Source organism: Frankia sp. AvcI1, from assembly GCF_001420875.1.
GTDB lineage: Bacteria > Actinomycetota > Actinomycetes > Frankiales > Frankiaceae > Frankia > Frankia alni.
Map to the genome: position 1 here is coordinate 115,344 of NZ_LJFZ01000006.1, position 57,671 is coordinate 173,014.

Sequence of the window (57,671 nt, forward strand, 5' to 3'; positions counted from 1 at the left end):
CCAGAGCTGGTTGAGCTCGGTCCAGTCCCGGAAGGTGTCCATGCCCATCCAGAACCCGTCGTGGTCGTGCAGGGTGAGCTCGCCGTCGCGGGCGAGCTGCTGCAGCGGGTGGCGCTCCAGCAGCAGCGCCGGGTCGTCGTCGAGGTACTTGTCGATGAACTCGCGCTCGAAGACGAAGTACCCGCCGCTCACCCAGCCGGTCTGCGGGGGCTTCTCGGCGAACAGCGTGACCGCGTTGCCCTCGGTCTCCAGCTCGCCGTAGCGGCTCGACGGCCGCACGCCGGTGACGGTGCCGAGGCGCCCGGACGCCAGGTGGTCGGACAGCACGGCGGCGACGTCGATCGCGCCGACGCCGTCGCCGTAGGTGAGCATGAACCGCGGGCCGGTCAGGTACTGGGCGACCCGGCGCAGGCGGGCGCCGGTGCCGGTGAGCAGCCCGGTCTCCGCGAAGGTGACCTCCCACTTCTCGTCGCCCACCGCGTTGTGGAACTGCGGCGTGTGGTCGTCGGAGAGCGTGAGGGTGAAGTCCGCCACCTGGGCCCGGTAGGCCAGGAAGTAGTTCTTGATCAGGTCGCTCTTGTAGCCGAGGCAGAGCACGAACTTACGAAAGCCGTAGTGCTCGTAGGTCTTCATGATGTGCCACAGCACCGGCTTGCCGCCGATGTCGACCAGCGGCTTCGGCAGCTTCTCGCTGGCCTCACGCAGCCGGGTACCCATCCCGCCGCAGAGGATGACGACCGGGATGTCGGCAGCGTCGGGGATCTCGGTGGTCCGGGCGCTTTCGGTGCTCAAGGCTTGCGTCTCCCGTGCTCATGCCCCGGTCGGGCTCGGTGGGGCGGGGTTGATGGCATGGTCCTCGCTGGACCGCGGTGCATTCCGGGTGACCCGTAACGGCCCGCCGCCACTCGCCGACCGATGCCGGGGCCGACGGGGACAGCCGCCGGTCTTTCCCGGTGCGCGGGAGGGCACGCTCCCGCGCGTGAGGACGTCGCTCGCTCGCCCGCGCTCATGGCGCGCGCGGGCGCGTGATCCCCCTCTGCCACTTCTCGGTGGATACCGGCGACGGACCGCCTTCATCGGCGCCCCCCGGCACTGCCGTCGCAACGGTACCGCACCGCCCTCTGCCTGCCGGGGGAGTCCCTCCAAGCTGGTGCAGACCCGCACGACCGCGCCGCCCGCCGGACCAGCCCGCCGCTGCGGCGGGGCCGACAGTCGGGCCATGGCGGGGAGTGGCCTTCGCAGCGCGCCTGGCGCCGCGTCGTCGCCCTGACCTGCACGTGATCTCCACACCGGGGGCACCGCCCCCCGCGAGATTCCCGCCACGCCGCCGCCGGGCGCACCGCGCGCTGCCCCCGTGAACGTCGTCGCCCCCGGAGCGCCACCGTGACTCGTCTGCGCTGGTCAGACCGCTCGCCGGCGATCTTCACCGGGCCGCTCGCCGGGCTGCCGGCTGGCCTGTGACCGGCTCGACAGCCGGCGGGCGCGGGCGGGGGAGACGGCACCCCACGGCCCACCTTCGTGGCGAATGAACGGTAAATGGTGCCAGATCTCGGCAGGACCGGCAACTCGTCCGGTCGGTAGGGCGTCCTGACTGGTGGATCCCGCGATGACGCGGGCGTCCGGCCTGCCGGCGATCGCCGGCTGCCGGCTGCTTCCCCCAGAGCGGAAGGGGTTTGGTGTCGATGCGGATGATCGTTGCTGTCCGTGATAGGCCGAGGCCGCCGACATCGCTCTTCGCGCGTTGTTGTTACGGTTCGTCCGTCACTCCTGGATTGGTGAAAGAGCCTCGGCTCGTGGCGNTGCCGGTGCCGACGAGTCTCCTGCCAGGTCGGCCGGGCGGAGAAATCCTCACCGCGGGTGAGAGTTGCGCGCCGGCTACGCCGAGATGTTTCGATGGGGCACAGAGCACGATCTGGGGTGATGCGGGTGCGCGGGCGCTCCTGGTCGGATGAGCCTCCGACCGGCGACTGGGAGCGGGTCGCGCCACCGTCCGGCGAATTCGACGAGGACGGCGGGCAGCGCGGGCACCGGGTCGACCGGTTCCGTGCCGCCGACCCCCGTCGCGCCGGCCCTGACGACTCCTCCGTCGGGGCCCAGCCGCCCGACGGGGACGCCGGCGGCGCTCGGGCGGAGCATCGGCCGGGCGCCGGCCGTTCCGGGCGCCGGCGTCGGACGCCGCCGGTCGTGCTCCTCCCTCCGTCCATGACCGTTCCCGCGAAGGGCGCGAGGACGGCCGGTGACGGTGACCGGTCCGCGGGCGGTGCGGGTCGACCCGCCGAGCCTCGGCTGCCCGGCACCCGCCCACCCGGCTCCCGGTTGCCCGAAGCCCGACCGCCGGACCTCCGCCTGCCCAGCTCCCGCCCGCCCGACCCCGGGTCCGTCGACTCCCACCCGGCCGACCCGTGGGCCGTCGACTCCCGCCCGGCCGACCCGTGGTCCGTCGACTCCCGTCCGAGCGACCCGTCGACCCGCGCGGGGTCGTCCGGTGGCGGGCTGTCGGTGGATCCGCCGGTGGCCCCGGGGATCGGCGCCCCGGCCGACGCGCCGATCGGCGCGCCGAGCGATCCGTCGAGGCGGCGGCCGGCCGGTCCGCCCCTCGACGCGCCGACCGGTCCGCTGTCCGAGCGGACGATCCTGGTGAACGGTCGGCCGGCGGCCGGGCGGGTGGTGAACCCCGCCGTCCCGCCCGACCGGGACGAGGGCACGGCGTTGTTCCAGATCCGCCGGCCCGGTGCGCGCGGCGATGACCCCGGGTGGCCGGGCGACGATCGGGCAGACCTGCCCGCGTCCGCAGCGCCGGATCATGCGCCCCCGGCGCCGCCGGTGCGAATGCCACCGCCCGGCGTGGGCCCGGCGGGCGAGACGGGGGCCCTGCGCTGGTCCGAGCCCGGCCCGCCCCGCGACGGTCGTCGCCGCGACGCCGCGGATCACGACGATCGTCGCCCCGGGAGACGGGACGACTACCGGGGCGCCCAGGGGACACCGCGCACCGGCGCCTGGTCCGCTGCCCGCGACGCCTGGCTGGCCGACGACCCACGCAGTGGCGGGCGGTGGGCGCCGTCCCCGGCGTCCGGTCCCGCCTTCGGTGCCCCGGTCGACGGTCCCGCGGCGGCCCGCGGCCATGACGGGGAGGGCATGCGCCCTCAGCCGGACCAGGCCGAAAGCGGCCCCGGGGGCCAGGCGGTCGAGGGCTGGGCCCCGCGGGGCCCGTCCCGAGCCGGCTCGGATCGGACCGGAGGCGATCGAGGCGGGTCGAACCGGATCGCCTCGAACCGGACCGCGTCGGATCGGGCCGCGTCGGATCGGGCCGGGTCCGATCGGGCCGGGTCGGGCCGAGTGGTGCCCGACCGGGTTGCCTTGGATCAGGTCGGGCTGGGTCGTATCGCGCCGGAACGGATTCGTTCAGGCCGGTCGGGTTCGGTCGGATCGGCGCAGGTCGGATCGGCGCAGGTCGGATCGGGTCGTGGCGCGGCGGAGAAGCGTGGATCGGGGCGGAGCGGTCGGGCCGCCTGGGCCGACGACGAGGTCTGGCCCGACGAGGTCGGCTCGGCGCGTGCGGCCGGGGCCGCCAGGGCCACCAGGGCCGGCGCCCGTCATATCGACCGGTCCGACGACCGCGCGGCGCCGGCCTCCGGGCGGCGCGCCCGGGCAGCGTCGTGGATCACCGCCCACTGGGGCGGGAACGCCAGCCGCCTGCCACACCTGCCCGTCATCGCGGTCTCGGTCGCGGCGGTGCTCACCCTGATCGCGGTGACGGCGCTGCTGCTGGTGCCCTCCGGCAGCGACGGGGGAGCCGACCCCATCGCCACCACCGCCGGGCAGGGCGCGGCGCCGACCGGGCAGCCGGGCACTGCGGCCCGGCCCACCCAGAGTGGGGTGCCTGCGGCCGTCGTCCCGCAGGTCGAGCGGGCCACGACCACCGGCTTGTTCCCGACCGGCGTCGCCGCGCACACCCTGACACAGGCGAATGCCTGGGCGAGGTTCCGCGGCCGGCCCAACGACGTCGTCGTGATGTACACGGACCGGTCGAGCTGGAGCGACGTCACGAACCCGTGGATGGGACGCAGCGCGTCGACCTTCTCCGGGTACGCCGGCACCTGGGTGATCACCCAGCCGCTCTTCCCCGACTCGGGGCCGGAGAAGGGCAACCTCGCCGACTGCGCGGCGGGCAACTACGACGCCAAGTGGCGGCAGTTCGGGCGCTGGCTGGTGAACATGGGCCGGGGCGATTCGTTCGTCCGGCTGGGCTGGGAGTTCAACGGCCTGTGGTTCGCCTGGTCGGCGACGGATCCGCAGCAGTGGATCCAGTGCTTCCGCAACGCCTCGTCGGCGATCAGGGCGACCAGCCCGAAGGTTCGCATCGACTGGAATCTCAACGCCCACGGGTCGACCACGCCGGTCGGCGCGTTCGACCTCTACCCCGGCGACCAGTACGTCGACGTCATCGGCATCGACAGCTACGACCAGTACCCGCCCAGCCCCACCTACGCCGACTTCGACAACCAGTGCAACGGTGACGCGGGGCTCTGCCAGGTCATCACCTTCGCGCGGACCCACCACAAGCTGTTCTCGGTGCCCGAGTGGGGAGTGGTCAGCCAGCAGGGCACGAAGGCCGGGCGGAGCGGCGCCGCCGGGGGGGACAACCCCGCCTACATGGAGAAGATGTACGAGACGTTCTCCCGCAACGCCGACATCCTCGCCTACGAGGCGTACTTCCCCGACGCGGAGGAGGGCAACGTCCGTTCCTCGTTGGTGAATCCCGATCTCAATCCGGCCTCGGCAGCCGTCTACCAGCGGCTCTGGGGCTGAGACCGGGCCATGGCGCCCCGCGTGTCCGTTCGTGGCCGCGCGGGGCGCCGACCGGCGGCGGGGGTCACACTCCGTCGCCGCCGTTGCGCTCCGCGTCGTCGTGTAGCCCGCCGACGAAGGACTCCGCCACGCTCACCTGCTCCCGCAGCGTCGACAGTTTCTCCTCGGCGAGTAGCACCCAGGTGCCAAGCCGCTCCTGCAACGCGGCGCGGGTATCCGGGGCCAGGCCGGGCGTGGCCAGCTCGTCGCGCAGGATCAGCAGGGAGCGCATCTCCTCCAGGGTGAAGCCCAACGGCTTCATCTTCCTGATGAGCAGCAACCGTTCGATCGCGTCCACGTCGTAGAGGCGGAACCCGCCGACGGTCCGCCCCACCGGCATGAGCAGGCCCGCTTCTTCGTAGTAGCGGACTGTTCGCAGGGAGAGCCCGACCCGCTCGGCGACGTCCCCGATCTGGTAGACGTCGCCGCGGGCCGCGTCCGATCTCGAAACGTTGCGGCGCATGCTGGACAACTCGACCCTAACGTCAGCGTAGGTATCGGGCGGCCGGACTGGACGCCAGGCAGTCGACTNTACGTCGATCGGCCGCCGGGCGTGCTCGGCCCTGTCCGCCCGTCCGACGCCCACCCGGCCGCCGGTGACGGACGTCGGCGCAGGTCCGCAGCGGTGCGGGTGGTGGGGCGGCGACGGGTGGGGGTGCGCGGACGGCGGCGGGCGGGCTGCAGGAGTGGGATCATGGCGACGGTGCGTGGTCGGCACGGCGGTGGGGCTGGCAACGGTGTCGTAGGCTGGTCATATCGTCTGTGCCGACGGGGTCGGGCCGGTGTCGGCCGACCGCCCGGGTCGTCCCGGGGGCGGGTCGGACGGCGGGCCGGCCCCTCGGTCGAGCGGGTCCGGGCCGTGGTGGGCCCCGTTGCGCCAGGTCGTCGTGCTCCGCGGCGGTGGTTTTCGTGCCGCGGCGTCTGCTCCACGCCTGTTCCGTCCCGCTCGCTTCCGAGAGGCACACCGGACGCAACCATGACTCTCGCGCCGCTGCTCGACGCACTGATCGCCCGGCCGGGCGGCGATCCCGCCCTGGGGCGCGCGATCGGCGCGGCGGGCGAACCCGCGCTCGACCTCGCCGGTCCCGCCGCCCTGCGGCCCTTCGCCGCCGCCGCCCTCGCCGCCGCCCACGGAGCCGGGCGTCCCGTCCTCGCCGTGGTGGCCACGGGCCGCGAGGCCGAGGACCTGACCGCCGCGCTGGCCGGTCTGCTCGGTCCCGAGGTGGTGGCCGTCTTCCCGAGCTGGGAGACGCTGCCGCACGAGCGGCTCTCGCCCCGCGCGGACACGGTGGGTCAACGCCTGGCCGTGCTGCGCCGGCTGGCCCACCCGGCGAGCACCGGCCTGCCGCCGCTGCGCATCGTCGTCGCGCCGGTCCGCTCCGTGCTCCAGCCCCAGGTCGCCGGGCTCGGCGAGCTCGCCCCGGTCAGCCTCGCGGCGGGCGACACCGCCGACCTCGACGAGGTGGTCGCCCGGCTGGTGGGCATGGCCTACCACCGGGTGGACCTGGTGGAGCGGCGCGGCGAGATCGCCGTGCGCGGCGGGATCCTCGACGTCTTCCCGCCGACCGAGGAGCACCCGCTGCGGGTCGAGTTCTTCGGCGACGAGGTGGAGGACATCCGCCGGTTCGCCGTCGCCGACCAGCGGGCGCTGCCCGAGGGCGACTCCGGGCCGCCCGGCCCCGGCGGGCGCGGCCTGTTCGCGCCTCCGTGCCGCGAGCTGCTGCTCACCGAGGACGTGCGCGGCCGGGCCGCCGAGCTGGCCACCCGCTACCCCCAGCTCGTGGACATGCTCGACACGATCGCGAGCGGCATTCCCGTCGAGGGGATGGAGGCGCTGGCCCCGGTCCTCGTCGACGGGATGTCGCTGCTGCTCGACGACCTGCCCGCCGGCACCCACGTCCTGGTCTGCGACCCGGAGCGGGTCCGCTCACGGGCGAGCGAGCTGGTGCGCACGAGCCAGGAGTTCCTGGAGGCGTCCTGGAGCGTCGCGGCGCTCGGCGGCGGCGCGCCGATCGACCTCGGCGCCGCGGCCTACCGCTCCATCGCGGAGGTCCGCGAGCGCGCCGGCGCGCTGGGACTGCCCTGGTGGTCGGTCAGCCCCTTCACCTCCACCCTCACCGGCGCCGAGGCCGGGGGCCTCGACCAGGTCGGCCAGGCCGACGCAGCGGCGGGCGTGGCCGGCGGTCTCGTCGCAGAGGGTGACGACACGGTGGTCGCGAGCCTGCGGCCGGCGCCGCTTTATCACGGCGACACCGCCGCCGTGATCGCCGACGTCAAGGGCTGGCTGGCCGAGTCGTGGCGGGTGCTGCTCGTGACCGAGGGACACGGCCCGGCCCAGCGCCTGGTGGAGATGCTGCGCGAGGCCGACCTGGGCGCCCGCTACGCCGAGGACGCCGAGCTCGCCGCCGGGGTCGCCGTGGTGACCCGCGGGCAGCTCGTCACCGGCTTCACCAGCGACATGCTGCGCCTCGCGGTCCTCACCGAGAGCGACATCGCCGGCGCCCGCGGGGTCACCACCAAGGACATGCGGCGGATGCCCAGCCGGCGGCGCAAGGGCATCGACCCGCTCGCCCTGGTTCCCGGCGACATGGTCGTCCACGACGCGCACGGCGTCGGCCGCTACGTCGAGATGGTGACCCGCACCGTCGCCGGCGCGAAGCGCGAGTACCTGCTGCTGGAGTACGCCCGGGGCGATCGGCTCTACGTCCCCACCGACCANCTCGAACAGATCACCCGCTACGTCGGCGGCGACGCGCCGAGCCTGGACCGCATCGGCGGCGCCGACTGGGCCAAGCGCAAGAGCCGCGCCCGCAAGGCGGTCAAGGAGATCGCCGGGGAGCTGATCCGGCTCTACAGCGCTCGGATGGCCGCCCCCGGGCACGCCTTCGCCCCGGACAACCCGTGGCAGCGCGAGCTGGAGGACGCCTTCCCCTTCCGCGAGACGCCCGACCAGCTGGCCGCGATCGACGAGGTCAAGGCCGACATGGAGAAGCCGGTCCCGATGGACCGGGTGATCTGTGGCGACGTCGGCTACGGCAAGACGGAGATCGCGGTGCGGGCGGCGTTCAAGGCCGTCCAGGACGGCAAGCAGGTCGCCGTGCTGGTCCCGACGACGTTGCTGGTCCAGCAGCACTTCCAGACGTTCTCCGAGCGGTACGCGGCGTTCCCCGTCATCGTGAAGGCGATGAGCCGGTTCAACTCGGCCGGCGAGCAGAAGGCCGTCGCCGACGGCCTCGCCGACGGGACCGTCGACGTCGTCATCGGCACCCACCGGCTGCTGTCGGGGGAGAACCGGTTCAAGGACCTGGGGCTCGTGATCGTCGACGAGGAGCAGCGTTTCGGCGTCGAGCACAAGGAGCAGCTCAAGAAGATGCGCACGGCGGTGGACGTGCTCACGATGAGCGCCACCCCGATCCCGCGCACCCTGGAGATGTCGATCACCGGCATCCGGGAGCTGTCGACCATCGACACCCCGCCGGAGGAACGCCACCCGGTGCTGACCTCCGTGGCCCCCTACGACACCCGGCAGGTCGCCGCCGCGATCCGCCGCGAGCTGCTGCGGGAGGGTCAGGTCTTCTTCATCCACAACCGGGTGGAGTCCATCGACCGGGNCGCCGCCCGGCTGCGCGAGCTGGTCCCCGAGGCGCGGATCGCCACCGCNCACGGCCAGATGAACGAGGACGCCCTCGAACAGGTGATGGTCTCCTTCTGGGAGAAGAAGTTCGACGTCCTGGTCTGCACGACGATCGTCGAGTCGGGGCTGGACATCTCCAACGCCAACACCCTCGTCGTCGAACGGGCCGACGTGTTCGGCCTGTCCCAGCTCCACCAGCTGCGCGGCCGGGTCGGCCGGGGCCGCGACCGCGCGTACGCGTACTTCCTGTACCCGCCGGACAAGCCGCTGACCGAGACCGCCCACGACCGCCTGGCCACCATCGCCCAGCACAACGACCTCGGTGCCGGCATGGCCGTGGCCATGAAGGACCTGGAGATCCGCGGCGCCGGCAACCTGCTCGGCGGCGAGCAGTCCGGGCACATCGCCTCGGTCGGCTTCGACATGTACGTGCGGATGGTCGGCGAGGCGGTCGCCGAGTACCGCAAGGACAAGGTCGAGGAGCCACCCGAGGTCAAGGTCGAGCTCCCCGTCGACGCGAGCCTGCCGCACGACTACGTGCCCAGCGAGCGGCTGCGCCTGGACGCCTACCGCCGCCTCGCCGGCGCCGGCACCGACGCCGACATCGACGAGGTGCGCGGCGAGCTCGTGGACCGGTTCGGCCCGGTACCGGAGCCGGTGGAGAACCTGCTCGCCGTCGCCGGCCTGCGGGTGCTCGCGCGCAGTTTCGGCGTCACCGAGATCACCGCCGCCGGCCGGCAGATCCGCTTCGCGCCGCTGGAGCTGCGGGAGAGCCAGACCCTGCGGCTGACCCGCCTGTACAAGGGCGCGGTGGTGAAGCCCGCGGTGCGGATCGTGCTGGTGCCGGCGCCGACGGAGACCGGCCGCATCGGCTCGCGGCCGCTGCGCGATCGGGCGCTGCTCGCGTGGGCCGGTCAGCTCCTGACCGCCGTCGCCGGCGATTCGGTCGCCGCGGCGGCCGCTGGCTGAGCAGGGGCTGGGGCTGAGGGGGGCCGGGGCCGAGTGGCGGGTGGGGCGGGTCTCGCCCGGCGCAGGGGCGGGGAATTCGGCGGTGTCGGGCGGGTGGGGTGTGCTTCGCCACACGCAAGCGGATAGCGTCTGGAGCCGTGAAGCTCTCCCGTCTGCTCGCCGGTGTCGGGCTTGCCGTGCTCGTCGGGACCGCGGGGACGGCCTNCACGACGCCCGCCGGGGACGCCGCCCGGGTCGGCTCGCAGTCCATCGAGACCGCCCAGGTGCGCGGCATCGTCGAACGCGGGCTCGCCGCCGCGCGGACCGTCCCCGTCCAGCAGCAGCCCGGGCAGACCGCACCCCCTGCCCTCGACCCGGCCAAGCTGGCCGTGCGGGCGCTGAGCACGCTGGTGCAGCTCGACGTGCTCTCCGACGAGGCCCGCCGGCGCAACATCACGGTGCGCCCGCAGGACCTCGCCTCCTACTACCGGGCGTACGCGATCCTGCAGTACGGCAGCGTGCAGGCGTTCGAGCGTCAGGCGGCCTCCGTGGGCTTCGCGCAACGCGACGTGTCGATGATCGTGCGAGCCGGGGCGCTGCAGTCCGCGCTCAGCGACCGGATCAGCCCGCACCTGCTGGCCACGGACGCCGAGACCCGGGAGCGGTACGACAGCGTCGTCGCCCAGTTCGGCCGGATCCCGCTCACCTACGCGCAGGCGAAGCCGTACCTGGCCCGCATCGTCGTCACCAAGGAGCGGTCGGCGCAGCTTCGCCAGGCCCTCGCGCAGACCGAGCGGACACACCCGATCTCGATCAACCCGCGGTTTGGTGCCTGGAACTCCGGCCAGTTCNCAGTCGTCGACGTGAGCGGTTCGATCGCCAGCCGGCCCGAGCCCCCGGACTACGGACTCGGCCAGCCGGCCCTGAGCACCCAGTCCTGACCCGCCCGCGGACCGGGTAGCCGCCCGGTCCCGACCAGTCGAAGCGAGTGGACGCCGTCATGAAGCTGCGGATCACGGCTGTCCTCACCAGCCCACGGGTCGCCCCGGGCATTCTCACCGCGGCGGCGTGGGACCTCCTGCGCCGGGTGCCCGTGCTGACCGCCGCCCCTGCCCACCCACAGCTCGCCGCACTGCGGGCCGCCGGCGCCACGGTCGTCGTCCTCGACCCCCCGCCGGCCGGCGTCGGGGATCTGGCCGGCCTGCCGGGGCTGCTGCGCGCCAGCCTGACCGATCCGGGCGTGACCGAGATCGCCTGGCTGCCGGATCCGGCGGCGCCGACCCCGCTCGACCGGCTGCTCCACCGTCTGGCCGAGTCGGAGACCGGGTCCGAGTCCGAGTCGGAGACCGAGGTGGGCACGCTCGCGGCCACGGCGGAGNTGCCCGGGTCGATCCTGCTCGACGCCGTGGCCGTGATGGACCGGCTGCGCTCGCCGGGCGGCTGCCCGTGGGACGCCGAGCAGACCCACGAGTCCCTCGCCCCCTACCTGATCGAGGAGACCTACGAGGCCTACCAGGCGATCGAGGATGGCGATCTGGCCGAGCTGCGCGAGGAGCTTGGCGACGTGCTCATGCAGGTGCTCTTCCACGCCCGGGTCGCCGCCGAGCGCGCGGGCGATGGCTGGGACGTCGACGACGTGGCGGCGGGGCTGGTCGCGAAGCTGATCCGGCGGCACCCGCACGTGTTCGCCGATGTGGTCGTCGACGGGTCGGCGAACGTCGCCGTCAACTGGGAGGCGATCAAGGCGGAGGAGAAGGGCCGCGCCTCGGTGACCGAGGGAGTGGCGCTGTCCCAGCCGGCGCTGACGCTCGCCGCCAAGCTGCTCAAGCGGGCCGGCGGGATCGGCGTGCCGGCGGACCTCGCGCTCGCCGGAGTCACCGACGAGGCGGCCGGCGAGGTGACGGCATCCGCCGGCCTGACGGCGTCCGCTGGGTCGAGGGCGTCCGCTGGGTTGACGGCGCCCGCTGGGTCGACGGGGTCCGCTGGGTCGACGGGGTCCGCCGGGTTGACGGGGTCCGGCGGGTCGACGGGGTTCGCCGGGTTGACGGGGTCCGGCGGGGTAGCCGAGGCCGGCGAGCGGGTCGCGGCGATCGCGGCCGACGCCGTCGCGGCGCTCGGCCGGCCGGACGTGGCCGCCGACGATGTTCTCGGCGATCTGCTCGTCGCCGTCGTCGCCCTTGCGCGGGCGGCCCGGGTCGACCCGGAGCGGGCCCTGCGCACGTCGGCGCGCCGTTTCCGGGACCGGTTGGCCGCCGCCGAACGTGCGGCCCGGGTGGACGGCGCCGCCCCGGGGGTGCTGCCCGGCGCGCGTTGGCGGGAACTCTGGGTCGCCTCGGCCGGCTCGGGTGACCGCCTTACGCCGGATCGGTGACGACGGGACGACCGTGAGGTTGACACGACCGAGGAACGGGGACGGTCGGTGGTACTAGCCTCTGACCATGGCTGCCACCCCACGTAAGGCGCTGGCCGACGTCCGCCAGATCGCGGCGCGGCGGACGGCTCCGATCGTCCTGGAACTCGATCTGACGGTCGATCCGCTCGAAGGCGTCCCCAGCGACCCGGTCACCCTCGCCCTCGCTCACCGGCGCACCACGTTGCGCGATCTGGTGGAGGCCCTGCGCTACGCCACCGAGGACCCGCGGGTGTCGGTGGTGGTTGCGCACANCGGCGCCGCCGGGACGCCGCTGGCCCGCATCCAGGAGATCCGCGCGGCGATCGGCGACTTCCGGGCCGCCGGCGGCACCGCCATCGCCTACGCCGACACCTTCGGCGAGTTCGGCGGCGGCACCGGCCCGTACTACCTCGCCTGCGCGTTCGACGAGATCTGGCTGGCCCCGTNCGGGGACTGCGGGCTGACCGGCCTGGGGATGGAGACGCCGTTCCTGCGCGGTGCGCTGGACCGGCTCGGCGTCGCGGTCGAGATCGGCCAGCGCTACGAGTACAAGAACGCGGTCAACACGCTCGTCGAGCGGGACTTCACGCCGGCGCACCTGGAGGCGGTGAGCCGGATCATCGAGTCCAGCTCGGAGCAGGTGGTGGCGGGCATCGCGCAGGGGCGCCGCATGCCGGCAGACCGCGTCCGCCGGCTGATCGACCTCGGCCCGCTGGCCGGCAGCGTCGCCCTCGACGTGGGGCTCGTCGACCGCCTCGGCTACCGCGACGAGGTGTACGCGGCCGCGCGGGCCCGGGTCCGGCGCTCGTCGGTGGGCGAGGGGTCCTCGGACACCGGCGGATCCCCGGCGGGAAACGGATCCCCGGCGGGAAGCGGGTCCTCGGTGGTTGGCGGGTCCCCGGTTGTCGGCGGGTCCTCGGTCGCCGGCCCGGCTGATGCCGACCTCGCCCCCACGGCCGACACCGACCTCACCGCCGCCGCCGGCCCGTCCGGCGGCGCGGCTGCCACCAAGGCCGGGGACGCCGGCGCCGAGCCGGTGCTGATGTACGCCACCGCCTACCGCCGCCTCGCCGAGCGGCGGGAGAAGTCCCCGGTGCGCCGGGTCGCGACCCTCACCGCGCGTGGTCCGGGTGCCTTCTTCCTGCGCGAGACCTCGCCCGCGCCGCAGCAGCGGTCCGCCGACGGCTTCACCGGCTCGACGAGTGGCCGGGCCGGGGCGCCCGACGACGGCGCCACGGCGGACGCCCAGGGCGTCCCGCTGGCGCCGTCGGTCACCGCGCCGCATCGCGACCCCCGCCGGTCGGTCGTGGCGCTCATCCACGGCACCGGGCAGGTCATCCTCGGGCCGGGCAACCCGGGGCCGTTCGGTAGCCCGGTGCTCGCCGCGGAGGCCGCCGCGGCGGCGTTCCGGGCCGCCGCGCGCGACGAGGACGTGGCGGCGGCGGTGTTCCGGGTGAACAGCCCCGGGGGTTCCTACGTCGCCTCGGACCTGGTGCGCCGGGAGGCCGAGCGGTTCCGGGCCAGCGGCCGTCCGCTCGTCGTGTCGATGGGCGACGTCGCCGCGTCGGGCGGCTACTTCGTCTCCCTGGCCGCGGACCTCATCGTGGCGAATCCGGGCACGCTGACCGGGTCCATCGGGGTGTTCGCCGGCAAGCAGGTGGTCCGGGAGCTGCTCGACAAGGTCGGGGTGGGTTTCGGGGCGGTCGCCGAGGGCGAGCACGCGCTGATGATGTCGCCGCGGCGTCCNTTCACCGTGGGTGAGCGGGAGAAGTTGGAGGAGTTCCTCGACCGCGTCTACGCGGACTTCGTCGACAAGGTGGCCGCGGCCCGGCGGCTGACCCGGGATCAGGTGCACGAGCTGGCCCGGGGCCGAGTATGGACGGGCGCCGACGCCCACGCCTACGGCCTGGTCGACGAGCTCGGCGGGTTGACGGACGCGCTCAGGCTGGCCTGGACTCGGGCCGGACTGCCCGAGGGGGAGACGCCGCGCGTGCGCCTGGCACCCCGGCCGTCGGTGCTGGAGCGGGTCCGGACGCCGAAGTCCAGCGAGGACCGCGGTGCCGCGGCGACGGCCCGGCCGGGGCTGCTGGGCGCGCTGCTCGGCGGTTCCGGAGCGTTCGGTGGTGCCGGTGGGCTCCTCGGCGCCGCCCTGTCCGGCGGTTCCGGGGCGTTGGCTGCCGGTGGGCTCCTCGGCGTCGCCGGGCTCGGGGGCTCCGGTGCGTTCGGTGGTGCTGGCGCGTCTGGTGGTGCTGGCGGCTTGGGTGGGTTCGCCGCCGGCTGGGGACCCTGGGCTCCGCTGGCCGCGCGGCTCGGCCTGCCCGTCGGCGGCCCGCTGATGATGCCGCCGATCGGGCGTATCGGTTAGACGACTCGGTCCGGTAGNCGGTGGCCGGTGGCCGGTGGCCCTGCGGTCTGATCGGGCGACGCGTCCGGGGTGGTCGTCGTCGCCCGCGGGTTCGGCGCCGCGCCAGGCCACCTCATTCGTGCCTCTCGGTGACCTCCTGTGCACAGAATCATGCCGAGGGGTAGGCACGGTTTTCGGCCGCAAAACCGTGCCGAAGCCTCGGCACGATCTGGCCCCAATCTGGCCGGAATCGGGTGTGCCTGTTGGCCCNCTGCCCGCGGGGACGCGTGGTGGGCGCGTGGCGCGTGGCGCGTGGCCGGTGGGTGGCGCGTGGCCGGTCGGTAGCGGCTGGCTGCGGGCGGCTGGCTGCGGGCGGGCGACTGCGGGCGGCTGGCTGCCTGTGGCGGGTCGGAGTCGGTAGGCCGCGCGGGCGCGGCCCCACCTGGGTGCCCGGGCGGCGGCGGGTCGCGGTCCGCGGGGCTGTGGGATGCGTGACACCGCGCCGGCCGTCCCGGGGTGGGCTGGCCGGCCGGGGCCGGTCGCGGCCGGCGGGGGNGGTCGGAACCTTCCGCGACGCGCCGGGATCAGCGCCGTCCCAGAGGGGCGCGACGGTAGTCTCGCACCGACCGGTTCGTCCGGACGGCCCTGCTCGTCCCGCGGTATGGGTCCGCCACGCCGTCGGGCGTGCCGCGGGGTCCGGCTGCGGGTGCTCGCTGGGCCGCGGTCCGCGGCGGTCCGTTCTGCCATCGTGTCGTCGCGTTCGAGTCGTCGCATTCGGAGGTCCTAGCCGTGCCGTCCATCGAGGCTGTCGGAGCCCGCGAGATCCTTGACTCGCGTGGCAATCCCACCGTCGAGGTCGAAGTCGTCCTGGAGGACGGGACGCTGGGCCGTGCGGCGGTGCCCAGCGGGGCCAGCACCGGCGCCTTCGAGGCCGTGGAGTTGCGCGACGGGGAGGACCGTTACGGCGGCAAGGGCGTCCGTAAGGCCGTGGCCGCGGTGATCGAGCGGATCGGCCCGGCGATCATCGAGCTGGAGGCCACCGAGCAGCGCCTGCTCGACCAGACGCTCATCGACCTCGACGGCACCCCGGGCAAGTCCGCCCTCGGCGCCAACGCCCTGCTCGGCGTGAGCCTCGCGGTGGCCAAGGCGGCCGCGGCCGCCAGCGGGCTGCCGCTGTTCCGCTACCTCGGCGGGCCGAGCGCGCACCTGCTGCCGGTGCCGATGCTGAACATCCTCAACGGCGGCGCGCACGCGGACACGAACGTCGACATCCAGGAATTCATGATCGCTCCGATCGGCGCGAGCAGCTTCTCCGAATCGCTGCGCTGGGGCGCCGAGGTCTACCACGCGCTCAAGAGCGTGCTCAAGGCGCGTGGCCTCGGCACCGGCGTCGGCGACGAGGGTGGCTTCGCCCCGAGCCTGCCCACCAACCGGGACGCGCTCGACCTCATCGCCGAGGCCGTCGACAAGGTCGGCCTGCGCCTCGNCTCGGACGTCGCGCTCGCCCTCGACGTCGCCTCGACCGAGTTCTACGCGGACGGTTCTTACACCTTCGAGGGCAGCACCCGCACCGCCGAGGAGCTCAGCGACTACTACGCGGAACTGGTCGGCGCCTACCCGATCGTCTCCATCGAGGACCCGCTGGCCGAGGACGACTGGTCCGGCTGGGTGGCGCTGACCGAGCGGCTCGGCACCAAGGTGCAGCTCGTCGGGGACGACCTGTTCGTCACCAACCCGGAGCGGCTCGCCCGCGGGATCGCCTCCAAGGCCGCGAACGCCCTGCTGGTCAAGGTCAACCAGATCGGCACCCTCACCGAGACCCTCGACGCGGTCAACCTCGCCCACCGCAACGGCTACCGGGCGATGATGTCGCACCGCTCCGGCGAGACCGAGGACACCACGATCGCCGACCTCGCCGTCGCCGTCGACTGTGGCCAGATCAAGACCGGTGCCCCCGCCCGCTCCGAGCGGGTCGCGAAGTACAACCAGCTCCTGCGGATCGAGGAGGAGCTCGACGACGCCGCCCGCTTCGCCGGCGCAGCCGCCTTCCCGCGCCACGGGCAGCCTGCCTGATCCGCATGCCGCCGCCGCGCGCCGCGCTGACCACGAGGGCGACCCTGCTCGCCGTCGTGATCTGTGTGCTGGTGCTGACCCTCGCCTATCCGCTGCGGTTGTACCTCAAGCAGCAGAGCAAGCTCTCGGAGCTCGCGCGGACGAACGCGCAGACCCAGGCCCGGGTCGACGAGCTGCGCGCCACGGTCGGGCGCTACGACGACCAGGCCTGGGTCTCCGACGAGGCGCGCCGGCGGCTGCACTACATCAGGCCGGGCGAGCGGGCGTACCTGATGCCCGCCGCCCCCACGCCCGCGCCCGGTGACGAGGGTGAACGCGGNGGATCGTCCGGCGGGTCGGCCTGGTACGGCCGGCTGTGGTCGGAGATCGCGACGCCGTAGGCGGCTCACCGGTGGGTGNCCACGAGCCCTGGGCCGACCGTGGATGCGGGCTGCTCGTCGGTCCGGGCTGCTCGTCGGTCCGGGGTGCTCGTGGATCTGGGGTGCTCGTGGATCTGCGATGCTAGGCGGCGGTGCCGGTGCGCGGTCGCCGTCCCGGGGAGGAGAGCGTCGCGGTGCGGGAGAAGAACGTGGTGTCGACGGCGGTGNCGGCCNAGGAGGTCGAGATCGTCGGGCGGCAGTTGTCCCGTGCGCCGCGCGGAGTCCTGGCCGTCGCCCACCGTTGTTCCTGCGGGCTGCCGGACGTGGTCGAGACCGCTCCCCGGTTGCCGGACGGGTCGCCCTTTCCCACGCTCTACTACCTCACCTGCCCGCGCGCCGCGGCGGCGGTGTCGCGGCTGGAGGGGGCTGGGGTCATGCGGGAGATGACGGAGCGCCTCGCCCACGACCCCGATCTCGCCGCCGCCTACGCCGCGGCGCACCGGGACTACCTCGCCCGTCGCGACGCCCACGACGTCCTGCCCGGCGCCCCGAGCGCCGGTGGCATGCCGGAGCGGGTCAAGTGCCTGCACGTCCTGGTCGCGCACAGTCTGGCGGCGGGCCCGGGAGTGAACCCCTTCGGGGACGAGGCGCTCGCCGCCGTCGACGACTGGGGCCGGCGGGGTCCGTGCGTGGCCGTGGCGAGCGGAGCTGACGGAGCCGGCGGAGCTGGCGGGGCCGTCGCGAGCAGGGCAGCTGGCGGGGCCGCGGCGGGTTCCGTGGGGACGACGGAGGAGGTGCCGACGTGAACCGCGTCGCCGCGATCGACTGCGGGACCAACTCGATCCGCCTGCTGGTGGCGGACTACGACGGGTCCGGGTTGCACGAGCTGACCCGCCGGATGGAGATCGTCCGGCTGGGTGCCGGGGTGGACCGCACCGGTGAGCTGGCGCCCGAGGCGCTGGCGCGGACCTTCGCCGCGCTGCGCGACTACGCCGCCGAGATCGAACGCCTCGGCGCCACCCGGGTGCGGATGGTGGCGACGAGCGCGACCCGCGACGCGCGTAACCGCGACGAGCTGGTCACCGGCGTCCGCGCGATCCTCGGCGTCGACCCCGAAGTGATCAGCGGGGAGGAGGAGGCGGCGCTGTCGTTCGGTGGCGCCATCGGCGACCTCGTCGGCGGATCCGGACAGTTCGCAGCGCCGGATCGGGTGGGGGCGCCGAGCCAGCCGGGAGCATCCGACCGGTCGGAAACACGCGGACAGCCCGGAGCATCCGGCAATCCCGGCTCCTCGGACGCGCGCGGAGGACTCGACCGCCAGCCCGGCAGGCCAGGCGCGGCGGGAACGCCCACCCAGCTGGGAACGCCCACCCAGCTGGGAACGTCCGGCCAGCTCGGCAAGATCGGGCTGTCCGGCACGGGGGGCCTGTCATCGGTCGCCACGCCGATTCTGCTCGCCGACATCGGCGGGGGCTCGACGGAGCTGGTGCTCGGGGACGCGCACGGTGTGCGGGCGGCCCGCTCGGTCAACGTCGGCTGCGTCCGGCTGGCCGAGCGCCACCTGCGCGACGACCCGCCGACCGCGGCGCAGGCCGCGGCGATCGTCGCCGACGTGCACGCCGCGCTCGACCTCGCCGCGGCGACGGTGCCGCTGACCGAGGCCGCGACCCTGGTGGGCGTCGCCGGGACCGTCACCACGGTGGCCGCCCTCGCCGCCGGGCTGGCGGAGTACGACGCGGACCGCATCCACCTGTCGGTGACGAGCGCCGAGCAGGTGGCGGCCGTCACCGAGCTGCTGCTCGGCATGACGCACGACGAGCGGGCGGCCCTGCCGGTGATGCACCCCGGGCGGGTGGACGTCATCGCGTCCGGCGCGCTCGTCCTGCGCACGCTGGTCGAACGCACCGGCGCAGCGGCGGTCGTCGCCAGCGAACGGGACATCCTCGACGGGATCGCGCTGGCCCTGGCCACCTCCCCGCCGGCCCTGCCACCAGCGCCTGCCGATCCGCCTCTGTCCGCCGCGCCGTCTCTGTCCGCCGGGCCGTCTCTGTCTGCCGCGCCACCTCCGCCGGCGGCGCCGTCCCTGCCGACGGGGGCCGGTCCCGCCGCGGGATGACGGCCGGCCCGCGGCGCGATCCGGCGCGGCCGGGCGCCGGCTGGCCGGGTGACCTCGCCGACCCGACCACCCCGGTCGCGGCGAGCTGCGCGCAGGTGCGCGAGCTGGCGGCCGGCGCCGCAGACACGGGCGAACTCGACGCCCGGGTGTCGGTCTGCCGGGCCTGCCCGCGCCTGGTGACCTGGCGGGAGGAGGTCGCGGCGGTGCGGCGGGCCGCGTACGCCGACCAGCCGTACTGGGGGCGGCCGGTGTCGTCGTTCGGCCCGGCTGACGCCCGGATCCTGATCGTGGGCCTCGCCCCCGCCGCCCACGGCGGCAACCGCACCGGGCGCATCTTCACCGGCGACCGCAGCGGCGACTGGCTGTTCGCCTCGCTGCACCGGGTCGGGCTCGCGGCCCTGGCGACGTCGCAGGCCGCCGGGGACGGCCAGAGCCTGCGGGCCACCCGGATCGTCGCGGCCGTGCGCTGCGCGCCGCCGGCGAACAAGCCGACGACGGCGGAACGGGACGCCTGTCGCCCCTGGCTGGTCAGGGACCTGGAGCTCGTCCGACCGACGCTGCGGGTCGTCGTCGTTCTCGGCGGGTTCGCGTGGGCGGCACTCTGGCCGGCCCTGGCGCGGGCCGGGTACTCCGTCCCGGCGCCCAGGGTGCGGTTCGGTCACGGGGCCCGGGCCGAACTTCCCGGGACGGGGGTCCGGGTCGTGGGTTGCTATCACCCGAGCCAGCAGAACACCTTCACCGGACGCGTCACCGAGGTGATGCTGGACACGATTTTTGCTTCCGCGGCGGCACAGGCGGAAGTGATCGGGCGGCGCGACTAAGGCCACGCCTTGTGGTCACGGACACAGCACGTGAGCCACGGCACTCCTCCTTCGGTGACGAGTTGGGCCGAAGGGTCGTCCGTATTGGTGTCCTGCGTCACGGAATAGGCGGGGTCGGCCGGCTCCTTGCCGGGTGTAAGCCGGCCCCCGCGGGTACCGTTTTTGCATGGGCTATGGGCAGGCACCGCACATCCTCATCGTCGGCGGAGGATACGTCGGCATGTACACGGCCCTGCGGCTTCAGCGGAAGCTGGACGGGGACGAGGCGACCATCACCGTCGTCGAACCCAACTCATACATGACCTACCAGCCGTTTCTCCCGGAGGCGGNCGCCGGCAACCTCGAGCCACGTCACGTCGTCGTACCGCTACGCAAGGTGCTGAAGGGCTGCCGGATCATCAGCGGCCATGTTGTGACGGTGTCGCACGAGCGACGCACCGCATCCGTGCAGCCGCTTCTCGGAGACCCTTTCGACCTTAAGTACGACATCCTGGTGATCTGTCCTGGTTCGGTGGCGCGCACACTCCCGATACCGGGACTGGCCGAGCAGGGAATCGGATTCAAGAGTGCGGCCGAGGCCATCTATCTCCGAAACCAGGTCATCAGTCGCCTCGACGCGGCCGCGTCGGCCACCGATGCCGCCGTCCGGCGACGCGCGCTCACCTTTCTCTTCATCGGCGGCGGATATGCCGGAATCGAGGCCCTCGCCGAACTCGAGGACATGGCACGTGATGCGTGTTCTTATTACCCGGATCTGGCGCCTGCCGACATGCGCTGGGTGCTCGTCGAGGCGACCGGTCGTATTCTCCCCGAGGTTTCGCCCGCAATGGGGCTGTATACGGTCAAGCAGCTCGAACACCGCGGAATCCAGGTGAAGCTGAACACCAGGGTCGAAAGTCTGCTCGACGGCAATGCCGTTCTCGACGACGGTGAGCGGTTCGAGGCCGGNACCGTGGTGTGGACCGCCGGCGTCAAGCCGAACCCCGTGCTCGCCCGGACCGACCTGCCGCTCGACGACCGTGGCCGGCTGCGGGCCACCGCCTTCCTCCAGGTCGACGGGGTGGCGGACGCCTGGACCGCCGGCGACTGCGCGGCCGTGCCCGACCTGACCAAGGGCGAGGGGGCGACGACCGGGCCGTCCGCCCAGCACGCCGTCCGCCAGGCCCGCCGGCTGGCGGAGAACCTCCTCGCCGAGCTGCGGCACGAGCCCATCAGGCCCTACGAGCACAGCTACGCCGGCAGCGTGGCGTCCCTGGGGCTGCACAAGGGCGTGGCCGAGATCTACGGGGTCCGGCTGCGGGGCTGGCCCGCGTGGCTGATGCACCGGTCGTACCACCTCAGCCGGGTGCCCACGCTGAACCGCAAGGCCCGCGTGGTGGCCGACTGGACCCTGGCGCTGTTCTTCCGTCGCGAGATCGTCTCGCTGGGCTCGTTCGCCGACCCCCGGGCGGAGTTCCGCCGGGTGGCGGCCCCCGCGTCCGCACCGGCCGCGGGCATACACGCGGCCCCCGGCACCCCGGCCGCGATCGACGCCGCCGACGCCGCCGATGCTGCCGACGCCACCACCGAGAAGGCCGCGCCCGCCGCGTCCACCTCCCCCGAGACGCCCGCCGCCGTGCCCACCCCCCCTGGGACGCCCGCGCCCGCCATCCCGGCGGCAGAGGCGAACTCGCAGGCCGCGCAGCACCGGAGCTGACCGTCGCCCGCGCCCGCGGGCCCCGCCACGACCCCACGGCGGCCGGTGAATCCCCGCCTCCCGTGGGGTTCACCGGCCGCTGCCGCTTCACCGGCCGCTGCGGCTTCACCGGCGGCCGCCGCTTAACGACACCAAGGTGGGGGCGGGAATCCGGCATCTCCGGACTGGCCCGACGCCGCTAACGAGCCGCGAGCTCGGCTTTCCGGTGATCTGGGTCGTCCACTGATCGGCGGGGATGGCAATGCGGCAGCACCCTAGTCACGAAGAGTCACGCTTTCGGCGGGGCCGCCATCTCCGGACCACTTTTTCCGCGATGTGTTATTCCCAGACCCTACGTAGCGTGGTAGAAACATCAGCGATGTAGACGAGCCGGTGTATCCCAACTGGTAGAGGAGGCTGTCCTAAAAACAGCTCGAGTGTCGGTTCGACTCCGACCACCGGCACAATCCATTGCTGATCGCCCGCGCGCGTTGGTGAACGCCGCGGGTGGTCGGCATGGAAGGCTTCGTCGCCATGGTGAGGTGAGTCGCGGTGCGGGGACGCAATGATTAGGTGCGCCGTCGAATCCGCTACTTTCCGTCTCTGATTCGTTACAGCTTCAGTGCCCGCGGTTCGAGGACTCCCGCCCACGGCGCCCACCGACCGGCGGGAACGTCCCGGGCGGGGGGNTCGTTGCGTGGTTGACGTGTGCACCAACTGATGACGGTGGCGCCGCTCCGGCGGCGACCGAGAGGAGCCGGCTCGATGGCCGACCTTCGTTCCTCGAACCCCGTGCTGCGCCGCGGCGGGTTCGCGCCGCCGCCGACGCCCACCCCGGAGGAGCTCGCCAGCCACTACCGGCAGCCGACCACCCTCACCGTCGACGACGTGGTCGTGCACACGCTGGGGCTGTTCGCCCTGCTGGGTGTCGGCGGTGCCGTCGGCTGGGTGGTCGGGCGGGACGCACCGGGCATCGCGCTGGCCGCCGGACTCGTCGCTCTGGTCATCAGCCTCGTCGTGTCGATGCGCAATCGGCTGCGCCCGTCGCTGGTCATCGCCTTCGCGCTGATCGAGGGCGTCGCGGTGGGGGCGATCTCGCGCTTCTACGAGGACGACTTCGCCGGCATCGTCCCGCAGGCGCTNCTCGGCACCGGTCTGATCTTCGTCGTCATGCTCCTCGCCTACCGCAGCCGCCGGCTGCGGGCCACACCGCGGATGGCCCGCATCGTCACCGGGGTGCTGTTCGGCGTCATCCTGATCAGCCTGGTCGACCTCGTCGTCAGGGCGGTCAGCGGGAGCCACCTGCCGGTGATCAATGACGCGACGCCGCTGGGCATTCTGTTCAGCGTGCTGGTGCTCGGCGTCGCGAGCCTCCAGTTCATCCTCGACTTCGACTACATCGAGCGGGCGATCGCCGCCGGCGCTCCGCGCTCCGAGGCCTGGCGAGCCGGCTTCGGCCTGCTGGTCGGCTTCGTCTGGGTCTATCTGGAGATGCTGCGGCTGCTGTCCAAGCTGCGCCAGTAGCAGCCCGGCGCGCGTCTCGTCTGGACCGGATCAGCTCCTGACCGGGGTCAGCCGGAGTGGTCCGGGCCGGCGGCGGTCGGCGTGATCCGCAGGATGCAGCGCTGGTCGCGGACCATCGCGGCCCGGTAGTCGTCCCAGTCGGGGTGCTCGCCGGAGATGTCGCGGTAGTAACCGACGAGGAGTTCNATCGCCGCCGGCAGCCGGACGATCTCAGCGGTGCCGGTGATCTGCACCCACGGTCCGAAGAAGTCGTCCGGCAGCACGCACAGCCGCACGGTCGTGTCCCGTTCGACGTGACCGACCTTGTACGCGGTGAGCCTGGTGCTGATCAGCAGGCGACCCTCGGCGTCCACCCCGACCGTCACCGGCGACATCTGCGGACTGCCGTCCCGGCGGGTGGTGCTCAGCACCGCCCTGTGATGATCGCGGACGAACGCGGTGGCGGCATCGAGATCCATCCACACATTCTGTCCGACGGGACGTGGACCCCGCGAGGTGAACCGCGGGCCGCGAACAGTGGAACGCAAACCGTGGTGGCGGTGGCGCGGGACCGGCGCCGTGGCGGCCAGGCAGGCCCGTCGAGGCCAGGCAGGACCNCCGCGGCGCCGCGGGGGCCTACGCCCGGCTTGCCCGCCGCCGCAGGTCCGCCTCGTGGACGAGGGCGGCCGCGAAGCTGTGTGGCAGGTCGTGTTCGGCGCGTAGCCAGTTCACCCGTTCGGTGAAGCGCAGCAGGCCTGGACCGTCGTCCAGCCGGCTGAGCCAGTGGTTCACCCCGTGCCCCGTTGCCTTCGGAATCCGCTCGATGAGGCTCTGGTGGGTCTGCGGGGAGCGGTTGAGCGACATGCGCGCCTCCAGAAGTAAAACCCGACGTCAACGGCTCATGTCGCCAGCGTGCCCCATGCCACAGCAAAGGGCAAGGCCCCGTTCGGGCCCTGTGGGGTATCATGCCCGGATGTCCGATGAGGTCGGTGATCTCAGTCGGGAGGTGGGCCTGCTCATCCGCCGCATCCGGGGATGGGTCGGCTCTTCCTGGGACGTCGCGGTGGGTTCGGGGCTGACTCGGGCGGAGCGCACGGTCCAGCTGCTCGACGAACTGGCCNCGCTCGGCGAACGGATCGGCACGGGGGCGCCCGTCGGGATGCGTCCGCCGAGGCTCGCCGCCCACGCCCTGCCTGATCAGCTCGCCGTGCTCGCCGAGGACCTGCTGGCCGCGCTCGACGCCGCCGGCGCCACCTCTCCCTCCGCTCGTGGGGTGCTGGCCGACGCCCGCGCGGCGGTGACCGGGGCGCGGGCGGATCTCGACGGCGCCGGCTTCGGGTTCCGCGTCCGCTGATCGCGGTCGGTGGTCGGCGGTTGGTGGTTGGTGGTGGCAGCGGGCATCACCGCAGCTGCCAGGTGCTCCGGACGGCGTCGAGCGCGTGCGCCGCGGCGATCCGCGCCCCGTCGAGGGTCAGGTGCACCCCGTCGCGCGACCGGGCGAGCACGTCCCGGCCGCCGGCGCCGGTCAGGTAGTCGCTGTAGGCGCCGTCCTTCGACAGCCACGGGGTCAGGTCGAGGTAGCTCGCGCCGCTCACCCCCGCCGCCGCGGCCGCCGTCGCCGCGTTCAGCTGGTGGAAGTAACCGTTCAGCCGGTGGGAGCGGGCCGGTGGCAGGCCGAGCCAGAGCAGCCGCCTGGCGCCGTTCCCGGTCCAGATCCGCATGACGACGCTGGCCCGCCGCCGGTACTCCGCCTCCCAGCCGGCCGATCCGGCGGGCAGCACCGTCCCGTCGGGGAGCGTGATGCCCTGCCCGTCGTTACCGCCCATGGCGACGATGATCAGCTCCGGGGTGCCGGCCANCTCCGGGTTGCGCCCGGCGACCTGGTCGCGGGCATGGGCGGCCCAGTCGAAGAAGTCGGGGCGGACCAGACCGGTGCCGAACCGGGTCTCGGTCCGTGCCCGGATCGTGCCCGGAGCCGTGTTCGTGATGGTGGGGCCGAGGGACTCGGTCAGGGAGTCGCCGGTGACGAGCACCCGCAGCGGGTCGGCGGCGGTGGGCGAGCGCAGCGGGGCGGGTACGGGCGGGGCGGTGGGTGTCCCGGCGTGGCCTGGGCGGTCCGGCGCCGTCGTTCCTCCGCCCGTTCCCGCCTCCGCGTAGCGGCTCGCCGCGGTCGCCAGCTCCGAATCGCCGCCGCGCGGCGCGGATGGGTGGCCGAAGGCTCGGGTCAGCCAGCGGTCCGGCGCGTCGAGGCGCGCCGTGTGCGTCGCCCGCTCGAGGGGCCGCGCCGCGCTCAGCACGATCGTGCGGGTGAGCCCCGGCCGCATCCCCTCGCCGGCATGGACCATGGCGGGGGCGCGCAGCACGGCGAGCAGCCCCAGCACGGCGACGACCAGCAGCAGGGCGCGCCGAGCCGGGACGGCGTCCGCCTCGACCCGCGCGAGCCGGGCGCGATGGCGTGCCGGCGACGGGGCCGGCATCTCTGCCCCGGCGGCTTGGAGCGGTCGAGAGTCCTGGCTGACGTGACCGCCCCGCGGTCCGCGTGGGGTCTGGTCAGGTGGACGGCCCTTCGCGAGGAGACGGCTCCGTGGCGCACCGGGGGTCCGCGGTGGTGCTCCGACGGGCGGTGGTGCTCCGACGGGCAGTGGTGCTCCGACGGGCGGTGGCGCGGACGCCGGCGGCCAGGTCGGCACCGCATCGTCGCGCTCGGTCATGGTCGGGGACTCCATCGGCGGCTCGGGGAGGAGGGAAGCCGAACCTCATCCTCCGTTGCGCGCCGACTGCCTCAGGTGATTGACCCCGCTCCCTCGGCGCCGTGTCCCCCTCGCCCGCGGTGGAGTGCCCGCCCTCGGCGAGCGGTGCGCGTGCCGCCGGCAGATGCCGGCGCGGGTGGACGGNCGTCGACCCGATCGGCGTTTGTTCGGTCCGTCAGGTCGAGCCGTGCCAGCCCGAGCCGTGCCAGCCCGAGCCGCGGCGGCNAGGATCACGTCCCTGCTCAGAAGCGGAAGTAGATGAAGGGGGCGACGTCCTGTTGGCCGACGACCGCGTAGATGACCATCATCGAGGCGGTCAGCAGGGCGATCTGGGGGCCGAGGCGCACCTCGGCGAACCGGGCCCGCGTCGCGGCCCACCAGCCGGGCGGGATGGCCGCCGTGGCCAGGCCCACCACGATCGCGGCCAGCGCCGCGGGGGTGACCAGCGGCGCCGGGCCGCCCGCGGTGAACAGCCGCGCGAACAGCCGGCCCGCCGTGGCCAGATTCGGGGCGCGGAAGAGCACCCAGGTCGCGCAGACGAAGTGGAAGACAGCCAGCCGGGCCGCCCAGCCGCGCACGGCGCCGCCGACCCGGCCCGCACTCGGTGGCCCGGCGGCGCTTCGAGCCGCACTCGGCGACCCGGCGGCGCTCCGAGCCGCACTCGGCGGCCCGGCGGCGCTTCGAGCCGCACCCCCGGCGGCGCTCTGGGGGGCGGCCGGAGCTGCGGCGCGCGGCAGCGGTATGCGGGCGAGCCCGGCGGCGTCCGCCCGCCGCGCCTGTCTCGCCCGCCAGGTCCGCAGCCGGCGCTCGGTGACCAGGGCCGCGCCGTGCAGCGCCCCCCACAGCACGAAGGTCCACGACGCGCCGTGCCACAGGCCGCCCAAAGTCATGGTGATCATGAGGTTCAGGTAGGTCCGGCGACGTCCGCGTCGGCTCCCCCCGAGCGGCAGGTACACGTAGTCGCGCAGCCAGCGCGACAGGGTCATGTGCCAGCGCCGCCAGAACTCCTGCAGGCTGCGCGACGCGTACGGCCGGTCGAAGTTGTCCGGGAAGCGGAAGCCCAGCAGCAGCGCGATCCCGATGGCGATGTCGGAGTAGGCCGAGAAGTCGCAGTAGATCTGGACGGCGTAGCCGTAGACGGCGGCGAGGATCTCCGCGGACGAGTGCTGGCCCGGGGCGTCGAAGACCGGGTCGACCAGCCGGGCGGCGAGGACGTCGGCGAGCACCACCTTCTTGACCAGCCCGCCGAGGATGAGGAACGCCGCGCGGGTGGTCGGCACCCGGGCCGGGTCGCGCGGCGTCGCGAGCTGCGGGAGGAACTCGCTGGCCCGCACAATCGGACCGGCCACGAGGTGCGGGAAGAACGCCTCGTAGACGGCGAAGTCGAGCAGCGGCGCCGGCGCGCTGGTCCCCCGGTGGACGTCGATGACGTAGCTCAGCGCCTGGAAGGTGAAGAACGAGATCCCGATGGGCAGCGCCACCTGGAGCAGGGGGAGCGGCGCGGGCAGCCCGACGTCGGCCAGGGCGCGATCGACGGACAGCGCGAAGAAGCCGTAGTACTTGAACCAGCCGAGCAGGCCGAGGTCGCAGGCGATCGCGGCGGCGAGGATGCGCCGGTCCCGGAAGCGGTGGATCGCCCGCGCGGCGGCCTGGTTGATCAGGGTCGAGGCGACGATGAGCAGGACGAACCGGGCGTCGGCGAAGCCGTAGAAGAAGTACGACGCGNCGAGGACGAACGGCTTCCACAGCGCCGGTCGGGGCATCAGCAGCCAGGACAGCGCCATCACCACGACGAAGAACGCCGCGAACTCGATCGTCGGAAAGATCACGTGTTGTCGTCCAGGGAGATCGGGCGGGCGGCGGGTGGCGGGTCGCCTGACGGAGGGGCTACACGTCGCTACTCTATGGAGTTGTCGGGATGCATAAAGTAGCGACTGGCCGAGGATGGGTGCCCACGCGTGGCGGGAGGACCGGTGGGCTCCGCCTCCTCGGCGGGCGCAGCGGCCCGATTGGGNGAGGNTGGCTCGATTTGGCCTGGAAGACGTGCGCGCCAGCCACGGGATGGTTACCTTCCGACCATGGGCATCGTCACGGTCAACGGCATCGACCTCGCCTACGAGATCCACGGCGACGACGACGGTCTGCCGCTGCTGCTGATCGGCGGCCTTGGCCAGCAGCTCGTCGGCTGGCATCCCGACCTGCTCGCCGCGCTCGCCCGGCGCGGCTACCGGGCGATCGTCTTCGACAACCGCGACGTGGGCCTGTCCACCCATCTCGATCACCTCGGCCGGCCCGACCTCGGGGCGATCATCGCCGGGCGCTTCGACCTCGCCCCCTACGGGCTCGCCGACCTCGCCACCGACGCGCTGGGCCTGCTCACCGCGCTCGGCGTCGAGTCGGCGCACCTGCTGGGCCTGTCGATGGGCGGCATGATCGCCCAGATCGCGGCGTTGCGCAGCCCGGGGCAGGTCCGCAGCCTCACGTCGGTGATGTCGCACCCCGGCGACCACCGGGTGCAGCCGACGCGGGAGGCCATCGGGTTGTTCCTGCGCCCGGCGCCGCTCGACCTGGAGCAGTCCGTCCTCGCCGCGCACGAGGCGTATCGGGTGCTCGGCTCGCCGGAGTTCGCGCCGGACGAGGCGTGGGTGCGCCGGCGCGCCGAGATCTACTGGGACCGGCGGGCCAACCCCGACGGTCTGCTGCGCCAGGTCGCCGCGGTGCTCTCCGCCCCGGACCGCACCGCGGAGCTCGCCGGGCTGCGCCCGCCCACCCTCGTCGTCCACGGCGGCGCCGACCCACTCGTTCCCGTGATCGGCGGCCGGCTCACGGCCGCGGCGATCCCGGCCGCGGAGCTGCTGGAGATCGACGGGATGGGCCACGACCTGCCCCGGCAGGTGTGGGACCGGGTGCTGGACAAGCTGGAGGACGTCGTCGACCGTGGAGAGGCCGGTCGGCACTACCTCGCCGCCGCGAGCTGATCCCGGCCGTGAGCTGAGCGGCCGTGAGCTGAGCGGCCGTGCGGCCGTCGAGGCGCCGCCCCCGGCCTACGCGCCGGGTTTGACCACCATCAGGGCGACGACCACGACCCAGCAGGCGGAGCTCAGCACCGCGCCGCCGGTGACGGTGCCGAGCCGGCGCCGGGCGTCCCCGCCCGCGTCGATCTCGGCGACGGCGTGCGACAGGCCGGGTGCGATGACCGCCAGGCAGATCCCGCANGCCACCACCCACAGCACCAGCGAGCCNAGCAGCCAGGAGTCGCTGAACGACCGCACACTGCCGAAGGACCCCTGGTGCACCATCCCCGCGCCGGTTACCGCGATGAGCAGCGAGGCCAGCCCGAACCCGCGCACCAGCCGGGCGGCGAGCCGCAGCATCGGCAGGGCGCCCGGCCCGGCCCGCAGCAGCCGGGGAATGGCCGCGCAGACCAGGGTCAGCGGTCCGATGACGAAGATCGCGAGAAGGACGTGCAGGGTGAGGAGGAGCCCGAAGCTGCCCGGATGCGGCATGCGCAGACGGTACCGACCGACTCCTCACCCTTGTGCACCGACCGCCTGAGCACCGGCTGTGGGCCGCCTGTGCAGGTCCGGTGCTCTGGGGGGTCGTGCCTCGCGGGGCTCGGCGCCCTCAGAGCGGGAAGGACTGGTAATAGAGCAGTTTCACCGCATCGCCGAAGTACGTCCCGTACAGGCGGTCGGTGGAGCCGGCGTAGGCGTAGCTGACCCCCCCGTCGATCCAGCCGTGGCCGGGGCCGAGCCGGCCGAACCCGGTGATGAACGGACCGCCGCTCGCGCCCGCCGTCATCCGGCAGTGCACGCCGATCGACGGGCCCCCGTACCGGTCGACCGACCCGGGCCCGCCGCAGTAGATGAGCTGGCTGCCGTCGTACGGCGACAGGCGTGGGTAGCCGAAGCTGTACTGCGCGGAGGTGCTCGGCAGGCCGAAGGCGATGCCCTGGCCGCCGACCACGTTCTCGATGTGCTGGCCGCCGTGGGTGTTGAACAGCGCGAAGCCGGCGTCGACGTCGAAGTTCGAGCCGCCCGCCCACCCCGGTGTCACGGTCAGCCGGCGGGCGGTCCAGATGCCGTACGGCATGGTCCCGTCGGTGTAGCCGGGGACGAAGGCGACCCGCCGGGCGAACTGCGCGCGCGCGCCGCCATGCAGACAGTGCCCCGCGGTCACGACGAGGTCATGGCCCGGGCTGGTCACCACGCTCGCCGAACACGCGAAGTCGGCGCCGCCGATGGTGGTGAACAGTCGGCCGGTGGTCACCGTGACCAGACCGCCCCGGGTGTACGGCGTGCCGTCGCTGGGCGGCGGGGGCGTGCTCGACAGCCCGGGGCTCGGGTCGTCGGCGAACGGCGTGCCCACCGCCGCCGCGGTGCCGGACTTGGCGTCGGCCCGGTCGGTGGTGTGGGAGCCGAAGGCCCGGTCGCGACGCTCGGCCGTCCAGTACCGTTCGACCGCGCGCTGCTCGGCGTCGGTCACCGCGCCGGGTGCAGACAGCGGCGCCGGCTGCCCCCGGGTGATCTCGGCGGCGAGGTCGGCCGGCCGGACCAGTCCGGCGTCGGGACCCGCGATCGGCGGGCCGCCGACCACCGGCCGCGCCCCCGCGCCCGGCAGGCCGACAGAGCCGCGCAGGCCGTCCGCGAGGACCGCGCCGCCCGGCGCGGCCTGAGCGGGATCGGCCGGCATGGTCGTGGGGGCGAGTCCCATGCCCGCGGTCAGCAGCACGGTGGCGACCAGCCGCGAACGGACCGGTGGCCGGGGCTGCGGCCCGCGCTGCCGCAGGCTCGCCCGATGCCTCGCGCCGGCCACGCCTTCCCCTGCCCACCGTGACTTCACGATCGCGCAGAGTAGCAGAACTCGAGATTGCTGGGGCGGGGCGCGGCGGCCCCTCGCCAGGTGCCGGTCAGATGCCCCGCGGCGGGNGAGAGTGGGGTGCGGTCAGTCGGCGGGCGCGGCGAGGTGCTCGTGGGCCTGCGCCCAGGTGGGGGCGCCGGCGCTGGCCGGCGGGTGCCAGTGAACGAGCCGGGCCTGGGCCATCGCGGGTCCGAGGCGGCGCATCGCCTGCCGGTGGTGCGGGTTGCCGACGAACGCGTCCAGCGCGGCCCGGTCCATCCACGCGGACAGGGTGAAGTACTCGCGGCGCAGCGGCCGGGCGACGAGCGAGACGCCGAGGGCGCCGGGCGCCGCGAGCACGGCCCGCCGCACGGCGAGTGCCGAGCGCAGCATCGCGATCGTGTGCCTGGTCGAGGTGAGGACGAAGTGCGAGGCCATGACCTCGATGGCGCCGTCCTCGATGGCGTCGCCAGCACCACCAGCACCACCAGCACCACCGGTGCGTCCCGCGGCGCTGGTGCCCTCGGGTTCGGCGCCGCGGGCCTTGCCGTCGCGCGGGGCGGTCCAGGGAATCGTCGGCATGGTGACCCACCTCCACAATCGTCTGACTCGGACTGTCCTCCAGATCAGAATAGTCTCAATGAGACGGTATGAGTCAAGCCGTATTATGGAGACCATGGCGGAGATCGCGCTGACACCGGTGTCGTACCTGGTCCTCGGGGAGGTGGCCCGGCGCGGCAGCGCCACCCCCTACGACCTCAAGGTGGCGGTGGCCGAATCGGTCGGGNACTACTGGTCGTTCCCGCACGCGCAGCTCTACAAGGAGCCGCCGCGCCTCGCCGAGGCCGGGCTGCTGGCCGAGGAGCGGGAGACCGGGGGTNGGCGCCGGCGCACCTTCCGGATCACCGACGCCGGCCGGCGCAGCCTGCAGGACTGGCTCTCCTCGCCCGATCCCGGGCGCACCGAACTACGCGACCTCGGCCTGCTCAAACTCGCGTTCGCCGACCTCGGCCGCCCCGGCGACGTCGCCCGGCTCGCCCGCGCCCAGGCCGCCGCGCACCGGGCGCACCTGGAGGTCTACCGCACGCTGGCCGCACTGCCGCCGGACGCCATGGTCTGGACGCTGCGGCGCACGCTGGACCTGGGTCTCGCCTACGAGCGGCTCGTGGCGGAGTTCTGGGAGCGGCTCGCCGCCGACCCCGCCCTCACCCCGACCGCCCCGGCTCCGCCGCCGACCCCGGCTCCGCCGACATCGACACCGACCGCCGCACCCACACGACCGGCGCGGGACGTCCCCGGCGGGTCAGCGGGCGACGCGGTGGCGTCCCCGGGACCGCAGGTAGTCCCGGATGACGTAGCTGCCGAGGGCGGTGGGGTCGGGTGAGAGCACCCGCCCGCCGTTGCGCCGGGCCATCTCCTCGACGAACTGCACGAGCCGCGGCTCGTCGTCGAGCATGAACACGTTGATGGTCACCCCGCGGCGGGTCAGCCGGTCCACCTCGGCCAGGGTCAGCTCGAGGGTCTCGGGCATCGGCGGCCAGGAGAACGACGGGGTGCCGTCGCGCAGCAGGTGCGCGGTGGGCTCCCCGTCGGTGACGACCATGACGACCGGTTCGGCCTGCGGGTACCGGCTGAGCAGCCGGCCGGCGATCAGCAGCGCGTGCTGCAGGTTGGTGCCCTGAACCATCTCGGAGTCGAGGCCGGCGAGCTCCACCGGCCGCAGCTCGCGGGCGTAGTCCGAGAAACCGATGATGTGGATCTTGTCCTGCGGGAACGACGTGCTGACGAGGGTGTGCAGNGCCAGCGCCGTCGACTTCGCGATCCCCCACGTCCCACGCAGGGCCATCGAGTAGGACAGGTCGACGAGCAGGCAGACCGCGGCGGTGGTGCGCCGCTCGGTCTCGGCGACCTCGAAGTCGCCGACCTCCAGCCGCACCGGCCGGCCCTTGCCGGTCGGCCCGGCGCGCAGCACGGCGTTGCGCACCGTGCGGACGACGTCGATCGGCTGGGTGTCGCCGAACTGCCAGGCCCGCGAGGTGCCGAGCAGGTCGCCGGCCGAACCGGCGTCGGTGAGGTTGTGGTCGCCGCGGCCCCGGGCGGAGACCTGGCGGAAGATCCGGGCCAGCGCCGCCTGCCCGATCCGGCGGACCGCGCGGGGGGTGAGCTCCNGGCTGCCGGCCCGGCGGGTGATGAACCCCTGCTGCTCCAACTCCCGCTCGATCTGCTGGAGGCTGCGCAGGTCGTCGACGGCGGACCGGCCCAGCGCCCGGGCGACCGCATCCGGGTCGATGTCCTCCAGGGAGGCGCCGGCGTAGTCCTGCCCGAGGGCGGAGGCGAGCTCGTCGAGCTCCGCGAGCTCCTCCAGCGCCGAGGTGGCGTCGCCGAGGCCCAGCGGCTCGTCCCCGGTGAGGCCCTCGCCGAGCCGGCCGCCGCGGCCACGGGCCCGGCCGCCCCAGTTCAGGTCCGGGCGGGAGGCGCGCAGCGCCTGGGCGAGCCGGGACATCTCGGCCGCCAGGCCCAGATCCTCCATGGCGGTGGACATCAGGTCGGCGAGCTCGGAGCGCTGCTGCGGGGTGAGCCCGGCGAGCAGCCGGGCGGCCGCCGCCGACCGGCGCGCCAGCGCGTCGACCAGCTCCTCGAGCGACTGCGGGTTCTCCGGGAAGAAGTCGCCGTACTGGGACATGAACTCGGNGAACGCCGCGTCGGTGTCCTCGCCGCGGGCGTCGGCCTCCAGCAGGGTGTTCAGCGCCCCGATCATGTCCCGGATGCGGGCGAAATCCTCCGGCGTCGCCCCCTCCAGGGCCTGCTTCATGCCCCTGAACTGGCTGTCGAGGACCTCCCGGCGCAGCAGCTCGGAGATCTTCTCGTAGGTCTCGCGGGCCTGCGGGGAACGCCAGTCGTACTCGGCCAGCGACCGCACCGCGCGCGCCGGGTCGGCGGGCAGCGCGTCGAGCTCGGCCTCCCGCAGGCGGGCCTCGTCCGACGGGTCGGGGAACAGTGCCGCCCGTTCCTGACCGACGGCCGTGTCGAGCAGCCGGCGGACCTCCTCCAGGGTGCCGTCCATCCGGCCGCGGGACCGGGCCTCGCGCCGGCGCCGCTCGATGGCGCGGCGCATGTCGTCCAGGCCACGCCGGCCCGGCATGCCGCGGCGCAGCAGCGCCTCCAGCGCCTCCCGGGGGGTGCGCCCCTCCAGGATCTGGCGGGACATCTCGTCGAGCGCGCCGGCCGCGGTGAAGGGGGAGGCCAGCGGGTCGGGCCCGNCGTCCCAGGGGCCGTAACGGAATGCGCCGGAGCTCACCGGGGTCCTCCCACGAGTGTCATGTCAGGAGCCGGNCATGTCAGGAGCCGTAGACCGTCCGGCCCGGCAGCTCCTCCTTGGCGAGCCGGCGGTTGAGGTGCAGTCCCTCCATCGCCAGCTCCAGCGCCGCCGCGGCGAGGCCGGGCGACTCCGCGCCGTCCACGCCGAGCCGGTTCAGGATCGCCGCGAGACCGGGCACCGGACCGACCCGGCGCAGTAGCTCGGCGGCGGGCACCATGTCGCCCGTCTNGACCGGGCCGTCGGCGTCGAACCGGTTCTGCAGCCCGGTGAGGTCGGCTCCGGCGAGGCGAGCCCGGAACGTCTCGGCGATCGCGCGGCGCAGCAGCAGCGCGAGCACCTCGTCCTCGCGCCCCTCCTCGAGCTGGTCGAACTCGACCTTGCCGCGCACCGCCGGCACGATCGCGGCGAGGTCGACCACCCGGGCGGTGGGCGTCTCCTCTCCGGTCAGTGCCGCGCGGCGGACCGCGGAGGCGGCCACCGTCTCCGCCGCGGCCACCGCCAGCCGGGCCGACACGCCCGAACGCTGGTCGACCTGCGGGGCGTCACGGACGAGCCGGGTGAACCGGGCCACGATCTCCACCAGGTGCTCGGCGAGCTCGGGGGTCCCCAGCGGCGACCCCGCCCAGGAGATCACGGCCTCCTGGCGGATCAGCGCGAGCTCGTCGGCGAGCTGCAGGGGGTAGTGGGTGCGCACCTCGGCGCCGAAGCGGTCCTTGAGCGGGGTGATGATCCGGCCGCGGTTGGTGTAGTCCTCCGGGTTCGCCGAGGCCACCAGCAGCAGGTCGAGCGGCAGGCGCAGCAGGTAGCCGCGGACCTGGATGTCGCGCTCCTCCAGCACGTTGAGCAGCGACACCTGGATGCGCTCGGCGAGGTCGGGCAGCTCGTTGACGCTGAAGATGCCGCGGTTCGTGCGCGGCACCAGGCCGTAGTGCACCGTCTCCGGGTCGCCGAGGGTGCGGCCCTCGGCGACCTTCACCGGGTCGACGTCGCCGATCAGGTCGCCCACGCTGGTGTCCGGCGTGGCGAGNTTCTCGCCGAACCGGTCGGAGCGGTGGCGCCAGGCGATCGGAAGATCCTCGCCGAGCTCGGCCGCCAGCGTCCGGCAACGGCCGCAGACGGGCACGTACGGGTGGTCGTTGATCTCGCAGCCGGCGACGGCGGGCGACCACTCGTCGAGCAGATTCACCAGGGTGCGGATGAGCCGCGTCTTGCCCTGGCCGCGCTCGCCCAGGAAGACGATGTCGTGGCCGGCGAGGATGGCGCGCTCGACCTGCGGCAGGACGGTCTCGTCGAACCCGACGATGCCCGGGAAGCGCGGCGTGTCGCCCTTCATCAGGGCGACGAGGTTGTCGCGCAGCTCCGTGCGGACGGGCCGGTGAACGTGCCCGCTGCGGCGAAGCTCACCCACCGTGGCATAGGGCGGAGCGGCATCCGCCGGCGCGGTGGCCGGGGATGTCGCGGTCGGTGGCATGGAATGACGGGGCGGTGCCGGCAGATCCTCCACGCGTCGACGGTACGTCGACACCGCCCGCGGCGCAGCGAAGTCGGCTGCCGTCCGCTGCAGGCGTAGTCGGGGGTACGCCGGCCGCCCCGCCCGAAGGAGCCCCGCGCCCGCCGACTGGCTCGTCCGGGCGGACTGGCGCGAAGGTGCCGGCGCGCCAGCCACGATGGGTGACCCCCGGCCCGGCCCAAGTGGCATGGACGATCCCGGCTCCGGCGCCGTCAGGAGCCGTAAGGTGCGACCGAGACGATCTCGACCTTCGCGGAGCGGCCGTTGGGAAGTGTGTAGCTGACGGTCTCGCCGGCCTTGTGGCCGTTCACGGCGCCACCGAGCGGGGAGGCGGGGGAGAACACGTCGATGGGAGCGCTGTGGTCCTCGCGGGAGCCGATGAGGAACTTCTCGGTCTCCTGCTCGCCGGGGAAGCGCACCTCGACGACCGTGCCCGGACCGGCCTCACCGGTCGTGGCGGGCGACTCGCCCACCTGGGCGTCCCGTAGCAGGTCGGAGAGCTGGCGGATCCGGGCCTCCTGCTTGCCCTGCTCCTCCTTGGCGGCGTGGTAACCGCCGTTCTCCTTGAGGTCGCCCTCCTCGCGGGCCGCCTCGATCTTGGTCGCGATCTCCGTGCNCCAGGGGCCGGTGAGGTAGTCGAGCTCGGAGCGGAGCCGGTCGTATGCCTCCTGAGTGAGCCAAGTCTGCTGCGTCACGCGGGTCACGCTCCTCGGTGAACATCAAAAGGGTCACGATATCAAGGTGAATCAAGGAATCCAGGGTCGAGCCCGCTGACTCCAGCACCGGCCGTCCACCNCCGGGAGACCCCAGACCAGCGGTTCTACCCTTCCGGGTGATCCGTCAGTCCGTGGTGTGGACCAAGACCGCACGCCTGGCGGAGCGGGAGCANGGCGAACGGGTGCCGGGCTCCATCGGTCCCCCTGGGGCCGGACCGACACCGATGTCGGTACGCCGGCCGGCGACGTCNCACCCGTCACCGCATGCGCGGACGGTGCATTGTGCCACGGCGTTGGGTGACTTTTCCAGATCAAACGTGGAGGCGGGCTCCATGGTTCCGCACAGTGGTGTAGCACGGCGGTCACGCCACGGCCACCCAGGTCGATGGCCGTGGTCCGGCCCGGCCGTCAGCGACAATGGTGGCATGCCTTCGGTCGACGAGCGGCATGGCCTGCGTCTCATGGCCATCCATGCCCACCCCGATGACGAGTCCAGTAAGGGCGCGGCCACGATGGCGCGTTACGCGAGCGAGGGCGTGGACGTGCTGGTCGTGACATGTANCGGCGGAGAGGAGGGCAGTGTCCTCAACCCGGCGATGGACCAACCCGGCGTCGCCGAGCGCATCACCGAGATCCGCCGCGAGGAGATGGAGAACGCCCGGCGCATCCTTGGCGTCCGCCAGGAGTGGCTCGGCTTCGTCGACTCCGGCCTGCCCGAGGGCGACCCGCTGCCGCCCGTGCCGCCGGGGCGCTTCGCCACCACGCCCCTCACCGCGGCGGCCCGGCCCCTGGTCAGGCTGATTCGCACCTTCCGGCCGCAGGTCATCACGACCTACGACGAGTCCGGCGGTTATCCGCACCCCGACCACGTCATGACGCACAACATCAGCATCGAGGCGTTCGAGGCGGCCGGCGACCCCGAGCGCTATCCCGAGGNGGGGGNGGACGCCGGGCTCGCCCCCTGGCAGCCGCTCAAGCTCTACTACCACCTCACCTTCCACAAGGAGCGCATCCTCGCGCTACACGAGGCGCTGCTGGCCCGCGGCCTGGAGTCCCCCTACACGGAACGCCTCGACGAGTGGGCCGACCGGGCGGCGGACGCCGGCCGGCTCACCACCCGGGTGCCGTGCGCGGACTGGTTCGCCACCCGCGATCGCGCCCTGATCGCGCACGCCACCCAGGTCGATCCCACCGGATGGTGGTTCCGGGTCCCGCTCGACGTGCAGCGGGAGGTCTGGCCCACCGAGGACTACCAACTCGCCCGATCGCTGATCGAGGTCGGCACGCTGCCCGAGGACGACCTGTTCAACGGCGTGTGACCGTGCGCACGGCGGGTGGCCGGCTGGCCGGCGGGAGCTGATCGGCGCCCGCCGGCGGCGGTCCGGCGCGGCGTAATGTCGGGGTGGGCACCGCCGGGAGCCCACGGCGCACCGCCCGCTGGGCGGAGCCGGTCGCGCGCTCGCGCGCGGCGCAGCGGCGGGTAGACCGCAGAGTTTGGATCCGGGTGTGAGGACGTCACCGTGAACGAGATCTTCGCCGGTTCCGTGCTGGCCGAGCAGGAGAGCAGCGCGGGCGGTCTCGGACTGCTCATCGTCGTGGGGCTGATCGTGGTCTCCACCGGGCTGTTCTTCATGCTCTCGAAGAGCCTGCNCCGGATGCGCGCGAACGTGGCGAACGGTGACTTCCTCGGGGTCGATCCCGACCGGCTCACCGGCCCGGTCGACCCCCGCCAGGCGATCCGCCGCCGCTCGGTGCTGGCCGGCCGGCGCGGCCCGGTGATCGACGGCGAGGTCGTCGACGACGCCGCGGCCACGGATGGCGAGGGCGAGCATCTCGACCTGCCCGCCCAGCCCGGCCCCCCGGGTCCCGGCGGCCGCTAAGCAGTCTCCCCTCGGCCNCTTCCGGATCTTCTGCTTATCCGGAGGGTTTCGTGTCCGATTTATCCCTCCGGATAAGCAGGGTGGTGGCGGGAGCGGTCAGCCCAGGGCGATGTTGACGATGNGGCCGGGCACGATGATGGTCTTCTTGATGGTTCGGCCCTCGGTCTGGCGCGCGTAGTCGGGGTGCGCGGTGAGCAGCTCGCGGATCACGGGCTCCGCGGCACCGTCGGGCACCTGGAGGGTGAACCGCACCTTCCCGTTCACCTGGACCGGGATGGTCCGCTCGGCCTCGGCGGCCAGCGCCGGGTCGCCCACGGGGAAGGCCGCGCGGCTCACCGACTCGCCGTGCCCGAGCCGCGCCCAGAGCTCCTCCGCGATGTGCGGGGCCAGCGGCGCCACCATCAGGACGAGCGGCTCGGCCAGCGCCCGGGGCGTCGCGGCCTGGCCGTACCGCTTCGAGACGTAGTTCGTCAGCTCGATGAGCCGGGCGACGGCCGTGTTGAACCGCAGGCCCGCGTACTCCGCCGCCAACGTGATGATCGTCCGGTGCAGGACGCGGGTGGCCTCGGCGTCCAGCTGCTCGTCGGAGACGGCGACCGTGCCGCTGCCCTCGTCGACGACCGCGCGCCACAGGCGCTGCAGGAACCGGTGGGAGCCGACGATGTCGTCGGTGTGCCAGGGCCGGTCGGCGTCGAGCGGACCCATCGCCATCTCGTAGACGCGCAGCGTGTCGGCGCCGAACCGCTCGTACATCTCGTCCGGGCTGACGCTGTTCTTCAGGCTCTTGCCCATCTTGCCGGAGCGGCGGTCGACCGGCGCGCCGTGGTGGGTGAAGCGGCCGTCGTCGGTCTGCTTCACCTCGGCCGCCGGGACGTACATCCCGCGGGCGTCGGTGAACGCGTCGGCCTGGATGTAGCCCTGGTTGAACAGCCGCTTGAACGGCTCCTTGGACGACACGTGCCCCAGGTCGTAGAGCACCTTCTGCCAGAACCGGGCGTAGAGCAGGTGCAGCACCGCGTNCTCGACGCCGCCGACGTAGAGGTCGACGCCGCCGTCGCCGGCCGCCGCGCCCGGCTTGGCCAGCCAGTACCGCTCGACGGTCTCGTCGACGAACCGCTCGGTGTTGGTCGGGTCCAGGTAGCGCAGGTGGTACCAGCAGGACCCGGCCCACTGCGGCATCGTGTTCGTCTCGCGCCGGTAGCGCTTCGGGCCGTCACCGAGGTCGAGCGTGACGCTCGCCCAGTCGGCCACGCGGGCCAGCGGCGGCACCGGATCGCTCTCGTCGTCCTCGGCCATCGCCGTCGGCCGGAAGTCGGTCATCTCGGGCAGTTCGACGGGCAGCAGCTCGTCCGGGACGGCGTACGGCAGGCCGTCGTCGTCGAAGACGATCGGGAACGGCTCGCCCCAGTAGCGCTGCCGGGAGAACAGCCAGTCCCGCAGCCGGTAGGACCGGGCCAGCCGGCCGTGGCCGCCGTCCTCCAACCACCGCACCGTCGTCTTGATCGCGTCGGGCTTGGTCAGGCCGGCGAGCACCGGCGTACCCGCGGGCCCGGGCAGGTAGGCACCCTCGCCGCCGAACGCCTCAGGCCACGCGGACGGCGGGGCGCCCGGGGTCACCCGGTGCTCGGCGTACCACTGCTCGTCCGGCGCCAGCACCGCCGGGATCGGCAGGTCGAACGCGCGGGCGAAGCTGAAGTCCCGGCTGTCGTGCGCCGGCACGGCCATGATCGCGCCGGTGCCGTAGCCGACGAGCACGTAGTCCGCGAGGAAGACGGGGAGCAGCCCGCCGCCCACCGGGTTGCGCACGTAGGCACCGGTGAACACGCCCGTGCGGTCGACCTCCTCGCCGCGCTGGCGGTCGCTGCGCCGCGCGGCGAAGGCCCGGTACGCCTCGACGGCGGCGCGCGGCGTCCAGGCGGGGTCCGCGGCGGCGGCCTCGACCTCGGCGGCTCCCACCTCCTCGGCCGCCACCTCCTCGGCCGCCACCTCGGCGGCCTCGCCGACGGCCGGGCCGCGGCCGGCGGGGAAGCGCCAGGCGCCGGGGGTGCCGGCCGGCCACGCGTCGGCGACCAGCGCGTCGACCTGCGGATGTTCGGGGGCGAGCACCAGGAAGGTCGCCCCGGCGAGGGTGTCGGGCCGGGTGGTGTACACCTCGATGCGCTGGCCNGGCGCCGCCCCGGCCGAGCCGGACGGGGGGACGACGGCGAACTCGACGCCGGCGCCGTCGCTCGGGCCGATCCAGTTGCGCTGCATCTGCTTGATCGAGTCGGACCAGTCGACCAGGTCGAGGTCGTCGACCAGCCGCTCGGCGTAGGCGGTGATCCGCAGCACCCACTGCCGCAGCGGCCGNCGGAACACCGGGTAGTTCCCGATGTCACTGCGGCCCTCGGCGGTGACCTCCTCGTTCGCCAGCACGGTGCCGAGCCCGGGGCACCAGTTGACGAGCTGCTCGGAGATGTAGGCCAGCCGGTGGGCGTCGACGACCCGGCGGCGGGTGACCCGGTCCAGCTCGGCCCAGGGCAGGCCCGTCGGGTTCGCGGCGCGCACGGCGTCGACCGACACGGCGGTGGTGCCGGCGGCGGGGCCGGCCGCCGGCGAGCGGGTCCCGGCCTCGAACTCGGCGATCAGCTCGGCGATCGGTCGCGCCCGGCCGGCCTGCGGGTCGTACCAGGCGTCGAAGATCTGCTCGAAGATCCACTGCGTCCAGCGGTAGTACCCGACGTCGGTCGTGGCTATCTCGCGGCGGGTGTCGTGGCCGAGCCCCAGCCGGGACAGCTGCCGGCGCATGTTGGCGATGTTGGCGTCGGTGGTCGTGCGCGGGTGCTGGCCGGTGTTGATGGCGTACTGCTCCGCGGGCAGGCCGAAGGCGTCGTAGCCGAACGGGTGCAGCACGTGGCGGCCGGACATGCGCAGGTAGCGGGCGAACACGTCGGTGCCGATGTACCCGAGCGGGTGACCGACGTGCAGGCCGGTGCCGCTGGGGTACGGGAACATGTCCATGATGTAGAACGGCTCGCGCCCGGCGACCTCGTCGAAGCCCGCGGCGAGCGGCCCGACCGGGTTCGGCGAGTTGAACGTGCCCTCGTCGGCCCACCGGCGCTGCCAGCGGCGCTCGATGTCCGCGGCGAGCCGGGCGTCGTAGCGGAACCCCGGCTCGTCGCCGGTCCCGGCCGTGGCCGTGGCACCGGAGGGGGNTACAGCGCCGGACGGGGATGCCGTGGCGTTCGCGGCGCCGGTACCGTGCTCGGCCGTCTCACTCATTCGCTCGTGCCACCCCAACTCGTTGGTACGCCGACCCTGCGACAACCCTGCCGCGTGCCCGCGGCGACTCCTCGACCGCTCTCGCGGCGCAACGGCGGCCTGGCGGACGGCGGTCGAGCGAGTGGACGGCGAACGGGTGGGCGAGCGGAGGAGCCGGGATCGTGCCTTCCCCCGAGCGTATCCGGTGCCGCACAACCCGGTTCCGACCGCACGCCACCACGAACGGACCGTGCCGCCCGAGCAGTCCCGGGCACCGGGTGATCTTCCCCTCCATGGTCGCCACGATGATCGACCTCGNCAATCGGTTTTCCTCCACCCGAGGGTCGCCGCCATGGTGCCGTGCCGGGTCTCACCCTGTCTCACCCGACGCCGCCCCTGGCATCTGCTGGCATGTTCAGGCATCCCGCGGGGCACGGGTGGGACTGGCGGAGCACCACCGGCTTCGGCCGGAGCAGCGCGCCGCGTTCCTGCCCGCCCGGCGGCTGTTCGTTCAGGGTCTCTCCGTCCGCGATTTCACCCGTCGCTGCGGGTCAAGGCGTTCACGTCGAAGCCGGGCCTGTTCGAGATGACCTGGGCGCCGGACGGCCGGGCGCTGTGGACGTACGGGGATCCGCTGCCGGGTCGCGGTACCGACCCGCATGTGATCTGGCTTCGGGTCGGTACCCACGACATCTTCCGCGGCTGACCCATCGGACGGTGCCCTCGACGACACGTCGCCGAGGGGCTGACCCGCCGGCGCCCGGCAGGGGTGGCTGGCGAGTTGGGGGTGCCGATGGCCACAGTCGGCGCGCCGGGGCACGGGTGGGGGCATAGCCGCTCGCCGCTTTGGTTGCATAGCCAGTGACCCGGGGCTCCACAGACCCGGGCGACGCCAGACCCTGAGGAGTTGCCCGGTGCCGAACAAGCTGGCGGAGCAGACGTCTCCGTACCTGCTCCAGCATGCGGACAACCCCGTCGACTGGTGGCCGTGGTGCCCGGAGGCGTTCGCCGAGGCGGCCCGCCGAGGGGTGCCCGTGCTGCTCTCGGTGGGCTACGCGTCCTGCCACTGGTGCCACGTCATGGCGCACGAGTCGTTCGAGGACGTGGTCACCGCCGCCTACATGAACGACCACTTCGTCAACATCAAGGTGGACCGGGAGGAGCGGCCGGACGTCGACTCCGTCTACATGGACGTCACCGTCGCCCTGACCGGTCACGGCGGTTGGCCGATGACGGTCTTCCTCACCCCGACCGCCGAGCCGTTCTTCGCGGGCACCTACTTCCCGCCCCGGCCCCGGCCGGGCATGGGGTCGTTCCGCCAGGTGCTGGAGGCAGTGGTCGCCGCCTGGCAGACCAGGCGGGCGGAGATCGAGGAGTCGGGAGCCGACATCGCCCGCCGGCTGGCGGAGGCGGCGGCGCGCGGCCCGGTCGCCGGGCTCGCCGCGAGCCCCACCTCCGGCGTCGCCGACGAGCTGAGCCCGCCGCTGCTGGACACGGCCGTCGCGGGCCTGTCCGCCCGGTTCGACGCGCGGCACGGCGGTTTCGGCGGGGCGCCGAAGTTCCCGCCGTCCATGGTCGCGGAGATGCTGTTGCGCCACGCCGCCCGCACCGGCGACGGGCACAGCCTGGAGATGGTGGCGCTGACCTGCGAGCGAATGGCCCGCGGCGGCATGTACGACCAGCTCGCCGGCGGCTTCGCCCGCTACAGCGTCGACGCGANGTGGACCGTCCCGCACTTCGAGAAGATGCTCTACGACAACGCCCAGCTGCTGCGGGTGTACCTGCACCTGTGGCGGGCCACCGGCTCGCCGCTGGCCCAGCGGGTGGTCCGGGAGACCGCGGCGTTCCTGCTCGCCGACCTGCGTACCCCGCAGGGCGGGTTCGCCTCGGCGCTCGACGCGGACGCGGTGCCGGCGGGCGTCCCGGCGGCCCACGCGCAGCCCGAGGAGGGCGCGAGCTACTCGTGGACACCCGCCGGCCTGCGCGCCGCCCTCGGCGCGGACGACGGTGCCTGGGCAGCGGAGATCTTCGGCGTCACCGCGGAGGGCACGTTCGAGCACGGGACGTCGGTGCTGCAGCTTCCGGCGGACCCGCCCGACGCGGCGCGCTTCGCGGCGGTGCGCGCGGCCCTGGCCGCCGCCCGGGCCGGCCGTCCGCAGCCCGCCCGGGACGACAAGGTGGTCGCCGCGTGGAACGGGCTGGCCATCGCCGCCCTCGCCGAGGCCGGGGCGCTGCTCGACGAGCCGGCCTGGATCCGCGCCGCCGAGGACGCGGCCGTGCTGCTGCGCGACGTCCACCTCGTGGCGGNCCGGCTGCGGCGCACCAGCCGGGACGGCCGGGTCGGGACGAACGCCGGCGTGCTGGAGGACTACGGCGACGTCGCCGAGGGGCTGCTCACCCTGCACCAGGTCACCGGTGATCCGGAGTGGCTGACCCTGGCCGGGGAGCTGCTCGAGGTGGTCCGGGCCCGGTTCGCCGCGCCGGACGGCGGCTTCTTCGACACCGCGGACGACGCGGAGGCGCTGCTGCGCCGCCCCCGCGACGACTCGGACTCGGCGACCCCGTCGGGCCAGGCGGCGGTGGCGGGTGCCCTGCTGACCTACGCGGCCCTGACCGGCTCGGCCGAGCACCGGAGCACCGCCGAGGCGACCGTGGCCCGGTTCGCGCCGCTGCTGTCCCGCGACGCCCGGTTCGCCGGCTGGGCCGGAGCGGTCGCCGAGGCGCTGCTCGCCGGACCGGCCGAGGTCGCCGTCGTGGACAGTCCGGCCCTGGAACGGCTCGCCCGGCTGGGCACCGCGCCCGGTGCCGTCGTGGTGACCAGCGGGCCGTTGGTCGCCGGGCGGGGAGCCCCGGGGGNGTACGTCTGCCGCGACTTCGTCTGCGAGCTGCCCGTGCACACCGCCGAGGAGGTTCGCAGGCAGCTCGGCGTGAAGGTCGCCACCTGAGGCCCCAAGCACTTTCACTCGTGACCCGGTAAGCGTGTAATCGTCGGCGGGGTGTGTCGGCGCGCACCCTGGCGGGGCCACGGCTCCGGACCAGTTCGGCAGGTTGGGCCCGCCCGCGGGTCCGGCCGGGGGACCTGAGGAGACTCGTCATGTCCGGTCCGCGTGGGCGTGGTTACGGCAGGCCGGGGGATCGGGCGGAGTCGGTGCCGGCGCAGGACGCGCCGGACTGGTTCGCGGCCCACGTCCCCGCCGGATGGTTCACCGGCCCGCCGGCCGTGGTCGTCGACCGGGACGAGATCACCGTCGTCGGGGAACTCCCCTTCGAGCAACCCCCTGTCGAGAAACCCCGCGCCGATCAGGCCGCTGCCTCTCACCCCGGGGGGGTGGCACCGTCGAACGGGCCTGACCTGGAGGCCGCCGCCCTGATCCGCGGGTTCCGCGAGCGCACCCGGGACGAGCGGATCGCCATCGCCGCCGAGGCCGAGCGGCGCTATGGACGCAAGGTCGCGTGGGGGGCGACCGCGGGCGCGGCCAGCGAGNTGTTCACCGTGCTGTCCGTGCCGGTGATGACGCGGCTGCGCCAGCCGGAGCGTCAGGTGCTGGACACCCTCGTCGAGTCCGGCGTGGCGCGCAGCCGCAGCGAGGCGCTGGCCTGGTGCGTCCGGCTGGTCGGGGACAACTCCGACACCTGGCTGCGCCAGCTTCGCGAGGCCCTCGAACAGGTCGAGAAGATCCGTGCCGAGGGCCCCGGCCGCTGACTCCCGCACGGTCCGCGGCGGCATGCCGGGCGGGTTGCGGCGCGTTGCGTACGGTCCGCGTGGGCAGACCGTGCAGTGCGCACCGCCACTGGCCCTGGGCTGGGCTGGGGTGGGGTGGGTGGTGGGGTCAGCGGATCGCGAACATCAGGGCGATGTAGTGGCAGGCCGCGGCGACGAGGGNGAAGGCGTGGAACACCTCGTGGTAGCCGAAGGTCGCCGGGGCCGGGTCCGGTCGCCGCGCGGCGTAGACGATGGCACCGAGGCTGTAGCAGACGCCGCCGACCAGCAGGAGGACCATCGAGGCGATCCCGGCCCGGTGAGCCAGCTCCGGGATGACGAAGACGGCGACCCAGNCGAGGGCGATGTACAGCGGCACGGTCAGGTACCGCGGCGAATGCAGCCACAGCATCCGGATGGTCACGCCGAGTGCCGCTCCGCCCCACACCACGGCCAGGACCACGCGAGCCGTGCGCTCCGGCATCCCAAGGAGGGCAAAAGGGGTATAAGTGCCGGCGATGAAAACAAAGATCATTGAATGGTCGAGGCGTTTCATGCGCGACCGGGCACGTGACGTCGACCACATCGTACGGTGGTAGAGCGCGCTCGTTCCGAACAGCGCCGCAATACTCAGCGCGTATATTGCGATCCCCAGTCGGGCACGGAGCGTGGTGGCCAGCGCCACGGCGAGGAGACCCAGTGCAAGGNTTACGGGGAATGCCCCGGCATGTAGCCATCCCCGCATGCGTGGTCGCACCAGGTCACGGGGGTGGGAGGGGCCGTCCGCCTGCGGAGGCCCGGCGGGCTGCTGCGTGAGGGAAGCCACGTCCAGGACGATAACCCGAGGCTTCCGGCAGCCACGAGACGGAGTCACCCGGCGGCGGTCCGTCCGTACCGGTGCGTGATGGATCCGACGCTTCTGTCCACTCGCTATCGCGCGACTGCGGGGGGAACGCGCGGTACAGTCTAATGATCCTGAACGCGACCTCGAACTGCCCCTGTACCGCGGGTTTTGTCAGCGCGTGAACGAGAACGTTCGAGTACTGAAGTCGGCACCTGCATACGGGGCGAGAACGCGGCGGGTTCGACTCGACCGGAGGNGTGAGCTGTGACGACCGCGGCACAGATTCCGGGGCTGGAAGCGGCCCCCACGAAGCACGCCAGGCTGGTCGCCTGGGTGCGTGAGATCGCCGAACTCACCCAGCCGGAACGGGTTGAGTGGTGCGACGGATCGGAGGCNGAGTTCGACCGGCTGACCAGTCTCCTGATCGAGAAGGGGACCCTGGTCCGACTGAACGACGAAAAGCGTCCCAACAGCTTTTACGCCGCCTCGGACCCCAGCGACGTGGCCCGGGTCGAGGATCGCACCTACATCTGCTCCGAGAAGGCCGAGGACGCCGGCCCCACGAACAACTGGATGGACCCGGCGGAGATGCGGGTCAAGCTCCAGGGCCTGTTCGAGGGCTCCATGCGCGGTCGCACGATGTATGTCGTGCCCTTCTGCATGGGTCCGCTCGGATCGCATATCTCGGCGCTCGGGGTGGAAATCACCGACTCGCCCTACGTCGTCATTTCCATGCGCACGATGACCCGTATGGGCGCGCCCGCGCTGGAACAGCTCGGTGAAGATGGCTTCTTTGTTCCGGCGGTGCATTCGCTTGGTGCTCNGCTGGAATCCGGTGNGGCCGACGTTCCGTGGCCGTGCAACACGACGAAGTACATCACTCATTTCCCGGAGACCCGCGAGATCTGGTCCTATGGATCGGGTTACGGTGGTAACGCGCTCCTCGGCAAGAAATGCTACGCACTGCGCATCGCGTCCGTTATGGCGCGCGATGAGGGCTGGCTTGCCGAGCACATGCTCATCCTCAAGCTGACGTCGCCCGCGGGTAAGGTTCACTACATTGCCNCGGCCTTCCNGTCGGCCTGTGGAAAGACCAACCTCGCAATGCTCATCCCCACCCTTCCCGGGTGGAAGGCGGAGACTGTCGGTGACGACATCGCGTGGATGCGGTTCGGTGAGGACGGCCGGCTCTACGCCGTCAACCCCGAGGCCGGCTTCTTCGGTGTCGCCCCCGGNACGGGCGAGCAGACCAACCCGAACGCGATCAAGACGCTGTGGGGTAACACGGTCTTCACGAACGTGGCCCGNACGGACGACGGCGACGTCTGGTGGGAGGGGCTGACCAAGCAGGCCCCGGGGCACCTCACCGACTGGAAGGGCCGCGACTGGACTCCCGAGTCCACCGAGCCCGCCGCGCACCCCAACGCGCGGTTCACCGTCCCCGCCGGNCAGTGCCCGACCATCGCCTCCGAGTGGCAGGACCCGAAGGGCGTGCCGATCTCGGCGATCCTGTTCGGCGGTCGCAGGGCGACCGCGGTTCCGCTGGTCACCGAGGCGCCCGACTGGCGGCGCGGGGTCTTCTTCGGCTCGATCGTCGCCTCCGAGACGACCGCGGCTCAGGCCGGCGCGATCGGCAAGCTGCGCCGCGACCCGTTCGCCATGCTGCCGTTCTGTGGCTACAACATGGCCGACTACTTCGCCCACTGGCTGGAGGTCGGCCAGAAGGCCGATCAGGCGAAGCTGCCCCGGATCTACTACGTGAACTGGTTCCGCAAGAGCCCGGAGGGCAAGTTCCTCTGGCCCGGCTTCGGCGAGAACAGCCGTGTCCTGGCCTGGATCGTCGGCCGCCTCGAGGGCCACGCCGACGGTGTGGAGACCCCGCTCGGTGTCCTGCCGACCAGGGACGCCCTGCCGACCGACGGCCTTCAGATCGACGAAGCCGACCTGGACGCCCTGCTCACGGTCGACATCGACGTCTGGAAGCAGGAGGCCGAGCTGATTCCCGAGCACTACCAGACGTTCGGCGACCGGCTCCCCGCCGCTCTCTGGGCCGAGCACGAGGCCCTGGTCAGCCGCCTCGACGGCTGACCAGCATCACCCGCGACACCCGCGACACAGCATCTCCCGCGACACCCCGGCCCGCGCCGGGCGGTTCCCCCGCCCGGCGCGGGCCGTCGCCTGTCCGCCTCCAGCCAGGTTCCCGCCACCTGCTCGCCTGTGACGTCGGCCAGCTGCTGGCCTGTGACGTCGGTCAGCCGGGCTCCGTCGGACGTCCGCGATCTGGTCTCCCGCCGGACGTGGGCCAGNCGGTTCCCGTCGGACGTCGGGCCCGACCGGCTCACGTCGGCTGGTTGCGCTCCGTCACAGATTCCGTGTACGTGGCACGTATTCGGGTGTCTGCTTCGAGGTGATCAGCAGGCCCGCATTCACCGGGAAACGGACCCGCTCGCCGCTCGCTGTGCGCCCCAGCCCGCATGTTCCACGGGTGTCTGTGCGTGTCGTCTTTGGGATTTCCTGCAACGTCCGCGGCTGGTCGGTGGATTTCCGTCAAGAGGGCGGGAGCGCTGATCCGTAGGAGAATCGGACCCCCGCCGGCCGCCCGCCCGCCGGAAAGCGCGGTCCGTCCGGCCCCGTGCCGCCCGATCCATCCAGCCCGAGTCGTTCCATCCAGATTTCCTGATGTTGCCGGGCCACCTGGCCATGTTTCCGAAAGGCTTCCGGCCACCCCGTCCGCGCCGGGAAGGGCACTCGCGTTACCTGGCTCCCAAGCCGGAGCCGCCCGATTCCTTGCTCCGGGTCCGGACCTGATCCCGCCGCGCGACNGGCTCCCGATCACCGCCTGGCCGCACATGGCCCGAGGATCCGACTCGGTTAGGTACTCCTTACCTTTCCTGGTCTTCTGGGGACCATGGCATCGTCAACCGAGCAGGCCGACCGCACCGCCCACCCCTGTCGCGCCGGCCTGTTCTCCGCTCACGCGCGCCCGGTGCCCTCCGCTTCCCTTTCTCCGATTTCCGCACCTCTCCGTGACGCCTTTCTGCCCTTCCCGACGGAGCGGACCGCTCCCTGCAACCCGGCCGCCCGCCGGCTCCCGTGGTTGCCGCCAGCCTGTGCTGCCGCCGGTCGCGGCCGGGTCGCGCCAGGCTCCCGAGGCCCTGCGGTGCGGGTCTCCATCCCCATCCGAGGCCCAGTTCTCTCCCGCGGTGCTGGTCGCGCTGCTCGGTGAAACCGGGCACACTGCCCGGCCCCGGCCCCGGCCCCGGCCCCGGCCCCAGCCCCAGCCCCAGCTTCGACGATCATGGTGCATTTCGGAACCGTGCCCTGCCCCCGGACCCCTGCTCCAGCCAGCCCGGTATGCGCGGTTCCGCGCAACCGCGCCACATCGCCCCGACCGGCCTCCACCTACGCGCAGGTAGTGGACCGTGCGCGACGTGGAACCGCCGTCAACCATCTGCGCTTGCCGACGCCACCGCGCCGGGCACCGGTCGACGCGGTGCTCCCGCGCGGGGAGCGTGATCACTGCCGACGGGATCGGCTGCGTGACGGGGTTGTTGCTCGCGTGCGACTCTATTGATCTTGTGGTCTGACGGTGGTGGGGATCGCGGCGAGGTCGGCGGGTGCTGGTTGGCGCCGTGGGGNGGAGGGNCGCTGCGGGGCGTCATGATCGGGTCGGCATGTCACCGAAAGGGACACGATGGGCACCCGAGGAGGCAAAACGTTTCCCGTTCTTAACGCAACGTGTTGCCCGAAGTGGGTCGCCATCCTGGGAGGTGGCAGCTACCGTGAGAGCCCTAGCGTCTCAAGCCGTGGTCCGGCGTGGTGCCGGACCTCTCGGGAGGCCCCTCGGTGCCGCAAGCGCGACTACACCAGGAGGCCGGTGCCCGGCTCCTGGAGGGGTCGGTCCCGGACTACCTCCGAGTAAGCGGGTGGGCGTGTGCCACGAACGCATGTCGTCGACACAAGCGTGCTGCTTTCTGATCCTGGCGCGCTGCTGCGGTTCGCGGAGCACAATGTCGTGCTCCCCCTCGTCGTCATAGGGGAGCTGGAGGGCAAGAGGAACCACCCGGAGCTGGGCTGGTTCGCCCGGGAGGCCCTGCGCCTGCTGGATGACCTGCGCATCCGGCACGGTCGCCTCGACCAGCCCATCCCGCTGGCGGGTGGGGGAACGCTTCGGGTGGAACTTAATCACACCGACGCGGCTGTCCTTCCACCGGGGTTCCGGGTGGACACGAACGACTCGCGGATCCTGTGTGTCGCGATGAACCTCGCCCGCGAGGGCGCGGACGTCGTGCTGGTCACGAAGGACCTCCCGCTGCGGGTCAAGGCCTCGGTGCTGGGGCTGCCGGCGGAGGAGTACCAGGCGCTGTCGCCGGTGGACACCGGCTTCTCCGGCATGGCGGAGCTCACCGTCGCCCAGGAGGATCTCGACCGGCTCTACTCCCGCGAGTACACGGAGATCCTGGAGGCCGCCGACCTGCCCTGCCACACCGGCCTGGTGCTCACCACGGCGGGCGGCAGTGCCTCGGCGCTCGGCCGGGTCACGGCGGACAAGCAGGTCCGGCTGGTGCGGGGCGACCGGGACGCGTTCGGGCTGCACGGGCGTTCCGCGGAGCAGCGGGTGGCGCTCGACCTGCTGCTCGACCCGGACGTCGGCATCGTCTCGCTCGGCGGCCGGGCCGGCACCGGCAAGTCGGCACTGGCCCTGTGCGCGGGCCTGGAGGCGGTGATGGAGCGCCGGGCCCACCGGAGGGTCGTCGTCTTCCGGCCGCTCTACGCCGTCGGCGGCCAGGAGCTCGGTTACCTCCCGGGTAGCGAGAACGAGAAGATGGCGCCCTGGGCACAGGCCGTGTTCGACACCCTCGGCGCCCTGGTCTCCCAGGAGGTGATCGAGGAGGTCGTCGACCGGGGGATGCTGGAGGTGCTCCCNCTCACCCACATCCGCGGACGGTCCCTGCACGACGCCTTCGTGATCGTGGACGAGGCNCAGTCGCTGGAGCGTGGGGTGCTGCTCACCGTGCTGTCCCGGCTGGGGCAGGGCTCCCGGGTGGTGCTCACGCACGACGTGGCGCAGCGCGACAACCTGCGGGTCGGTCGGCATGACGGGGTCGCGTCGGTCATCGAGACGCTCAAGGGTCACCCACTGTTCGCGCACGTCACGCTCACCCGCTCGGAGCGTTCGCCGATCGCGGCGCTCGTGACCACGATGCTGGAGGACCTGGTCCTCTGATGGGGGCCGTCCCCTGATGGGCGCCGTCCTCTGACCCGCGCTGCACCCGGACCGGGCCCGCGTGGCGGCCCGGTCCGCGGTGCAGCTCCGCGGCTCGCGGCGCCCGAATCCGGCCGGCGCCCGGCGCGTCGCGGGAACGCCCGGCCACTCTGGATGGTTGTCAGAGGAGACACTCATCGGAGGTGGCACAGATGTTCTTCGGTCGCCATAAGACCACGCTGCCCACGCCCGAGGAGGCGCTCCCCGGCCGGGACCGCCCGGTTTTCGTCGGCGACTCCCGGCACACCGTCCTCGGTACCTCGTTCACCGGCCCGTTCCCGGCCGGGCTGGACACGGCCGTGTTCGGCCTCGGCTGCTTCTGGGGCGCCGAGCGCGCGTTCTGGCAGGTTCCCGGCGTGTACACGACCGCGGTCGGCTACGCCGGTGGATCCACGCCCAATCCGACGTACGAGGAGGTGTGTTCCGGCCAGACCGGGCACACCGAGGCGGTCCTGGTCGTGTTCGACCCGGCGAAGGTCTCCTACGCGGAGCTGCTGAAGGTGTTCTGGGAGGGGCATGACCCGACCCAGGGCATGCGCCAGGGCAACGACGTCGGCACCCAGTACCGCTCGGCGATCTACACGACGTCCGACGCGCAGGCGGCGGCGGCCGACGCGAGTCGGGACGGGTTCGAGAAGGTGCTGCAGGGCGCGGGCTACGGCCCGATCACCACCGAGATCGCCCCGGCGGGTCCGTTCTACCTCGCCGAGGAGTACCACCAGCAGTACCTGTCGGACGCCAAGAACCCCTACGGCTACTGCGGCCTCGGCGGCACGGGCCTGTCCTGCCCGGTCGGCGTGGCCGCCGTCGGTGCGGACCGTGAGGGTTCCGCGGGCGTGGCCTGACCCGTAGTCCGCGTCTCCCGGCCGGCGGTGGGGCCGCCGGCCGGTCGTTGCGTGCGCCGGGCGATCGGCTGACCTCCCGGGTTTGGGTGCCGCCGGGCGGTCAGCTCGCGGCGGCGTGTGGTCGCGAGGTCAACTCTGGGTGGTGTGCCGTGGTGCCGTGTCGTCGGCGGGGGCGGTGGGCGCGGGGCGGCGGGTCGCCCCGGTGAGTGCCCCGTCGATCGTGTGGACGTCCCGCCCCACCGGGACCCGGGCGATGCTGTCGACGACCGCGCTCGGCCGGTAGGGGAATCGCTCGATGTCGGCGTGCGTCGTGATGCCGGAGAGCACGAGCACGGTGTCCATCCCGGCCTCCAGACCGGCGACCNCGTCGGTGTCCATCCGGTCGCCGATCACCACCGTCGTCTCGCTGTGCGCGGACAGGGTGTTCAGGGCGCTGCGCATCATCAGCGGGTTCGGCTTGCCGACGAAGTAGGGGGTGACCCCGGTCGCCTTGGTGATCATGGCGGCGACGGCACCTGTCGCCGGGAGGAGCCCCTCGACCGACGGACCGGTCGGGTCGGGGTTCGTCGCGATGAAGCGGGCGCCGTCGCGCACCAGCCGGACCGCTCGGGTGATCGCTTCGAAGCTGTAGGTCCGGGTTTCCCCGAGCACCACATAATCCGGGGAGCTGTCGCTGAGCACATATCCGATGTCGTGCAGCGCCGTGGTGAGCCCCGCCTCGCCGACGACATACGCCGAGCCGCCCGGCCGCTGCGTGTGCAGGAAGAGCGCGGTGGCGAGCGCGGAGGTCCAGATTCGCTCGGGCGGGATCTCCAGGCCCGAGCGGGACAGCCGTGCCGACAGATCGCGGGCCGTGTAGATCGAGTTGTTCGTCAGCACCAGAAAGCCGAGGCCCGCGGCGATGACGCCGGCGATAAACGCGTCCGCCCCGGCAATCGGGTGTTCCTCGTGGACGAGAACGCCGTCCATGTCGATGAGATAGTTCTCGATGATCCGTTCCGACATGGCCACTGATTCTGCCCGCCGCCCGGCCCGACGGCGGGCAGGGGTGGTCACTGGGAGCGGCGTCTCACAGCACAGCGACGCCGGCGGCCTGCTGGCTGGCCGGCAGCGTCAGACACAGAGCGGGGACGACGAGCCANTCCCGCAATCCCTCGTCGTGTGCGTACGTGTGCGCGTAGCCCGGGGTGCGGAACGGGCCGACCACCCCGCGGACCCGCCCACCCTGGCCACCGAGCACGACCACGGCCCACGCCGCGGCGTCGTCATCCGCCGCCCCGTCCGGCAAGGATGTGGATTCCCACCAGTACGGCCCACCCTCGACCATTCACGCCCCCTTGTGCACGTTTTTCAGCGGCCACCCAGGGCGGCGACACATGGTTCGGCAGGTCATCGCTCCGGGCGCGCAAATTCGCGCCGCTGGATGCCGTTGCCGAAATCATCGTCGTCTCGTCCCTCCGGTCGGCCCGGCGATGCGCCACGATGCACGCCGACGCCGTGGATGGCCCCCTCCGATATCGTGCGCTTTCCCGTCGCCTTGTCCACCGAAACGGCCGAATTTTTCTCGGCGATGTCCGGCGAGCAGCCCACGGAACGCGCGTCTGCATTGGCTGGTGCANGGCNGTTCTCATCCGGCATACGTTCGCGGCGCTCCGGGCACGGCCGAATCGAAAATGTGACGTACGTCGTCGAGTGCTCCGGCGACCCGCCGCGGGGTGGCGCGAGGGTGGCGCCCGGCGCGGGCCCGGTGGGGTGCGGGCCGGTCCGGCGAGGGGCGAACCGGGTCGGGAGGCCGCGGGGGTGACCGGGGAGTGATCGGGAGGGGGCCGGGGCGGACCGGCGGCGATCCGGGCGCAACGTCCGGGTTGATTCGGGCGTCTGTTCTGTCGGTTACTTCTCGCGATGTGGGGGATCCGTGCGCCGGCGCCGTAACGATTACCGCAACTGGGAGGAACTGTCCCGCCAGGAACGCCGCCGGGGCCTCGCGATCCTCGGCGTGGCCGGCGCCGGCGCGGTGACCGCCGTCTACCTGATCGTCGGTGGCGGCGGCACGCAGGCCGAGGCCGGCGCGGTGGTCCCGCCGACCATCGATGTGAAGACCCAGCTCGCCACCTGGTACGCCACCACCGCCGGGGTCCGCGACGAGGTCGTGACCTCCGTCAACGCAGTGCGCACGGACATCCAGGCAGCCGACGGCACGGCACTGCGGCCGGCGTGCGTCCAGCTCGGTCAGGCCGTGGACCGGATCGGCGAGCTCGGCGTGCCGCCCGTCGCCGCCGCCAGCCAGACCTGGACCGACGGCGCCACCGCCTACGCCCAGGCCGTCACCACCTGCGGGAACCTCTTCGACGGCACCGCACTGCCCCCGCCGGTCCTGCTCCAGCGCACGACCGATGCCCTGAACACCGCCGATGGCCACTGGACGAGGCTGGCCGCCCAGGTCGGCGCGCCGGCGCAGATCGTCTCGACGAACTAGGCCTCGCGCCGGCGACCACGGGCACGGGACCTGGAACGGGACCTGGAACGGGACCTGGGAACGGCTGCCCTCGCCCGTCGCCCGTGGGCGTCTGCCCTGCCAGACTCGGGCAGGTGGACCATCTCGCGCTCATCGAGACCGAGGGCGTCGCGCTGCTGGCGACGACCAGCCGACATCTCGACACTCCCGTGCCCACCTGCCCGGGCTGGAGCTCGCGCCGCCTGCTGCGGCACGCCGGTCGCCTGCTACACAGCGTGAGTGTCGTCGTGTCGCGGGGCACGGCCGAGCCGCCGCCGCCGAATCCGCCCGCGCCCGCCGACGACGAGGGGCTGGTCGACTACTACCGGCGTTCCCTCGACGGCCTGCTGGACGTGCTGCGCGAGACCGATCCCGCCCGGCCGGCCTGGAACCACACCGGGGTCGCGCCGCCAGTCGCCGGGTTCTGGCGCCGCCGCCTCGCCCAGGAGCTCACCGTGCATCGCTGGGACGCCGACAACGCTGTCGGCGCCGCCCGCCCACCTGCGGCGGAGGTGGCCGCGGACGGCGTGGACGAGCTGCTGACCATCCTGCTGCCCGGCGGGCGCGCCCGGGCGACGAGTGCCGCAGCGGCGCACGGCGGCGTGCACGTCCATCTCACCGACGTCGAGGGAGAGTGGCTGGTCGCGCTGGCCGGCAATGACGTCACGGTGACCCGGGAGCACGCCAAGGGGGACGCCGCCCTGCGTGGCCCCGCCGCCGCGGTCCTGCTCGCCCTGTGGGGGCGGCTGCCGTTCGACAGTCCCGATCTCGCCGCCTACGGCGACGTCGCCCTGCTCCCGGCACTGCATCCCGGCGTCTGACCCCGGCTCGGCCGGGGCCGGGGTTGCACCGCGGTGGTGCCTCCCGGGTGTGCCACCGCACGGCGACGCCGAGGGCGGCGGGGGCGGCCGGGAGGCACCGAGGTGCCGGCACTCAGGTGCGGCTCGAAGGTGTCCGGAACCGCCCCTGGGGTGTCCGGAACCGCCCTGGGCGTGTCAGGGAACCGCCCTGGTGTCAGGAACCGCCCTGGGGGCGCCGGAACAGAGTCGCGGTCGGCGCGGCCGGGGTCAGGGTCGCCTTCGCCGGGGTGAACAGGAACGACTGCTGGGGCACGCCGTCCGGCCCGAGCAGGAACGCCCGCTCGATCGAGTCGACCGTGATGCGGGCCCCGCGGTCGACGCCCGCCCCGACGACGCGGGTGGCCTCGATCGTCGAGATGTCCTCGGCGACCGTGCCGGGGGGTAGCTCGACGGCCGTCGCGGCGGGGGNGTCCCGTTCGATGGCCCAGAGGGGATAGATCTTGTTCGACCGGTAGGTCTCGCCGTTGCCGGACAACCGCACGCCGACCGACAGGCCGACCCAGCTGTTCTCCGTGTTCGGCGCCCCCACGGTGTTCTTACGGATGATCAGATAGAGGTAGTTGCGCGGGTCGCTGATCTTCGTGGTGGAGTTCGGCGCCTTGTTCTCGTCGACCTTGCCCTCGCGGGCGACCTCCTGCGCCATCACCCAGTAGGTCCACGGGTTGCGGTCCATCTGCCGCTCGCGGGCGTCGGCGTTCGGGTCGAGGGTGTCGGCGGCGGACAGGGCGAACCGCATCGGGCCGTCCGGGTTCTGGCACATGGCGTTGTTCAGCGTGCAGGTCCCGAGCAGCGGGTGGCCGCCCTCGGAGCGGCCGGTGAAGGGCTGCGTCGTGTGGTCGGGGCCCTGGATCACGGCGCTGCCGGGAATCGCGTTGCCGGCGGCGTCGATCTCCACCTGGTAGGTCCACTCGATGTCGGTGGTGCGGCCCCACTGTGCCATCAGCGCCGGGGTGGACGTGCCGCCGTCCTCGTTGCTCCACACGGTCGAGTAGGTCAGCAGCCGGTGCCCCGAGATCGCCGTCGGCGCCTCGGAGTGGAAGGCCAGCAGCGGCGTGTCCGTGATGGCGTTCTGGAACGGTCCGCCGGCCAGCGGGTCCGCCGCGGTCGCCGACGACGGCGCGCCGACGTCGGGGGAACCGGCGGCGGGCAGCGGCGTCGTCCGTCCATACACCACCGGGGCGTGGGCCAGCGCCTGGTAGCCGTTGTCCTGCGGCGTCACCGTCCGGAAGGTGAAGCCGGTCAGCCGGGCCGACGCGGCCGCCTGCGGCGAGCGGTCGGTGGCGAACTGNGCCCGCAGGGTGTGGTCGCCGNCGGCGAGGTGGCCCAGCGCCAGGCTCCGCTTGATCGGGAACGAGGCGGGGATGACGACGTCGGTGGCGTAGGTGTTGTCGACGAACAGGGACACCACGGCCGACTCNCTGCCCGGCGAGCCCCACGACACGCCGGGCGCGGCGGTGGTGACGTCGAGCAGGACCTCGCCCTCATTGGCGGTCCGGAACGGCAGCGAGGCGTCCTGCCCCCGGTTCAGCACGACCTCCGCCGGCGGTGCCGGCGCCTTGTCGCCGGAGCCGCACGCCCCGAGCCCGACCGTCAGTGCGGCCGCGGCCAGACCCGCACCGACCGCCCGCCGCAGTCCCCTCGACACCCGCGTTCCTCCCCGAAACCGGGGAGGTCGCCACCCGCGCGGCCGTTCCCCACGTCCCCGATTCCCGTACACATCCTGCTCTGTAGTGAATTGTCGTCCTGCACCGGTAGGGCCGGCGCGGGGTGGGCGGCCACGCGCCCGGTCGCGGCGACGATGGGTCCACGGCGATCGTCGTTGATGGCGGGAGAGTGGGGACATGGCACAGGGGCGGCACGGCGGATCGACGGGGGACAGGGCCGACGAGGGCGGCGGGGTCGCGGCCGGCGACGACGGATCGCCGCAGGCCGCCGGGCCCGTCGGGCCCGCCGGGCCTGCCGGGACCGCCGGTACGGTGGCGGCCGATCCCTCGACCGCGGCGGCGCTCGCGGCGGGCATCACCCCGTCCCGGGTCTCCAGGAAGGAGTATGAGCGGGAACTCGCCCGCCTGCAGACCGAGCTGGTCCGGATGCAGGAATGGATCCGGCATACCGGCTTCCGGCTGGTGGTGGTCTTCGAGGGGCGGGACACCGCGGGCAAGGGTGGCACCATCAAACGCATCCTCGAGCGNCTCAACGCCCGCCAGTGCCGGGTCGTCGCGCTGGGCACGCCGACCGAGCGGGAACGCACCCAGTGGTACTTCCAGCGTTACCTGGCGCACCTGCCCNCCGCCGGCGAGATCGTGCTGTTCGACCGGAGCTGGTACAACCGGGCTGGGGTCGAACGGGTGATGGGATTCTGCACCGACGACGAGTACGACGACTTCCTGCGCACCTGCCCGCAGCTCGAGCGGGCGCTGGTCCGCGCCGGGATCGTCCTGGTGAAATACTGGCTCTCGCTGAGCGACGAGGAGCAGGAACGGCGTTTCCAGGAGCGCATCGACAATCCCGGAAAGCGGTGGAAGCTGTCGGCGATGGACCTGCAGGCGCGGGCCCGCTGGGTGGATTTCGCGGCGGCCAAGGACGAGATGTTCGCCTACACCGACATCCGGGAGGCGCCCTGGCACGTGGTGGACGCCGACGACAAGCGCACGGCCCGGCTCAACCTGATCAGCCATCTGCTGTCGGTCGTCCC

Annotated in this window: 25 protein-coding genes, 1 tRNA gene and 56 pseudogenes (2 of these 82 cut by a window edge); 53 read left to right on the forward strand and 29 right to left on the reverse strand. The window is 73.2% G+C overall.

The genetic code is table 11. From position 1 onward, the window contains the following. Positions 1–792 carry the 5' portion of a sugar phosphate nucleotidyltransferase gene (locus tag UK94_RS08500; protein ID WP_011607290.1) on the reverse strand. The gene continues 39 nt to the left of window position 1, outside the view, so the window shows 792 of its 831 coding nt (coding positions 1–792); its start codon is at positions 790–792; its stop codon lies beyond the left edge, outside the window. Between the two features lie 1,128 nt (positions 793–1,920). Between UK94_RS08500 and UK94_RS44635 the strand changes: the two genes are divergently transcribed. Further along, the gene (locus tag UK94_RS44635; protein WP_231861372.1) at positions 1,921–4,809 is read left to right on the forward strand and encodes a glycosyl hydrolase; all 2,889 of its coding nucleotides are present in this window, start codon (positions 1,921–1,923) and stop codon (positions 4,807–4,809) included. Between the two features lie 64 nt (positions 4,810–4,873). Here UK94_RS44635 and UK94_RS08510 read toward each other — a convergent pair whose 3' ends face one another. Beyond that, positions 4,874–5,311 carry a MerR family transcriptional regulator gene (locus UK94_RS08510; protein ID WP_041941066.1) on the reverse strand — a complete coding sequence of 146 codons (438 nt, stop codon included), beginning with the start codon at positions 5,309–5,311 and terminating at the stop codon, positions 4,874–4,876. A 513-nt stretch (positions 5,312–5,824) separates the two neighbouring features. Here UK94_RS08510 and UK94_RS44640 point away from each other — a divergent pair. The 24 genes and pseudogenes from UK94_RS44640 to UK94_RS44715 all read left to right on the forward strand — a co-directional run. Further along, a partial coding sequence (locus UK94_RS44640) for a CarD family transcriptional regulator (protein ID WP_313949465.1) occupies positions 5,825–7,566 on the forward strand: 1,742 nt, incomplete at its 3' end. 1 nt (position 7,567) lies between these two features. Next, positions 7,568–8,459, forward strand: a pseudogene (locus UK94_RS44645) (DEAD/DEAH box helicase); the annotation flags it as partial. 1 nt (position 8,460) lies between these two features. Then, positions 8,461–8,508, forward strand: a pseudogene (locus tag UK94_RS44650) (hypothetical protein); the annotation flags it as partial. A 1-nt stretch (position 8,509) separates the two neighbouring features. Then, positions 8,510–9,451 (forward strand): annotated as a pseudogene (locus UK94_RS44655) (TRCF domain-containing protein); the annotation flags it as partial. A gap of 137 nt (positions 9,452–9,588) precedes the next feature. Beyond that, the coding region (locus UK94_RS73150; protein ID WP_268761257.1) for a hypothetical protein at positions 9,589–9,655 on the forward strand (67 nt) is incomplete at its 3' end. 1 nt (position 9,656) lies between these two features. Continuing rightward, positions 9,657–10,281, forward strand: a pseudogene (locus tag UK94_RS08520) (SurA N-terminal domain-containing protein); the annotation flags it as partial. Positions 10,282–10,430: 149 nt separating this feature from the next. Further along, a pseudogene (locus UK94_RS44665) lies at positions 10,431–10,808 on the forward strand (nucleoside triphosphate pyrophosphohydrolase); the annotation flags it as partial. Between the two features lies 1 nt (position 10,809). Beyond that, positions 10,810–11,801, forward strand: a pseudogene (locus UK94_RS08525) (MazG family protein); the annotation flags it as partial. Between the two features lie 67 nt (positions 11,802–11,868). Continuing rightward, positions 11,869–12,094: pseudogene (locus UK94_RS44670) on the forward strand (peptidase S49); the annotation flags it as partial. Position 12,095: 1 nt separating this feature from the next. Next, a pseudogene (locus tag UK94_RS73155) lies at positions 12,096–12,268 on the forward strand (hypothetical protein); the annotation flags it as partial. 1 nt (position 12,269) lies between these two features. Next, a pseudogene (locus UK94_RS44675) lies at positions 12,270–13,568 on the forward strand (S49 family peptidase); the annotation flags it as partial. Between the two features lies 1 nt (position 13,569). Next, positions 13,570–14,187: pseudogene (locus tag UK94_RS44680) on the forward strand (S49 family peptidase); the annotation flags it as partial. Between the two features lie 768 nt (positions 14,188–14,955). Then, positions 14,956–15,652: pseudogene (eno, locus tag UK94_RS44685) on the forward strand (phosphopyruvate hydratase); the annotation flags it as partial. A 1-nt stretch (position 15,653) separates the two neighbouring features. Next, positions 15,654–16,239, forward strand: a pseudogene (locus UK94_RS44690) (enolase C-terminal domain-like protein); the annotation flags it as partial. Positions 16,240–16,244: 5 nt separating this feature from the next. After that, positions 16,245–16,558, forward strand: a 314-nt coding sequence (locus UK94_RS08540) for a septum formation initiator family protein (protein WP_235487077.1), incomplete at its 3' end; no start/stop codon positions are given. A 274-nt stretch (positions 16,559–16,832) separates the two neighbouring features. After that, positions 16,833–17,404, forward strand: a pseudogene (locus UK94_RS08545) (DUF501 domain-containing protein); the annotation flags it as partial. Further along, entirely contained in the window at positions 17,401–18,714 is a 1,314-nt protein-coding gene (locus UK94_RS08550; RefSeq protein WP_055749379.1) for a Ppx/GppA phosphatase family protein, read from the forward strand. The pseudogene UK94_RS08545 and the gene UK94_RS08550, both read left to right, overlap by 4 nt. Continuing rightward, a complete protein-coding gene (locus UK94_RS08555) occupies positions 18,711–19,535 on the forward strand; it encodes a uracil-DNA glycosylase (RefSeq protein ID WP_011607279.1) in 825 nt (274 codons plus the stop codon). Before UK94_RS08550 ends, UK94_RS08555 begins: the two co-directional genes overlap by 4 nt. A gap of 166 nt (positions 19,536–19,701) precedes the next feature. Continuing rightward, positions 19,702–19,864, forward strand: a 163-nt coding sequence (locus tag UK94_RS44695) for an FAD-dependent oxidoreductase (protein ID WP_268761258.1), incomplete at its 3' end; no start/stop codon positions are given. Between the two features lies 1 nt (position 19,865). Beyond that, positions 19,866–20,483 (forward strand): annotated as a pseudogene (locus UK94_RS44700) (FAD-dependent oxidoreductase); the annotation flags it as partial. Position 20,484: 1 nt separating this feature from the next. Then, positions 20,485–21,231 (forward strand): annotated as a pseudogene (locus UK94_RS44705) (FAD-dependent oxidoreductase); the annotation flags it as partial. A gap of 368 nt (positions 21,232–21,599) precedes the next feature. Beyond that, positions 21,600–21,674, forward strand: a tRNA-Leu gene (locus UK94_RS08565). 301 nt (positions 21,675–21,975) lie between these two features. Beyond that, positions 21,976–22,352, forward strand: a 377-nt coding sequence (locus tag UK94_RS44710) for a Bax inhibitor-1/YccA family protein (RefSeq protein ID WP_235487079.1), incomplete at its 3' end; no start/stop codon positions are given. Between the two features lies 1 nt (position 22,353). Next, positions 22,354–22,734 (forward strand): annotated as a pseudogene (locus UK94_RS44715) (Bax inhibitor-1/YccA family protein); the annotation flags it as partial. Positions 22,735–22,781: 47 nt separating this feature from the next. Here the strand turns inward: UK94_RS44715 and UK94_RS44720 are convergent. The 6 genes and pseudogenes from UK94_RS44720 to UK94_RS08595 all read right to left on the reverse strand — a co-directional run. Continuing rightward, a pseudogene (locus UK94_RS44720) lies at positions 22,782–22,919 on the reverse strand (PPOX class F420-dependent oxidoreductase); the annotation flags it as partial. 1 nt (position 22,920) lies between these two features. Beyond that, positions 22,921–23,192: pseudogene (locus UK94_RS08575) on the reverse strand (TIGR03618 family F420-dependent PPOX class oxidoreductase); the annotation flags it as partial. Between the two features lie 157 nt (positions 23,193–23,349). Beyond that, entirely contained in the window at positions 23,350–23,577 is a 228-nt protein-coding gene (locus tag UK94_RS08580) for a DUF4287 domain-containing protein (RefSeq protein WP_011607274.1), read from the reverse strand. Between the two features lie 536 nt (positions 23,578–24,113). Beyond that, positions 24,114–24,571, reverse strand: a 458-nt coding sequence (locus tag UK94_RS44725; RefSeq protein ID WP_235487081.1) for a DUF459 domain-containing protein, incomplete at its 5' end; no start/stop codon positions are given. Position 24,572: 1 nt separating this feature from the next. After that, a pseudogene (locus tag UK94_RS44730) lies at positions 24,573–25,190 on the reverse strand (DUF459 domain-containing protein); the annotation flags it as partial. A 515-nt stretch (positions 25,191–25,705) separates the two neighbouring features. After that, on the reverse strand, positions 25,706–27,188 hold a 1,483-nt coding region (locus UK94_RS08595), incomplete at its 5' end, for an MBOAT family O-acyltransferase (RefSeq protein ID WP_235487083.1). A 353-nt stretch (positions 27,189–27,541) separates the two neighbouring features. Here UK94_RS08595 and UK94_RS08600 point away from each other — a divergent pair. After that, on the forward strand, positions 27,542–28,441 hold the full coding sequence (locus UK94_RS08600; RefSeq protein ID WP_011607270.1) for an alpha/beta hydrolase: 900 nt from the start codon (positions 27,542–27,544) through the stop codon (positions 28,439–28,441). Positions 28,442–29,087: 646 nt separating this feature from the next. Here the strand turns inward: UK94_RS08600 and UK94_RS08610 are convergent. Both UK94_RS08610 and UK94_RS08615 read right to left on the reverse strand, forming a co-directional pair. Then, entirely contained in the window at positions 29,088–30,278 is a 1,191-nt protein-coding gene (locus UK94_RS08610; RefSeq protein WP_235487086.1) for a hypothetical protein, read from the reverse strand. Positions 30,279–30,407: 129 nt separating this feature from the next. Continuing rightward, complete coding sequence (locus tag UK94_RS08615; protein ID WP_011607267.1) at positions 30,408–30,884, reverse strand: antibiotic biosynthesis monooxygenase; 477 nt, start codon at positions 30,882–30,884, stop codon at positions 30,408–30,410. Between the two features lie 94 nt (positions 30,885–30,978). Here UK94_RS08615 and UK94_RS73160 point away from each other — a divergent pair. From UK94_RS73160 to UK94_RS44740, 3 pseudogenes are all read left to right on the forward strand, one after another. Then, a pseudogene (locus UK94_RS73160) lies at positions 30,979–31,089 on the forward strand (PadR family transcriptional regulator); the annotation flags it as partial. A 1-nt stretch (position 31,090) separates the two neighbouring features. Then, a pseudogene (locus tag UK94_RS44735) lies at positions 31,091–31,182 on the forward strand (PadR family transcriptional regulator); the annotation flags it as partial. A gap of 1 nt (position 31,183) precedes the next feature. Beyond that, positions 31,184–31,686: pseudogene (locus UK94_RS44740) on the forward strand (PadR family transcriptional regulator); the annotation flags it as partial. On the opposite strand, the pseudogene UK94_RS44745 reads toward UK94_RS44740, so the two are convergent. The 9 genes and pseudogenes from UK94_RS44745 to UK94_RS44775 form a co-directional block, all read right to left on the reverse strand. Then, positions 31,606–32,100, reverse strand: a pseudogene (locus tag UK94_RS44745) (hypothetical protein); the annotation flags it as partial. The pseudogenes UK94_RS44740 and UK94_RS44745 overlap by 81 nt on opposite strands. 1 nt (position 32,101) lies before the next feature. Further along, positions 32,102–32,470 (reverse strand): annotated as a pseudogene (locus tag UK94_RS44750) (hypothetical protein); the annotation flags it as partial. A 1-nt stretch (position 32,471) separates the two neighbouring features. Further along, positions 32,472–32,993, reverse strand: a pseudogene (locus UK94_RS44755) (hypothetical protein); the annotation flags it as partial. Position 32,994: 1 nt separating this feature from the next. Beyond that, positions 32,995–33,562, reverse strand: a pseudogene (locus UK94_RS44760) (hypothetical protein); the annotation flags it as partial. A gap of 78 nt (positions 33,563–33,640) precedes the next feature. Next, a pseudogene (locus UK94_RS44765) lies at positions 33,641–33,849 on the reverse strand (magnesium chelatase); the annotation flags it as partial. A gap of 1 nt (position 33,850) precedes the next feature. Further along, positions 33,851–34,648: pseudogene (locus tag UK94_RS44770) on the reverse strand (magnesium chelatase); the annotation flags it as partial. Between the two features lies 1 nt (position 34,649). Next, positions 34,650–35,092: pseudogene (locus tag UK94_RS75900) on the reverse strand (magnesium chelatase); the annotation flags it as partial. A 251-nt stretch (positions 35,093–35,343) separates the two neighbouring features. Next, on the reverse strand, positions 35,344–35,747 hold a 404-nt coding region (gene greA / locus UK94_RS08635), incomplete at its 5' end, for a transcription elongation factor GreA (protein ID WP_235487087.1). Between the two features lies 1 nt (position 35,748). Next, positions 35,749–35,826: pseudogene (locus UK94_RS44775) on the reverse strand (transcription elongation factor GreA); the annotation flags it as partial. 353 nt (positions 35,827–36,179) lie between these two features. Between UK94_RS44775 and UK94_RS44780 the strand changes: the two are divergent. The 3 pseudogenes from UK94_RS44780 to UK94_RS44790 all read left to right on the forward strand — a co-directional run. After that, a pseudogene (locus UK94_RS44780) lies at positions 36,180–36,408 on the forward strand (mycothiol conjugate amidase Mca); the annotation flags it as partial. Position 36,409: 1 nt separating this feature from the next. Further along, positions 36,410–36,783 (forward strand): annotated as a pseudogene (locus UK94_RS44785) (PIG-L family deacetylase); the annotation flags it as partial. 7 nt (positions 36,784–36,790) lie between these two features. Next, positions 36,791–37,166, forward strand: a pseudogene (locus UK94_RS44790) (mycothiol conjugate amidase Mca); the annotation flags it as partial. A 683-nt stretch (positions 37,167–37,849) separates the two neighbouring features. Here UK94_RS44790 and UK94_RS44795 read toward each other — a convergent pair. The 4 pseudogenes from UK94_RS44795 to UK94_RS44810 form a co-directional block, all read right to left on the reverse strand. After that, a pseudogene (locus UK94_RS44795) lies at positions 37,850–38,746 on the reverse strand (class I tRNA ligase family protein); the annotation flags it as partial. Between the two features lies 1 nt (position 38,747). Beyond that, a pseudogene (locus tag UK94_RS44800) lies at positions 38,748–39,893 on the reverse strand (class I tRNA ligase family protein); the annotation flags it as partial. A gap of 1 nt (position 39,894) precedes the next feature. After that, a pseudogene (locus UK94_RS44805) lies at positions 39,895–40,076 on the reverse strand (hypothetical protein); the annotation flags it as partial. Between the two features lies 1 nt (position 40,077). Further along, positions 40,078–40,921: pseudogene (locus UK94_RS44810) on the reverse strand (class I tRNA ligase family protein); the annotation flags it as partial. Positions 40,922–41,881: 960 nt separating this feature from the next. On the opposite strand from UK94_RS44810, the gene UK94_RS44815 reads away from it, so the two are divergent. The 5 genes and pseudogenes from UK94_RS44815 to UK94_RS44835 form a co-directional block, all read left to right on the forward strand. After that, positions 41,882–42,686: DUF255 domain-containing protein (locus UK94_RS44815; protein WP_235487088.1), on the forward strand; the 805-nt coding region annotated here is incomplete at its 3' end. 1 nt (position 42,687) lies between these two features. Then, positions 42,688–43,274, forward strand: a pseudogene (locus tag UK94_RS44820) (N-acylglucosamine 2-epimerase); the annotation flags it as partial. Between the two features lies 1 nt (position 43,275). Beyond that, positions 43,276–43,823: pseudogene (locus UK94_RS44825) on the forward strand (N-acylglucosamine 2-epimerase); the annotation flags it as partial. 238 nt (positions 43,824–44,061) lie between these two features. Then, positions 44,062–44,451 (forward strand): annotated as a pseudogene (locus UK94_RS44830) (hypothetical protein); the annotation flags it as partial. Between the two features lies 1 nt (position 44,452). After that, positions 44,453–44,670 (forward strand): annotated as a pseudogene (locus UK94_RS44835) (hypothetical protein); the annotation flags it as partial. A gap of 127 nt (positions 44,671–44,797) precedes the next feature. Here the strand turns inward: UK94_RS44835 and UK94_RS73165 are convergent. The 3 genes and pseudogenes from UK94_RS73165 to UK94_RS44845 form a co-directional block, all read right to left on the reverse strand. Then, a partial coding sequence (locus UK94_RS73165; RefSeq protein WP_268761259.1) for a hypothetical protein occupies positions 44,798–44,850 on the reverse strand: 53 nt, incomplete at its 5' end. A gap of 1 nt (position 44,851) precedes the next feature. Beyond that, a pseudogene (locus tag UK94_RS44840) lies at positions 44,852–45,023 on the reverse strand (hemolysin III family protein); the annotation flags it as partial. A 1-nt stretch (position 45,024) separates the two neighbouring features. Beyond that, a pseudogene (locus UK94_RS44845) lies at positions 45,025–45,374 on the reverse strand (hemolysin III family protein); the annotation flags it as partial. 401 nt (positions 45,375–45,775) lie between these two features. On the opposite strand from UK94_RS44845, the gene UK94_RS44850 reads away from it, so the two are divergent. From UK94_RS44850 to msrA, 11 genes and pseudogenes are all read left to right on the forward strand, one after another. After that, a partial coding sequence (locus tag UK94_RS44850) for a hypothetical protein (protein WP_235487148.1) occupies positions 45,776–45,906 on the forward strand: 131 nt, incomplete at its 3' end. 1 nt (position 45,907) lies between these two features. Next, positions 45,908–46,334: pseudogene (locus tag UK94_RS44855) on the forward strand (phosphoenolpyruvate carboxykinase); the annotation flags it as partial. Between the two features lie 16 nt (positions 46,335–46,350). After that, positions 46,351–46,576: pseudogene (locus UK94_RS44865) on the forward strand (phosphoenolpyruvate carboxykinase); the annotation flags it as partial. An 11-nt stretch (positions 46,577–46,587) separates the two neighbouring features. Continuing rightward, positions 46,588–46,746: pseudogene (locus UK94_RS44870) on the forward strand (phosphoenolpyruvate carboxykinase domain-containing protein); the annotation flags it as partial. Between the two features lies 1 nt (position 46,747). Further along, positions 46,748–46,818, forward strand: a pseudogene (locus tag UK94_RS44875) (hypothetical protein); the annotation flags it as partial. Position 46,819: 1 nt separating this feature from the next. Continuing rightward, positions 46,820–46,959 (forward strand): annotated as a pseudogene (locus tag UK94_RS44880) (phosphoenolpyruvate carboxykinase domain-containing protein); the annotation flags it as partial. A 1-nt stretch (position 46,960) separates the two neighbouring features. Then, a pseudogene (locus UK94_RS44885) lies at positions 46,961–47,599 on the forward strand (phosphoenolpyruvate carboxykinase domain-containing protein); the annotation flags it as partial. 1,846 nt (positions 47,600–49,445) lie between these two features. Next, a partial coding sequence (locus tag UK94_RS08680) for a PIN domain-containing protein (protein ID WP_268761251.1) occupies positions 49,446–50,437 on the forward strand: 992 nt, incomplete at its 3' end. Between the two features lies 1 nt (position 50,438). After that, a pseudogene (locus UK94_RS44890) lies at positions 50,439–50,494 on the forward strand (hypothetical protein); the annotation flags it as partial. Between the two features lies 1 nt (position 50,495). Then, positions 50,496–50,738 (forward strand): annotated as a pseudogene (locus tag UK94_RS44895) (PhoH family protein); the annotation flags it as partial. A gap of 191 nt (positions 50,739–50,929) precedes the next feature. After that, positions 50,930–51,622 (forward strand): peptide-methionine (S)-S-oxide reductase MsrA, encoded by a 693-nt coding sequence (gene msrA / locus UK94_RS08685; protein ID WP_055749394.1) that lies wholly within the window; start codon positions 50,930–50,932, stop codon positions 51,620–51,622. A gap of 129 nt (positions 51,623–51,751) precedes the next feature. Here the strand turns inward: msrA and UK94_RS44900 are convergent. Together UK94_RS44900 and UK94_RS08690 are read right to left on the reverse strand one after the other, a co-directional pair. Beyond that, the coding region (locus UK94_RS44900; protein ID WP_235487092.1) for an HAD hydrolase-like protein at positions 51,752–51,986 on the reverse strand (235 nt) is incomplete at its 5' end. Between the two features lies 1 nt (position 51,987). After that, positions 51,988–52,627, reverse strand: a pseudogene (locus UK94_RS08690) (HAD-IIA family hydrolase); the annotation flags it as partial. 910 nt (positions 52,628–53,537) lie between these two features. Between UK94_RS08690 and UK94_RS08700 the strand changes: the two are divergent. Next, on the forward strand, positions 53,538–54,098 hold the full coding sequence (locus tag UK94_RS08700; RefSeq protein WP_055749397.1) for a hypothetical protein: 561 nt from the start codon (positions 53,538–53,540) through the stop codon (positions 54,096–54,098). Between the two features lie 113 nt (positions 54,099–54,211). Next, on the forward strand, positions 54,212–54,937 hold the full coding sequence (locus UK94_RS08705) for a maleylpyruvate isomerase family mycothiol-dependent enzyme (protein WP_011607246.1): 726 nt from the start codon (positions 54,212–54,214) through the stop codon (positions 54,935–54,937). Positions 54,938–55,130: 193 nt separating this feature from the next. On the opposite strand, the pseudogene UK94_RS44905 reads toward UK94_RS08705, so the two are convergent. Next, positions 55,131–55,384, reverse strand: a pseudogene (locus UK94_RS44905) (hypothetical protein); the annotation flags it as partial. A 1,433-nt stretch (positions 55,385–56,817) separates the two neighbouring features. On the opposite strand from UK94_RS44905, the pseudogene UK94_RS44915 reads away from it, so the two are divergent. The 3 pseudogenes from UK94_RS44915 to UK94_RS44925 all read left to right on the forward strand — a co-directional run. After that, positions 56,818–57,167, forward strand: a pseudogene (locus UK94_RS44915) (polyphosphate kinase 2); the annotation flags it as partial. Position 57,168: 1 nt separating this feature from the next. Next, positions 57,169–57,264 (forward strand): annotated as a pseudogene (locus UK94_RS44920) (polyphosphate kinase 2); the annotation flags it as partial. A 1-nt stretch (position 57,265) separates the two neighbouring features. Continuing rightward, positions 57,266–57,671, forward strand: a pseudogene (locus UK94_RS44925) (polyphosphate kinase 2); its annotated part runs 115 nt beyond the window's last position; the annotation flags it as partial.

Excerpts from the sequence above, each read along its gene's own strand:
- UK94_RS08615 (WP_011607267.1), bottom strand. The coding sequence starts at position 30,884 with ATGCCGACGATTCCCTGGACCGCCCCGCGCGACGGCAAGGCCCGCGGC.
- msrA (WP_055749394.1), top strand. The coding sequence starts at position 50,930 with ATGTTCTTCGGTCGCCATAAGACCACGCTGCCCACGCCCGAGGAGGCG.
- UK94_RS08510 (WP_041941066.1), bottom strand. The coding sequence starts at position 5,311 with ATGCGCCGCAACGTTTCGAGATCGGACGCGGCCCGCGGCGACGTCTAC.
- UK94_RS08555 (WP_011607279.1), top strand. The coding sequence starts at position 18,711 with ATGACGGCCGGCCCGCGGCGCGATCCGGCGCGGCCGGGCGCCGGCTGG.
- UK94_RS44635 (WP_231861372.1), top strand. The coding sequence starts at position 1,921 with ATGCGGGTGCGCGGGCGCTCCTGGTCGGATGAGCCTCCGACCGGCGAC.
- UK94_RS08600 (WP_011607270.1), top strand. The coding sequence starts at position 27,542 with ATGGGCATCGTCACGGTCAACGGCATCGACCTCGCCTACGAGATCCAC.
- UK94_RS08580 (WP_011607274.1), bottom strand. The coding sequence starts at position 23,577 with ATGTCGCTCAACCGCTCCCCGCAGACCCACCAGAGCCTCATCGAGCGG.